Here is a 57,135-nt window from a genome sequence, read left to right as displayed (position 1 = left end):
ATCGTCGAGCGAATGTTGGCAACGATCCGGACCTCGCGGCCATTGCAGGATCGCGCCGTGAGCTACACGTTCTCGGCCGGTATCGCTGAGGTCCGCCTTGGCGAAACGGTTGCGGAACTGCTTGGCCGGGCTGACCATGCCCTGTACTCGGCAAAGGTCGGCGGCCGTAACCGCATCCATCTATACGCTGCATAGCTGAAGTGACGTTTAATCTGAGGGCCGCTCGTCGCGCAGTGACAGGCCGCTACTCTAGCATCCTTGTAGGTTTGGGCCGCCTAATAGCCACACGATTTAGCGTTAGCCGCGATGCCCGCGCTCTGGTTTGTCGAGCGAATAGCGTTGGTGCTCGGCCGACATACGAATGCATTGAGCCGCCGGATTCAGGCCGGTGTTCGACCGGCAGTTTCAAAGCCAATTTCCTAGCGAGCCGGGCTAACATCTGCCAGCGGAGGTAGCGGTGCCAAACCCCTGCCGTGTTCGTCATATCCGTCTGGGCGCGGCGAACTTGCCGTTGGACTAATTCCGACGGAATGACAGCAAAGTGCGACTTGGAATCATCGACGTGAAAGCCAAGATGATAACCCTGAGCTGGAGGCACACCATGGCCACCGTCCTCGATGGACGGAGATCCCCGCATTCCGAGCAATGCTGATGCCCGACTAACATATGTTAGTCTCACGGAGGAACGTTCGACCGACGCAAGCGTTTGAAGCGGGAACAGCCAACAGTGTGGTGCCGAATGGCCTCAGGACTCGTCCTGATCGTGGAGGATGAAAGCCTTATCCTTTTGGATGTCGAGCAATCGCTGCTGGAAGCTGGGTTTGGACATCCCGATCCGAACCTGGCGATTTCGCGAAACGTTGGCTGTGAAATCCGTTTATAAGGCGAAAGCGGACTACATCATGATCAGCCACTGCTTTGCTACCAATTCTCTGTTTTTAGGCTATCCAACTAGTCATCCCCGTGGAAGTCCTATATAATAGCCAACCGGAAGATCGCGGTTGTACCGTCGATCGTACCCAAGGTGGTTATCTTTTGTGGCCGCCTGTTGTCGCCTTTTCAGATTGCATTTCCACCAGCATTGATCGGCTAATATGATCTTGGCCGACTACTATTCCTGCTAGCCAAGTGGAGAATGGCGTGAAAATAGATTCAGAAGCATCAATGACTTCGAGACCAAACGGTCGCCGTCCCACATCTCCCAAATCAACTTGCCGGGGATCTGTCGGCGCTGTACTGCTGCTGTTAGCTTTTGCTGAGCCGTCTCGGGCCGACCTGCTGGGATGGCTGGCCGGAGACACGACAAACGCGGCTATCGAGAAGATCAACGAAGCGGCAGCTCAACGCATCTCTCAGTTGTTGGAGGGGTTTGACCAGACCTCGCACTCACTGCTCGACCAAGGGGCTCACCAAGGCAATCTGTTGCTCGTTCAAGGCGGTAATGAAATGCAGCTGGTGGTCGCTTCGGCGCGCGCCCAGTTCGGGAGTGAAATGGACAAACAAGTATCCCAAGCATCAGCGCAGCTCAAGCCGTTCCTCGTGGAATTGGAGAGATTTCAACTAAGTGTCTCAGAATTGCAAAAAAATGCTGTAGACATGGAGGATCTTGTCGCCCTCGATCTGCAAGATCTTCCGCTTTCCCAAAGCTATTTCGGCGTTCGTCGAGTTCTCGGATCAGTCCTTGTCCAGAATACAGCTGACAATTACCGTATCGTACTCCGCGGACCACATTTCGGGATCGCGTCTGCCGATGAGAAGATTAGCTTTGACGCAAGGCTAAATGGAACATCGCTTGGTAGCCCTGAACTCGGAACCGCTCCAGACGATGCCGTCTTTAGCGTACCAGCTGCGGCGTTGAAGGATAGCTTCCAAACGCATTCGCTAGTCACCTTGCCGTTAAGCGTTTCGATCACACGTGACACTCCCAAAGTATTTTGGCTATTCGGTGGGTCCCACGACGTAATAAATCATTCCTTCGAAATTTCTCTTATGCCCGACTATGCGGGCGAGATGCAGGTCGTGACACATCGCCCAATATTCGCGTGGATGCCCTCTCTCGAACCGGAGCAACAAGATAAGATCGTGACTTCACCTACGACGTTCAGTTTCACTGTCGCCAACCCTGCCGTTCTAAGCGAGCCAAGTGCTGGCCAGCAGAAGATCTCAGATACAATCGTTTCGGTTTGTCATGCAGATATGAGACCTGCTAGGGTCTTTCCCAATGGGACGGTTCGTTTCTCCAGTGATCCCATTTTTACAGGCGGTTGGGATACACCAAAATACATCGGATCCCATGCCACGGATTGGGATGAGGCAACCAACGAAGTACTCACAACATGGGGTATCAGTTGGTCCACCTGGAGCAACAACGCGTGTGGCCCTCTTAACAGTGGCAGGCATTGTCACGTTCCGCCACAGGTATTGCTGTCGAATTCATCACCAACTACAAAGGATGCGACAGGCTGCCATGACACCTCGCTTGCGCCACCCCAGTGGAGGAATAACCACACTTCCGTCACTGTTGATGTGATTGGCGGGACCGCGGCTCTGCCGGCCCCTTGGAGTCTTACCTTTCAACCTCTAAGCTTTGTTCAAAGAGGTTACCAGAACGACACGGTTGTGATGGTCCCTGTTTTCGCCTCGAAGCCTACCCTGATCGAGATCAACAATCCGCAGGGTACTACCAGCGACGTAAACTTCGTTCCGACTGTCGGAAAACCAAAGCCCGGGGATTTGGGCAGAGACATCACCGCGTCACTTCGGGTGCGAAGCCAAGGAGATGTTGGAGATGTCCGGAGGTATCTTTATTCGTTCGCGTATCCGGAGACGCTACGTTAGTGAAATGCAATTAGAAAGACTGGTCTAGAGTGACACGAAAGAAGCAGCAGTAAAGTAATCTACTTGACTATTGCTGTTACTTTCGAAGTGACCGCAGCCACCGGGATGACGGTGGATGTCAGAGCACAGCTTGCCCATGGAGTCACATGCCCAAGAGCTTCGCCATGAAAATACAGTCCCAATAGCAGGAGTGCTCCCACGCCTTGTCGGCCGTTTCTCGCTCCCATTGCCATTGATGCAGTGGGGGTGTCGGCAGTCTGTTAGGAGCAGGGCATCTGGCCAGCGTCTTGGTCACTATTTCATCCCGAGGTCTGTTGGCTACGTACGCAAAGAAGGCGTTGCCATCATTCTCCGGTTTGCTTGCCAGTTTTGAGGCGACTTTGTCGATTTCGCTGCTTCCGCGGTTGACGCGACGCATGATGACGACTTGGACGGCTGCGAGGTGTTGAGGAAAGCCCGGTCGATTGAACATAGCGCTTATTTCGGACGTTGTGCCAGACCAATTCTTGAAGGTCGATAGGTACCCTCGCAGGCGACCCTCGGGCAATGGCTTCATGTTGAACTGACTGTGGAGGTAGTCGAATGTCACGGCGAGTGAGGCGGCATCCCCAGGCCTCATAGTGCACCCCGGTTCCGGCGCGCAGAAGCGCGGAATGCCATAGAGAAGACAACCGTTGCCAAAGCCTTTCAGGGTGCAGGGTGTTAGCTTATCCAGCCATTCGGCCCACTTCTCAGCACGCCCTACGTCGTGCGTTTTAATAAGATACAGTTGAACTCCCATGGCCATATCAGGCGAGAAGTCGGCTCCGCCGCGGTCGTTTCCCTTCAGGCGGATACGTGGAGAGCGATACCATCGCCCTGTCGTGGGATCCTGGGCTTGTCTTACCCCATCGCAGCCTCTTTCGTCTCCGGAGGAACAGAGGAGGCCGTTGAACATCGTCATATCGCCATCGTCACACGGCTGTTTGTCATCTCCGGTCGGGCGGCTGGGAAAATTAACCCTGTCAACAGAACATTCAAATGCCCGAGATTGCCAGAAATCGAAGTGGTCCTTCAGTTCGTCGGCTGCCGCACGCGAGCAAGCTGTCAGAAACATTGCCGTGATCGCCGAAACCACTCGGATTACATAAGATAGTGTCATGTTTGCAGTCCCCTGCACGACATCGAAAGGATTAGCGCGGTCTCCCTGAATATATTGAACACGCTGGTCGATCCGTGTCATTGCGGCGTCAAGTATCGCTCCAATTTGTTTAGGCCGCCAAGCCCAGGCAACGTCTCAATGACTTTCGGGTCGTGTCATCAGGCCCCGCCGTCGCAGATGCGTGAAACCCCAGCGAAAGAATCCGCTGCTTAAGATGGAGTGGTCGTCAGCAGGGCAGCAAAAGCAATCGACGTAGACCGTCTCTCGAAACATGGCGTAGCCCCTAAGAAGCAAAAGAAACGTATCATTCGGCACCCGTACTGTCAGCCCCCTTCTAAATGTGGCCGCTGCCTGGCTGCCGATCGCCTTCATGGGTTCCTCGCTCGGGCTGCTGGTGTGCTGGGCATCCTCATGCTGGATCTGGCCATCCAGGCCGTCCACATCACCAATCAAAGCCTGATCTTCGCCCGCCGTCTGGACGCCCGCAGCCGCCTGGTTGGCGCCTACATGATCTTCTATTCGCGGGGATATCCAATCATGGCTAGTCATCGAACCGGATTAGGTATAAATTAGCAATGCTGCAAAGAGCGTTGCAACAGGCTTACTCGACGCGATCTTTGGGGCGCTGAGGCCAAAGAGGATTGGCTCATAAGCGGAGCCACCGCGATATGAAGCCCTCTGGGTTGGCCGTTAAAGATTTCCGCCGTCAAATTTAATCAGCAAATCGACAGATGAACCGAGGGAGGAACAGGATGTCTAAAGGTCTTTTTTTGGTTACGTTGTCATATGTTGCAATTTCCACGTCGGCCGCTCTTGCGGATCCTGATTGTCGAAATCTAATAATTCCGCGAACCTCAAGTTTTCAATCCTCAATGCAAAAATGGATATCGCTTCTTAACGCTGTTAACATGGGCGCGCAAAGCCAGAGTAGCTCGGATATGGGCTTCGGATATGCGGGTTTCGACTTGTCTTATGCCGATGCACGGAATGCATCTAATTTCTACCAGCAGCGAACCAGATATTCCTTGGCAGAGACGGACACTTTGTCGATAGTATCTACCGAACTGACGCCTGAAATAGCGCACGAGTTCGTCAACTGCGTAAAAGCCACTAAGGAAGATATAACTATATCAGCCCCGTCGGGCGCCGATAACCAGGAAGCTTTTCAAGTAAAAATCTTGTGGACTCCAACTTACAGTGTTCAGGTCAATGACGGAACTACAGACCGGGTCGTTGCGATAAATGTGACAAATGGTAAAAGCATGTCGACCGGTGAGAAACGGGTGGCGCCAACAAATTCCGTGACCTTCAATGTACAACGTGAAAGTTTGGACAAGCCAATATCGATATCCGCGTCCATAGATGGGCGAGATAGCGACTTTTTTACATTTCCAGCTCGCCCTCAATATGATTTGGTCTTGAGGGCTATTCGTTCAGATACTCCTCCTATTAGAAGGAGTGGTCACTACGGCAATACCGAAGCAAGCCTTCCGTTCTGTCTGCCGGATCCCGATGGCAACTCTCAATTTTTGCCGTTAAGCGCTCAGGTAACGGTAACAGGAAACGGTGCGGAATGGGAACGGCGGTCTCATATCGCCCTCACAACTGTTAACCCGCTGGCGGTGTGCGCCATTGTCAAGTCGGACGGCGTCGGGTGCAACGAAGACAAGTGCTATCACGACACTACCGGTCATTTGAGTGCTACACAGGTATCGATCACGAAGATCGAATATTAAGGTTAAATCCGACGGTCGGATGGAGATAAGGGGCATGCAGTGATTGTCTGTCAGTGGGGGCGACCTCTCGCCGCAACCGTCGCGACGGTAATGTTGACAGTAAGCCATAGTGTCGCATGCGATGATCTGACCTCCAAACTGGTGGCATCTTATTTGGACCCTGTGATCCGCTCGCTCGGATGCGGGGAATTGGGGAAGCATGGTTTGGACGTACCTAGTCAGAAACTAAATAGTGTGTGTTATAAGTCAAGTGGATCCAGCTCTTCGATCGAAATGGTAGTTAGCCTAAACTGTCATACAGGACCTCACGCTCTAATTCCGTCGAGTATATCTGAGCGGGTGACGGCTGACGTCGATTTTGAGTTGGGCAGTTGCAGTGTCCAGAACGTGCAACTGAGGCCATCCGGAGAAATTGGGAAAGTGATATTTGGAGCATTCGACATAGATGGGCACGCGCGGGTCGCTCTGCAGAAGGCCCTGAACAAGCTATGTGGTCGTTAGAACGCGGGCTGTACGAGTGGAGTAGACCGTGAAGCGCTTGGTGTACCCCCAATTCGGCTGAGATGTAATTTCGTAGTGGTTGTGCAACGACAATGGCGTAGGGTTCGATTGGTTTGCGACAGGCGAAGGGCGCTGAAGGATGATCCCGCTTAGCGATCTTGGCAGACTACTTGAGTGCCTTTGCTATAGAGGGTTTTGCGGTGACCTATTGAACTCACCGCCGCAAAACCGCCATTCGCATTGGGCCCTCACATGTGGTGCGGATCAGCTTGACATCGACTATTTGCGGCAAGGTAGCGTCGAGCTTCAAAACCTTGAGATGACAGGCTATGGCTCGCATCGGATACGCTCGCGTCAGCACAATCGACCAGGATTTAGAAACGCAACTTGCAAAACTTAAACTCGAAGGGTGCGAGGTCGTTCGCTCGGAGAAGGTTTCGGGCGGCAGCCGAGACGGTCGCGCCGAGTTGGCTACCGTATTAGCCTTCCTTCGACCAGGCGACGAACTGGTCGTCACGCGCCTTGACCGGCTCGGCCGCGATACCCGGGACGTGCTCAATCTGATTCATGAGTGCGAGCAAAAGGGCGCCTTCGTAACGGTGCTCGACCCACATGTTTCGACCCAGCGACGTTGCTCGGCCGATGCGTGATTGCTGTCGCGCTCGCTCGTTGCGGCGCTGATCGCGCTGGCCATCAGCGTGGGTGGGAACCGCCTGGACTGCAAGCAATCTGGTCATCACAGTTCCCCGCTCGACATCAGCTGGATCTGGTGTACCGTCGCCAGGGTTTAGGGAATGGTCGGATGGCAGCGTCATACAGCACCGTAGACGTATTAGGCTTGATACTTGGTCCCGCAATCGTTGCCGCGGTTGTCACCGCTGCTGTCAACGTTTGGACAAAACGGCGGGATGACAGCCGAACCAGAGTTGTAGCGGCCCTGCTCATCGCTAGCCACCTCGAGGATTATGCCTACGCGTGTGCGACATATACCTTCATGAGCCACGAGAAAGACCGTGCTCCTGAAGACAAAATGTCCATCCCTGCGCTCAACCCATGGCCGGTTGAGGTCTCGTGGGGGAGTTTGCCGCCTGTCCCCGCATCTCAGGCCGCCAGCATTCGAATGGACGTTACAATTGCGACGGGAATGGCAGCGGCCACCCCGTATGAAAACGAATTGGGTGTCTGGCAGGCGCGTCGCCTTCGGTCCGAGTTAGGCCTTCAAGCTTGGCGGGCTGCACGAGCACTTCGCCGGGAGGCTGGTCTGCCGTTGATCCGTCCAGAAACCCTTCGGTGGAACTTCACCGAGTACCTTTGGCATGAATACGGAAAGGCAGTTCACGAGCTGCGCGCGATGGGCATGTGGAATCCTCAAGAACAGCCGTTCACCTTTTCGGAACTCGGCTATTCAGCTGCTGGCCCTTCTTAGTAGGCTGGGCTCGGACCCTTCCAATTCTTAGTTTCAGCGGCCGCGAGGCAGCGACTTGCCGCCATACGCGTTCGGGTGAGGCTCAGATACTGTCGAGCATTGCTCTGGATAGGGTAACGAGGGCTGCCATGGCCATGCGGGTCGGTCGTGGGTGTTCCGTGCGCTGAAGGCGCCGTCGTGATCGGGCCGACAGGTGTGAGGTGTTGGTCGCAACGAAGCCGGTGGACTTCCGCAAGGGGGCCGAGCGGATGGAGGCGCTGGTGCGCCAAGCGCGCCGACCGGGTCAAGCGCCGAATGGGAAAGTCGGTGCGATATATCACGATCGGAACTCTCGAGCGAAGTGGTCGTGGTGGAGGGGTGGCTGCCCTAATGGATGAACCGCTCATTCTGCCCAACCGCAAATCCAGACCGCATAGTCACGATCTCACTATGAAGTTGTTCGCAGAAGAGGGGCTAGCGCCCAGGATCGCGCAACACGCTGAGGAAAAGCAGACGATTGTGAATTTGGTTGCTGCTGGACTTGGAGCCGCCATCGTCCCGAAGTGGACGTCGAAAATGGCAACAAGATGCGTTCGTTTCGCGCCGCTGTTGCCCTCGGGGGCTGACAGTTTACATCACCTTCCACTGGCTGCGTGTTGGGTCCGCGGGTCACGCGATGTCGTTCGCGACGACCTGCTCGACATGGTGCGTGAAAAGCTTGCGACCTATTCGGAAGGCTCCTGAAGATGCGGAGGCCGCTGATTGAGCTAAGTACGTTGACTGGCGGAGGGCGTGACCATCTTTTTGGACTTAAGATTTGCCACGCATTTCGTCGATTTGATTAGCCCACCATTGCATCATTTGCACGCGTTCTTCCCAATGATCGCCTCGATGGTAAGCTCGCCGAACAGAGTCGGCATCCTTGTGCGCGAGTTGCCGTTCAATTGCATCAATTGACCACTTGCCGCTTTCATTTAGCAACGTGCTAGCTGTGGCGCGGAACCCGTGAGCTGTCGCCTCTGCCTTTGTGAATCCCATGCGGCGCAAGGCTGCGTTAAGAGCGTTGTCAGATAACGGCTTTTTGCTGAAACGGGTCGAAGGGAATAGAAAAGTTCCCCAACCCGTTATCGATTGTAGGTTTTTGAGAATATCGATCCCTTGGGTCGGCAGCGGCACTCTGTGCTCACTGCGCATTTTCATTCGACCGGCCGGCACCGTCCACAACCCTGCTGCTAAATCGAACTCTTTCCATTCCGCCTGTCGTATCTCCCCTGGGCGAGGGAACAGTAGGGCGGATAGTTCAAGAGCTATGCGAACTTCAGGCGTGCCGTCGTAGGTGCGAATTGCCCGAAGAAGCCCGCCGAAAGATCTAGCTTCTAGAAATGCCGCGTGATGCTTCGTCTGTGGGCCGGCAATTGCTCCCTTCAATGCTTGAGTGGGATCCGATACGCAAAGGGCCGACGCAATGCCGTAACGGAACACACTACCGATAACGCCACGCATTCGCCGGGCAGTCTCCAGCCGACCGCGTTTCTCTACCTGTCGCAGCGCCACGAGTATCTCGGGCGCCGTGATCAGATTGATCGGGCGGGAGCCGAAGGTTGGACGAGCGAGATCGAGAACCCATTCTGTTTTCACGATCGTAGCGGTAGCCCGCCCTTTGCGTTTCTGTAGAGCAACATATTCGTCTGCGACCGCGTCAAACGTATTTGCGCGCGCCAAAGTGCCTGTAATTTTATCGAGGCGCTTTTGGGCACTTGGATCAACGCCCTCTCTCAGAAGACGTTTCGCATCATCCCTTCGCTTCCGTGCTTCAGCTAAACCCACATCTGGATAAGCGCCGAAGGCGAGCGTCTTTTCTTTGCTGTCAAACCGGTACTTTAGACGCCAAAGCCGGGCGCCTTTTGACGTCACCAGAAGAAATAAGCCGCCGGCATCGGCAATTTTTCTATCCTTGTCGCCCGGCTTGAGTGCGCGAACGGCAGCGTCCGTAAGAGTCATTTGGGGGTATCGCTTCGGTTTGCTAAGCTCGATACCCCCAACGATACCCCCAATTTTGTTGAATGCAACTGGACATTGCTGGACCTCAGCGGCCAACGTGGCCAGCTAACTACCAGATTATCTTGCCATTGTTGGTCGAAGATGGACGTCGTTGGATGAGGTAATGGTGCCGCTTAGGTGACTCGAACACCTGACCCCATCATTACGAATGATGTGCTCTACCAACTGAGCTAAAGCGGCCCGGGAGGCCAAGGCCTCCAAGATGGGCAGGGTGATAGACTCAACCGGCCGCGAATTCAAGATGCGACTTGGCAAATCATGCAAGAGCCGCGCCCCGATCGAAACCGGCGTTCTGGCGTCCCTGCATGCCCGGAATCGCCGACATGTTCCGATTTTGTTTGCCGGAACATCGTGAAAATAGACTTTGGACGGTCTGTCGAGGCAGAATGCGGCTGCCCGCCCGTTGATTGATTGGTCGCCTGCGGCTAACCATCATGAAAGCTTGGGACAATTTGCAGAGGGATCTCGCTTGGACGCGATCGAAAAAGCGATCCGGAACGCCCTGGAAAAGGGCAATGCCGAGGACCGTGCGTTCCGCGAGAGGGTCTATCGTTCGGCCTTCGCCGCGCTCGACCGCGCGCTCCAGGCCAATCCCGGCGTGACCGTGGAAGTCGCCATCAAGCGCCGCAAGGCAATCCAGGCAAAAATCACCGAAATCGAATCCGAGTACCTGCCGGCGGTGCCCGGTGTTGCCCCGCAGATCGACGCGCCGGCGGTCGAGGCCGCGGCCGGCGCGGCGCCCGCGGTCGAGGCGGGCCCAAGGGCGTCATCGCCCGCTGTGACCGTCGACGGTCCCGGGCAGCCCGCTTCCGACGCACCGCGTTCGCGCGTGCTGCCGGTGGTTCCCGACATCATGCCGGATGCGACCCTGCCCGGTGCGCCAGCCATCGACATGTCGGTTCCAGCCTCTTCCGGTGCCGCCACGGAAGTCGCGCCCGATCGCGATGAGCGGCGCATTCGAGGCCGGCGGCTGCCGCTGACCGCCATTTTCTTCACGGTGACGCTGCTCGCGGCGATTGGCATCGGACTGTACTTTGCCATGCAAACCGGTGTGTTCAAGACCGCCGCGCAGCTCAATACCGCGCCGCCGGAAGCGCCGCCGACCGTCGAGGACGACGATTTCACCCCGGCCGATGGCGCCAACGCGCCGGCAAAGCCCGGTGCCGCGGACCTGTCGCGCGACTGGATCAATGTGTTTTCACCGTCCGACCCGACGCATGTCGCCGCTCCGTCCGACGCCAAGGCCGAGGTGATGAAGGACGACAGTGGGCCGTTCCTGCGCATCCAGTCCGGCGCCTCCGGCTCGGCGATCGCGTTCGATGTCGGACAGGGCGTGCTGGAAAAACTCGCCGGCAAGCACGCCGTGTTCGACATCATCGCCCGGGCCGAGGACGGCAAGGACACGCAGATCTCCGTCGACTGCAATTTCGGCGAGCTCGGCGACTGCGGCCGCAAGCGTTACGCGGTCGGCCAGCAGAAGAACGAGTATCTGTTCGACGTGAAGTTTCCCGGCAAGCATCCGGGCTCGGCCGGAACCATCGCCATCAATTCCGATTTCGACAAGCAGGGCAAGGCGGTCGACGTCTACGAGATCCGTGTCTCGGTCGAACCCTGAACTGAATTCGTTGCGACTGACACATTGACGGTCCCTAGCGGTCGAGCAGCGCCTGCAGGGTTTCTATGCGATCGGCCTCGTTGGCCGGCTTGTCCCAGCGCAATCGTGAAATCCTGGGGAAACGCATGGCCACACCCGATTTGTGCCGGGTCGAACGATTGAGTCCCTCGAAGGCGACTTCCAGCACCAGGCCATTGTCGCGGTCGGCGCGCACCGAGCGCACCGGTCCAAAACGCTCGACGGTGTTGTCACGGACATATTTGTCGATCTGCTTCAGCTCTTCATCAGTGAATCCGAAATAGGCCTTGCCGACCGGCACGAGTTCCTCCTCGCCCTCGGCTCCGGACCAGACGCCGAACGTGTAGTCGGAATAGAAGCTCGAGCGCTTGCCGTGGCCCCGCTGGGCATACATCAGCACCGCGTCCACCGTGTGCGGATCGCGCTTCCATTTGAACCATGGACCCTTCGGCCGGCCGGCGACATAGGGCGAATCCCAGCGCTTCAGCATCACGCCTTCGATGATCGGATGCGGCGGCGCGCGGCGCAGGTCCTCGAGCGACTGCCAATCCGTGAACGCGACGAAGGGGGAGAGATCGAAGCGGCTCGGGTCGAGCGTCCCGATGAAGGCTTCGAGCCGGCCGCGTCGCTCGCGGAAGGACAGTCCGCGCAGATCCTCGGCGCCGATTTGAAGCACGTCGTAACAGCGCATGAAGGCTGGATATCGCTGCTGCATCTTCGGCGTTACCGTCTTGCGGTTCAGCCGCTGCTGCAGGTCCGAGAAGGTTCCCGTCGCCTCCCGAGGATCGCCGACCAACAATTCGCCATCGAGTGCAGCAGAAAAATGCATGGCGTCGGCGAGGTCTGGAAAGGCCCCTGAGACATCGTCGCCGGTGCGCGAGTAGAGCCGGCGGATGCCGCCTTCGGCTACCGCCTGGACCCGGATCCCGTCCCATTTCCATTCCGCCGCGTAGTCGGCGGGATCGAGCTTTTCGAGGTCGCCGTCACCGACCGGGTTCGACAGCATGACTGGGCGAAACAGCGCCATCGCCGTGTTGCGCGGTTTTTCGGCCTTGCCTTCCAGCCAGGCGAAAAGCGCCGTGTAGGGCGGCGATAGCCCATGCCAGAGTTCCTCGATCTCGGCGACGTCGACCTTGCCGAAATCGGCCAGCGCCTGTTTGGCCAGCCGCGCCGAGACGCCGATACGCAGGCCGCCGGTGACCAGCTTGATGATGGCAAAGCGTGCCGAGATGCCGGCGCTGTCGAGCAGCCCTGTCAGCACCTTCGGTCCATCGGAGCGGCTTGCCGCCTGCAGCTTGGCCACCACCTCGCCAAGCGTCGGCTCGCGGTTGGCGATCCTGCCAGGCGTTTGCGGCCAGACCAGCGACACCGTCTCGGCGAGGTCGCCGACATAATCGTAGGAATAGCCGAACAGCACCGGGTCCATGCGTTCGGTGACCAGCGTGCGCAGCATGGCCGGCTTGACCGCGGCAATCCTGAGATCGCCGGTGATGGCCGCCAGCGCCAGGCCGCGATCGGGATCCTCCACGCTGCGGAAATAGTCGGTCAAAAGGGTCAGCTTGCCGTTGCGCGACGGCGTCAGCACCAGGCGGTCGAGAAGCTCGGCGAAGCGGTTCATGCCGTCAATCGCCCTCATCCTCATAGCCCACCAGATGCAGCGGGCGGGCGGCGATGCCTTCCAGTTCGCACCAGCGCACCAGCGCTTCCTCGCGGCCGTGCGTGACCCAGATTTCGGCGGCTCCGGTCTCCTTGATGGTGGCGGTGAGTTCGTCCCAGTCGGCATGGTCCGAGATGATCAGCGGCAGTTCGACGCCGCCTTGCTTGGCGCGCTGGCGGATGCGCATCCAGCCCGACGCGAAGCACGAGATCGGATCGGGAAAGCGCCGCGCCCAGCGGTCGGCGAAGGCCGATGGCGGGCCGACCACGATGGCGCCGGCGAAATCTTGCTTGGCTCCGCTCTCCACCGTCGCCGGCTCGAGATCGCCGAGATCGATGCCCTGGCTCTGGTAATACGCGCTGAGCCTGGCCAGCGCGCCATGGATGTAGAGCGGCTTGTCGTAACCGGCGTCGCGCAACAGCCGCATCACGCGTTGCGCCTTGCCCAGCGCGTAAGCCCCGACCAGGTGCGAGCGCTCCGGGAATTGCGCCGCCGATTTCAGCAGCCGGGCGATCTCTTCCGTGTCTGGCGGATGGCGAAACACCGGCAGGCCGAAAGTCGCCTCGGTGATGAAGATGTCGCAGCGGATCGGCTCGAAGGGCGCGCAGGTCGCATCCTTCTGCCGCTTGTAGTCGCCGGAGGCGACGATGCGCCTGCCCTGGTGCTCGACCGATATCTGCGCCGAACCCAGCACGTGGCCGGCCGGATGAAAGCTGACATCGACGCCGTTGAGGGCAATCGTCTCGCCGAGCCTGGCTGCCTGCGTCGTCCCCGCGAAATCCTCGCCGTAGCGAAGTCCCATGATGTCGAGCGTCTGCTGTGTCGCAAGCACCGAGCCGTGGCCGGAACGCGCATGGTCGGAATGGCCGTGCGTGATCAGCGCCCGGTTCACCGGCCGCACCGGGTCGATGAAGAAATCGCCCGGCGGGCAGTAGAGGCCTTCGGGCCGGGGATGAAGCAGGTCGCTGGCGCGCATGATGCCAAGATAGGATATAATTCCGCCGCGGAAAGCCTGTTGCCCGAGACTGCTGACTCCCGGACAAAGCCTGTCCAATTCGGTTCAGCTTCGGCATTCCTTGCTCTACAGAGATGGGCGGCCGGCTCCCTGCAGGTGGAAACCATCATCATGAAACCGCTTCAGACCTCGTCGGGCGACCCGAACGCCGATCGCCGTGCGGACTATGCCGAAATGCTCGTTGCCTCCGGCGATCATGCCGCTGCCGCCGAGTTGCTGCTCGGCGGCCTGGAACTGGCGCCGCAATGGGCAATGGGCTGGTTTCGCCTGGGCGAGATGCAGGAGGCATCAGGCAGGCTCGACCTGGCGGCGCAGGCCTGGAGGACGGCGTTGAAATTGGATCCGGCCGATCGCCAGGGCGCGGCTCTCAAATTGCAGCTGATCGGCAAAGGTCCGGTCTTTATGGCGCCGCCCAGCGCCTTTGTCGAAACGCTGTTCGACCACTATGCAGAGACCTTCGAGGCGATGCTGGTCGGCAAACTCGACTACCGGCTGCCCGAGGTGCTCGACGCGGCCATCCGCAAGGTAAGGCCGGGCCGCTTCCGCCTGGCGCTCGACCTGGGTTGCGGCACTGGGCTGATGGGCGAGAAGCTGAGGCCGATCGTCAACCGGCTGGAGGGGTTCGACATCTCGGCAAGGATGCTGAAGAAGGCGCGGGCAAAAGGCATCTACGACGCGCTGACGAAAGCGGATTTGCAGGATTTTTCCTATTCAGGCGACAAGGCCGATCTAGTGACGTCAGCCGACGTGCTGATCTACATCGGCGGCCTCGAAGGTCTCGTGGGAACGGTCGCCGGCCTGCTCGCCGAGGGTGGCCTGTTTGTCTTTTCAGTCGAGAGCCTGGCGGAAGGCGGTGGCGAGTTCGCGCTGCAGCCCTCCCGGCGCTACGCCCATTCGGATGGCCATGTCGTACGGACCCTCGAGGCTAACTGCCTCTCGGTCCTCGCGCTGGAGCCGACAACCATCCGCTGGGATCGCCGCGAGCCTGTCAAAGGCCTGGCCGTCGTGGCATGGAAAGCCGGTCCCCTGTGAGGGCAACTCTTTGCGCTGCTGCGAAAAAGTCCGATTTGCGTGCGCGACTGATATTTGCGATCTGGTCGCATCAGGGCGGTATATCAGGAGGAGCACTTCGATGCGCTGGAACGTGATGATTTTGGCGTCTTGCCTCGTAACCACCGGCTGCGTGGGCAATTCAGCGTCCGAGCGGCAGGACGCCAACGTCGAGTCCTCGCTGCAATATGACAGCGTGCCATGCGATCAGTTGCTGACGCAGCGCAACGGATTGGCGCAGCAATATAATCTCCCCACGACCGCCAAGCCGACCTTTTCCAATCCCGCCATGGGTTTTGGCCCGTTCACGCCCGATATGCGTTCCAAGGCTCAGCGCGACAGCGACAAGGCGTCAGGCGAAATCGATGCCATGAACCGGTCGATCGATCGCCGCGACTGCGGCAAACCGGACAAGCAGAAGAAGTTCGCGCTGCCTGGCTGATGCGTGTTGCCCAAATGAAGCTCTCGGACCTCGGCGACCGCATCTGTATCCTGGGCCCGTCGAACAGCGGCAAGTCGACGCTTGCCGACGCGATCGCGCGCAAGCGTGGCCTGACACCCATTCATCTTGATCTGCTCTTTCACCTGCCCAACACGGATTGGCTGCAGCGTCCGAGGGACGAACTCATTGCCTTGCATGACGCAGCGATCGCCGGCGAACGGTGGGTGATGGACGGAAATTACTCGGTTTGCATGCCGCAACGCTTCCAGCGCGCGACCGGATTGATCCTGCTGGACATTTCCATCCCGGCAAGTCTGCTGCGCTATTTCAGGCGTACCTTGTTCGAGAAGGAAAGACGCGGAGCCTTGGAGGGTGGGCGCGACAGCATCAAATGGGACATGATCCACCACATTGCCGTGACCACGCCGAAAAACCGCTCAAGATACCGGGTGACGTTCGAGCAGGTCAACCTGCCGAAGCTGCAACTGTCGTCCGCCAATGCGATCAAGAAATGTTTTCAGGACTGGGATTTGGCCAGGTGACGAGGACGTCTGGCTAGAGCAATTCCAGGAAAAGTGCGTAGCGGTTTTCCGTCCGGAATTGCGTAAAAACAAAGAATTAGAGCGGGTCGGCGATTCCATAAAACGCTGAACCGCTCTAGTATCCTGCTTTGCGGTCCACCAGATTGTCGAGCCTTTCGCCGCGTTCGAAAGCGTCCATCTGGCGCAGCATGAGCGGCGCCAGATGGGCTGGATCGGAAGTCGCCGCGGCATGCGGCGTCACGAACACCTTCGGGTGGTTCCACAACGGGCTGGTCTTCGGCAGTGGTTCCACCTCGAACACGTCGAGGCTCGCCTCCTTCAGCGTGCCGTCATCCAGCGCGCGCACGATGTCGGCGTCCTTCTGCAGGCGGCCGCGTCCGGCATTGATCAGCACCGAGCCGCCGAGGCCGTTGCGTTTCCTCAATTCCTTCAGCACGCCGTAGTTGACGATGCCTTGCGTGTCCGGCGTCAGCGGCAAAAGCACGACCAGAATATCGGTGGCGTTGAGGAACGGGATCAGCCCGGCCTCGCCGCTATACGTCGCCACCCCTTCCATTGGCCGGTCCGTGCGCGACCAGCCATTGACCGCAAAGCCCAGCGACAGCAGCGCCGAGGCTGCCGCGCGGCCGAGACTGCCAAGTCCCATGATGCCGACGGAAATGTCACCGGCCGGCCTCTGCTGCGGCTCGTGCCAGATCTTCTTTGGCTGCTGCGACCGGTAGAGCAGGCCCTGGCGATGGTGATCGAGCACCCGCCAGACGACGTACTCGGTCATGTACTGGGTGAGGTTGTCGGCGACGACCTTGACAATCGGCACGTCGGGCAGGCCGGGATCGGCGAAGATATGGTCGACGCCGGCGCCGATCGAGAAGATGGCGCGCAGATTGGGCAGCGACGACATCAAATTCGGCTTCTGCTTCCACACCACCGCATAGGTGATCGAGGGATCCTCGGCTCCATCCGGTTCCAGCACCACCTCGCGTTCGGCCGACAGCAGGTCGCGCCAGCGCTGCGGATGAAAGCCGGTGACGGCAAGCAGGATGCGGCCTTTTTCCATCGCGGTTCGTTCAGTCCTTCCTTGTGCGGATCACTCGCTGACCACGCCTGTCGGCGCTGTCTCGATCTTGAAAGCGGCCGAGATCAGAGCCCGAGTATAGTCGGTTTGCGGATTTCCAAAAATCTGTTCGGAAGGGCCGGCTTCGACGATCTGGCCGTTGCGCATGACGATGACGTCGTTGGCCAGCGCCCGGATGACCTTGAGGTCGTGGCTGATGAAAAGATAGGCGAGGTCGTGCTTGGCCTGCAAATTGCGCAGCAGATCGACGACCTGTGCCTGCACGCTCATGTCGAGCGCCGATGTCGGCTCGTCCAGCATGACGAAGCGCGGGTTGAGCACCATGGCGCGGGCGATGGCGACACGTTGGCGCTGGCCGCCGGAAAACTCGTGCGGATAGCGGTTGCGGGTCGCCGGATCGAGCCCGACTTCCTTCAGCACGGCGGCCACCTTGTCGTCGCGCTCGTCGGGCGACAGCTTTGGCTCGTGGATCTTAAGCCCTTCCTCGATGATCTCGGCGATCGACATGCGCGGGCTGAGCGAGCCGAACGGATCCTGGAAGACGATCTGCAATTCGCGCCTGAGCGGTCGCATCGCGTTGAAGGTGAGCTGGTTGATGTCGCGGCCGTTGAACTGGATCGTCCCGGTCGACGAGATCATGCGCGCCAGCGCCAGGCCGAGCGTCGTCTTGCCCGAACCGGATTCGCCGACCACGCCCAGCGTCTGGCCGGCGCGCACGGTGACGTCGATGCCGTCGACCGCCTTCACATGATCGATCGTGCGTCGGAAGAACCCCTGCTTGATCGGAAACCACACCTTGATGTCCTTGCCGGTCATGACAGGCTTGGCGTCGGCATTGGCGGCCGGCGGCTTGCCTTTCGGCTCGGCGGCCAGAAGATGGCGCGTATAGGGGTGCTGCGGGTTGGCGAAGATGTCCTTGGTCGGTCCGGTCTCGACGATCTTGCCCTTGGTCATCACGCAGACCCGGTCGGCGATCTTGCGCACGATGCCGAGGTCATGGGTGATGAACAGCATCGACATGCCCTTGCGGCTTTTGAGGCCCGCGAGCAGTTCGAGGATCTGTGCCTGCACCGTGACGTCGAGCGCGGTTGTCGGCTCGTCCGCGATTAACAGTTCCGGCTCGTTGGCGAGCGCCATGGCGATCATGACGCGCTGGCGCTGGCCGCCGGACAGCTGATGCGGATAGGCGTCCAGACGCTTCTGCGGATCGCGGATGCCGACCTCGTTGAGCAGGGCCAACGTGCGCGCCTTGGCCGGACGGTCGCCCATGCCTTGATGCAGCTTCAGGATTTCGACGATCTGGTGCTCGATCGTGTGCAACGGATTGAGCGAGGTCATCGGCTCCTGGAAGATCATGGTGATCTTGTTGCCGCGCACCTGGCGCAATTGCTTCTCGCTCATGGCGAGCAGGTCGGCACCCTGAAACAGGATCTTGCCTGAGGGGTGGCTGGCGCTGGGATAGGGCAGCAGCTTCAGCACCGACAGCGCCGAGACCGATTTGCCGGAGCCGGATTCGCCGACCAGCGCCACCGTCTCGCCCCTGGCGATGTCGAACGAAATGTGGTCGACGGCGACTGACTGGCCGCCGCCCTGGCTGAAGGCGACGCTGAGGTCCTGCACGCTGAGCAAGGGAGCATCGCTCATTTGAACGTCTTGCGCGGATCGAAGGCGTCGCGCGTCGCCTCGCCGACAAATACCAGCAGCGACAGCATCAGCGAGATGACGACGAAGCCGGAAATGCCGAGCCAGGGCGCGTTGAGATTGCGCTGCGCCTGCTTGAGCAGTTCACCGAGCGAGGCGGAGCCGGGCGGCAGGCCGAAGCCGAGATAGTCTAGCGAGGTCAGCGTCGAGATCGAGCCGCTCAGCAAAAAGGGCAGGAAGGTCAATGTCGCCACCATGGCGTTGGGCAGCAGATGCCGGAACATGATGGTGCGGTTGGGCACGCCGAGCGCGCGCGCCGCGTTGACATATTCGAAGTTGCGGGCGCGCAGGAACTCCGCCCGCACCACCCCGACCAGCGCCACCCAGGAAAACAACAGCATCAGGCCGAGCAGGATGAAGAAGCCCGGCGGCAGGATGGCCGCGACGATGAGCAGCAGATAGAGCACGGGAATGGCCGACCAGATCTCGATGAAGCGCTGGAACAGCAGATCCGTCCAGCCGCCGAAATAGCCCTGCAAGGCACCGGCGCCTACGCCGATCAGCGCCGAACCAGCGGTCAGGATTAGGCCGAACAGCACCGAAATGCGGAAGCCGTAAATGACGCGCGCCAGCACGTCGCGCGCCTGGTCGTCGGTGCCGAACCAGTTCCAGTTGCCGACATTGCAGGCCGGGTCATCGGCTCCTCGTGGATATTGGTTGCAGCGCGTCTTGGCGTCATATTCCCATGATGGCTTGGCCGGTGCTGCTTCCGGAATGGCGTTGTTGACGGTCTGGTAGGAATAGCGGATCGGCGGCCAGATCATCCAGCCATGGGCGTTGATCTCGTCCTGGATAACCGGGTCGCGGTAATCGGTGACGGCATAGAAGCCGCCGAATTTTTCCTCGGGATACGCAACCATCATCGGGAAAAGGATCTCGCCCTTGTAGGAAGCGATGATCGGTTTGTCGTTGGCGATGAATTCGGCAAACAGCGACAGCACGAACAGGACGAGGAAAATCCACAGCGACCAGTAGCCGCGGCGGTTGGCTTTGAAATTCTGCAGGCGGCGCTTGTTGAGCGGCGACAGGAACGGCCGTGGGAGCCGCTCCGGCAAGACACCGGCGGTCACGCTTGCCTCCGACATCAGATGTCTCTCCGCTCGAAATCGATGCGCGGATCGACCCAGGTGTACATCAGGTCGGACAGGAGCCCGACGAAGAGGCCAAGCAGCGAGAAGATATAAAGGTTGGCGAACACCACGGGATAGTCGCGCTCGACCACCGACCGGAAGCCGAGCAGGCCGAGCCCGTCGAGCGAAAAGATGTTCTCGATCAGCAGCGATCCCGTGAAGAAGGCCGAGATGAAGGCACCCGGGAAGCCGGCGATGACGATCAGCATGGCGTTGCGAAAAACGTGGCCATAAAGCACCTGCCGTTCCGACAGGCCCTTGGCGCGCGCCGTCACCACATACTGCTTGCGGATTTCCTCCAGGAAGGAGTTCTTGGTCAAAAGCGTGGTCGTTGCGAAGGCCGACAACACCAGCGCCGTCAGCGGCAGCGTCATGTGCCAGAAATAATCGACGATCTTGGCCGGCCACGACAATTGGTCCCAATTGTCCGAGACGATGCCGCGCAACGGGAACCAGTCCCAGAACGAGCCGCCAGCGAACAGCACCATCAAAAGGATGCCGAACAGGAAGCCTGGAATGGCATAGCCGACGATGACGACCCCACTGGTCCAGACGTCGAAGGGCGTGCCGTCCTTCACCGCCTTGCGAATGCCGAGCGGGATCGAGATCAGATAGGACAACAAGGTGATCCAGAGCCCGATCGAAATCGATACGGGCATCTTTTCCAGGATCAGGTCGAGCACCGAGATATCGCGGAAATAGCTGTTGCCGAAATCGAACCTGGCATAATTCCACAGCATCATGCCGAAGCGCTCGAGCGGCGGCTTGTCGAAACCGAACTGCTTCTCCAGCTTCTTGATGAATTCCGGATCCAGGCCCTGGGCGCCGCGATATTTCGAGCTCACATCGCCGGCGACATCGAAATTGGAGCCGCCTGCATCGCCGCCACCACCGCCGAGGCGGTCGCTGCCGCCCTGGTTGGTCAGTTTGGCGATGACCTGCTCGACCGGCCCGCCAGGCGCGAACTGGATAACGGCGAACGATATCGCCATGATGCCGAACAGGGTCGGGATCATCAAAAGGATGCGACGCAGTATATAGGCGCCCATCAGGTGTTATCCTCCTCGAGGAGAGCCACCGCGTCCGGCAACACCCCCAAGGCAATCGCTTCAGGCCAATTGTCGGCGCGGGCGCCGCCCCTCATTGTCCTGCCGGACATTTCTCCCCGTATAGTAACGGGGAGAAAGGGGCTGGCCGCGATCTCGGCGCTTTTATTGCAACGCTTGCAGTTGACGAAACTATCGATGAGAGCGCCCTTCTCCCCGTCACTATACGGGGAGAGGATGCCGGCAGGCAGGTGAGGGGCAGCGCCAACACCCGCAAGATATTCAGCCTTTGCCAATTTTTGCCGCCTTGCCCTTATCGAACCACCACAGCGTCTCGACCGGAAAGCCGTAATCGGGCTTTTGCTCGACAAAGCCGAACATGTCCCAATAGGCGACGCGGTGATTCGCCAGGAACCAACTAGGAATCCAATCGCATCGCGCACGCAAGACCCGGTCGAGCGCCCGCATCGCCACGGTCAGGTTTTCACGGTCCTTTGCCGCGCCCACGGCATTGATCAGCGTGTCGACAGCGGGATCGGAGATACCCGGCAAGTTGCGGGAGCCGGAGACGCCGACGGTGCTCGAATGGAAGAAGACTTCGAGATCATCCCGAGTCGGCGTCGCGCTGAACGAAAAAGCAGCAGACAAGAGGTCGAAGTCGAAACTCGCCTGCCTGGACTGGTATTGCGCCGAATCCACCAACCGTATCGTGGCGTCGATGCCGATCGCCTTCATGTTGGCGACCCAGGGCGAATAGACCTGGACGAAGGTGTCGTCATCGACCATGAACTCGGCTGAAAGCCGGCCTCCCTTGTCGTTAACGACAAAGTCGCCTGATCGCTTCCACCCGGCGGCGGACAGAAGTTTTGCCGCTTGGCCAAGCAGCTTGCGGTCGCGACCGGAGCCGTCGGACGCGGGCTGGGTCACTGCCTCGCCGAAGACCTCTGCCGGCAACTGGCTTCGCAGCGGCTCCAGCAGAGCCAGTTCTTGCGGCGACGGTGTCCCTTCGGCGCGAAAGTCCGATTTCTCGAAGCAGGATTGCGAACGCTCGTACGAGCCGTAGAAGAAGTTGCGGCGCGTCCACTCGAAATCGAAACATAGCGCCAGCGCCCGCCTCACCCTAGGGTCGCGAAACTGCTCTCGCCGCTGATTGACCGCGGTGGCCTGCATCGAGGGTCGCTTTTCGGCCGGGAATTCATGCTTGGCCACTTTGCCCGCGGTCATTGCAGGGAAGTCATAGGCGGTGGCCCAAACGCGTGACACGAATTCCTCGCGATAAGTGATCTCACCTTTCTTGAAGGCTTCGAATCCGGCGTTGCGGTTCTGGTAGAACTCGATGCGGATACGATCGAAATTGTTCTGTCCGCGATTGAACGCGAGGTCACGACCCCAATAGTCCGCCACCCGATCGTACTCGATCCATGCGCCGGCCGAGAAACGCCCGACCTTGTAGGCGCCGGACCCGAGCGGCGGGTTCAATTGCGAGGAATCGAAGGGATTTGCCGTGTAGAAGGCCTTGGACAGGATCGGGAATTCCACCACGTTGAGCACGGTCCGGGCGGATTGCTTGCCGGAAAAAGTAAGCCGCAGTGTGCGGTCATCGACGGCAACGGCATCGATCATGTGCGTCAGCGACAGCGATAGGTCGGGATGGCCCTTCTCCTTGTAGAGCTTGAAGGTGAAGGCAGCATCCTGCGCCGTCAGCGGCGTGCCGTCATGGAAACGCGTCTCGGGTCGAAGCGAGAAGGTGAAGCCATTGCGGTCGTCGGAGAGCGTCACGCCATCCGCGATCTGGCCATATACCGCGTCGGGTTCATCGAGCGCCCGCACCATCAGCGCGTCGAAACACATCTCCATGCGTGGCGGCGCATCGCCCTTGTTGGCGAAGGAGTTCAGCGTGTTGAAAGTCTGCGTATCCTGGTTGTAACCCCAATTCGGCGGCGAGAAATTGAAGATGCCGCCCTTGGGCGCATCGACTTTGACATAGTCGAAATGCGGGAAATCAGGCTTGTATTTGAGGTCGCCGAAGGCGGAAAGGCCGTGCAGCTTGGTGCCGGTCGCAACGTTTGCAAAGGCTTTGCCCGGCATCAGCGCTGCTGCAGCGGTAGCGCCACCCAAAGCCAGGAAATCGCGGCGGGGCAGGGCCGCCATCAATTGCCGCCCCATCAATTGCCGCCCTTGTATTTGGCCGCCAGCGTTTTTTCCTTGTCCGGGTCGATCCACCATGAATCGATGTCGGCGCCGACATAGGCAGGCTGTTTGTCGGGGAACTTGAACTTGTTCCAATAGGCCAGCCATACCGCTGAACGGTAATATTGCGGCACGACGTAGAAGTTCCACAGCAGGATGCGGTCGAGTGCGTGGGTGGCGGCGACGAGATCATCGCGATCGGTGGCGAAGATGATGCGATCGACAAGCGCGTCGACGACTGGATCCTTGATACCCATCAGGTTGCGCGAACCAGGCGCATCGGCGGCCTTGGAACTCCAGAAATCGCGCTGCTCGTTGCCGGGCGACTCCGACTGGCCGAACAGACCCGTCACGACATCGAAATCGAAATTGTTGACGCGGTTGATATACTGCGTCTGGTCGATGATACGCAGGGTAGCGTCGACGCCGATCTTGCGCAGGTTGGCGATGTAGGGGCTGGCGATCACCTGGTCTGTGTCGTTCCAGCCGAGGATCTCGAACTTGAACGGTGCGCCTGTCTTGGCGTTGAGCATCTTGCCGCCCTTGATGATCCATCCGGCCTTGGCGAAGAGATCGACGGCCTGCTTCAGATACTTTCGTTCCGCTTGCGGCGAGTCGTAGACGGGCAGCTTGAACTCCTGAGAGAAGAGTTCTGGCGGCAGCTTGTCGCGATACTTTTCCAGGATTTCCAGTTCCTTGCCCTGCGGCAATCCGCTGGACGCCAGTTCGGTACCTTGGAAATAGCTCGATGTGCGTGTGTTGAAGCCGAAGAACAAGGTGCGATTCATGCTCTCGAAATCGAAGGGTATGGTCAATGCCTCGCGGACCAGTCGGTCCTGGAACAGCGGCCGCCTCTGATTTAGCACAAAGCCCTGCATCGGCTGCGGCGACCGGGTCTGGAAGTCCTTCTTGATGACGTCGCCAGCCTGAATGGCCGGGAAATTATAGGCTGTAGCCCATTTGCGGGAGCTGTATTCGCGGTTGATGTCTTCCAGCCCACCCTTGGTGAAGGCAAGCCAGGCGGCATTGTCGTCGAGAATGTAGGTGTATCGGCGCGTGTTGAAATTCTCGCGGCCGATCTTCACCGGCAGCTTGGCCGCCCAGTAGTCGGGCACGCGCTGCCAGACGATCTCCGAGCCCGGCTTGAAGCTGGCGATCTTGTAGGCAGCCGAACCGAGCGGAATTTCCAGCGTCGGCCTGGTGACGTCGCGCTTCTTGCCATTGGCGTCCGTGCCTTCCCACCAATGCTTCGGCAGCACGGCGAGATCCCCAAGGATCTTCGGCAGTTCGCGGTTGCCCTTCTGGTTGAAATGGAACTCGACCTCGCGGTCGGAGATCGCCACCGCATCGGTGACGTTCTCGAAATAACGGCTGTATTGCGGGCTGTTCGCCTTCAGCATCTGGAACGACCAGATCACGTCGTCGACGGTGATCGGCTGATCGTCATGCCATTTGGCGCGGGGGTCGAGCCGGTAAGTCGCCGAGGAATAGTCGGCCGGGAATTTGTAGGCGTCGGCGATCAGAGGATGGCTGACGCTGCCCTCATCGGTCGCCTGCTCCATCAGCGTGTCATAGAGCAGGCCGCCGCCGAAGCCGACCAGGCCGGCGGCCGGCGAACCCTGCACGATATAGGGATTGAAGCTGTCGAAAGTGCCCAGCACCACCGAATTCAGCGTGCCGCCTTTGGGCGCGTTCGGATTGACGTAATCATAGTGCTGGAAGTTGTCGCCATATTTGGATTCGCCGATCAGCGATGATGTCGTGCGCCACTCGTCGGCCAGGGCCGCCTGCAACCCCGCGGCCAGCAGGGCCGCCGCCAGCAATGATTTGAGAAGCACCCGGCCAAGCGTCATCCACTGTCCTCTTCGCGATGCGTGCCATCATCCAGAAAGGCAATCTAGATGATTTGTCGCGCGTGAAAACCGCCATGCGCGGCTTTGTCGCCGCATATGCGATTTTCCTAACGAAAAAGCCGGGCTGAACCCGGCTTTTTCAAGGTCGTCGAGACGATATTTGGGTTATTGAGCAGGCGCCGGTGCTGGGGCGGCCGGAGCTGGTGCGGCGGGAGCCGCAGGTGCCGCCGGCTTGGCGGGAGCAGCCCCTTCGGCCGGCTTGGCCGGTGCGGCACCTTCAGCCGGCTTGGCCGGCGCCGTCGCGTCGGCGGCAGCGCCCGGCGCGGGCAGCGGCTTGGGATTGTCCGACAGCGTGCGCAGATAGGCGATGACGTTGGCGCGGTCCTCTTCCTTGGGCAGGCCGGCGAAGCCCATCGCCGTGCCTTTCACGAATTTCTTCGGCGAGGTGATGAAGTGGTTGATGTTGTCGTAGGTCCACTTCTCGGCGCCGCCCTTGGAAAACTCCTTCATGCCGGCCGAATAGGCGAAGCCCTCATGCGCGGCGACGGGGCGGTCGATGAGATCCCACAAATCCGGGCCGACCTTGTTGGGGCCGCCCTTCTCGCCGGAGTGGCAGGCCTGGCATTTCTTGAAGATGGCGGCGCCCTGTTCGACACTTGCGCTGGCCAGAAGATCTGCGATCGGCTTTTCGGCTGCTGCCGGCCCGGCGGGGCCGCCCTCGGCGGGCTCGGCGGCCTCGATGGCGAAGCCGGGCTTTTCCGGAGCGGGCGAGGCAAACAGCGCGTCCGACACGATGCCGACCGAGAAGACCACGAAAATGGTTCCGAGCAATCCGGCGAGCAGCTTGTTGACTTCGTTGGAATCCATACGCCCCTTGCTCCCTTTTCCGGCGGACCGATCCGTCCACTCCGTCCGTCGGTATCGAGACCTGCCCTCCAGAGCCGGTCAAATCGGGCGGAAACTAGGTCTTTTGCTCGGGCGTTGCAACACCTATAAGGGCGCTTCCAGTGAGACCTTTTGCCACTTTCCCCTCCTCGTTTCGAACGCCTTGCCAGACCGATGTCAACCTTGATCCTGATCCCCGCCCGCATGGCCTCGACCCGGCTCCCGGGCAAGCCGCTGGCCGACATATCCGGCGCCCCGATGATCGTCCACGTAGCGCGCCGCGCCGCCGAGGCCGGGCTTGGTCGTGTGGTGGTGGCGACCGACACGCAAAGCGTGGCCGAAGCGGTGCGGGCGCATGGTTTCGAGGCGGTGATGACGCGCATGGATCATGAGTCGGGTTCGGATCGCATCCACGAGGCACTGTTGGCACTCGATCCCCGGGGCGAAGTCGAAACGATCGTCAATGTGCAGGGCGACCTGCCGACCATCGATCCCGGCATCATCGCCGCTTCGCTCAGGCCGTTCGACGACCCCTTGGTGGATATCGCCACGCTCGGCGTCGAGATCGTCCGCGAGGGGGAAAAGACCAATCCTAACGTCGTCAAGATCGTCGGGTCGCCGCTCACCGGCACGCGGTTGCGGGCGCTTTACTTCACCCGCGCCACGGCACCCTGGGGTGAGGGGCCGCTCTATCACCACGTCGGCCTATACGCCTATCGACGCGCGGCACTCGAGCGTTTCGTCGCGCTGAAGCCGTCGCCGCTTGAGCGCCGCGAGCGGCTGGAGCAGCTGCGGGCCCTGGAAGCCGGCATGCGCATCGATGCCGAGATCGTGCAGTCGCTGCCGCTTGGTGTCGACACCCCTGAAGACCTGGACCGTGCCAGGCAAATCCTTTCCAACTGAGATATCAGCATGCCTGAAAAGACCAATAGAATATCCTTCCAGGGCGAGCCCGGCGCCAATTCCGACACCGCCAGCCGCAACGTCTATCCCTCTATGGAGCCATTGCCGTGCCCGACCTTCGAGGACGCGTTCAATGCCGTGGAGACCGGCAAGGCCGATCTTGCCATGATCCCGATCGAGAACACCATCGCCGGGCGCGTCGCCGACATCCACCACCTTCTGCCGGAATCGAAGCTGCACATCGTCGGCGAATATTTCCTGCCGATCCATTTCCAGCTGATGGTGCTGCCGGGCGTCAGGCGCGACGAGATCAAGACCGTGCACACCCACATCCACGCCCTCGGCCAATGCCGCAAATACATCCGCAAGAACGGGTGGAAGGGAGTGGTCGCCGGCGACACGGCGGGCGCCGCCAAGATGGTCTCCGAGGTCAAGGACCGCACCATGGCCGCGTTGTCGCCGGCGCTGGCAGCGACGCTCTACGGGCTCGACATCATCGAGGAGAATGTCGAGGACACCGACAGCAACGTCACCCGCTTCGTCGTCCTGACCAAAAGCAAGCAATGGGCCGAGCGCCCGTCACCCGACGTCAAGATGATGACGACCTTCATCTTTCGCGTCCGTAACGTGCCGGCCGCGCTCTACAAGGCCATGGGCGGCTTCGCCACCAACGGCATCAACATGACCAAGCTCGAAAGCTACCAGCTCGGCGCCTTCACGGCGACGCTGTTCTACGCCGACATCGAGGGCCACCCCGACGATCCGCTGGTCAAGCTGGCGCTCGACGAGCTGCGGTTCTTCTCGCGCGAAGTGCGGATCCTCGGTGTCTATCCAGCGAGCGAGTCACGCGAGCAGTGGAAGGTGGCGGATTGAGCTACCAGCCCAACGGCACGTAGTCGATCTCCATGAAGGTCTCGACTTCCGGCACCCAGCGGTCGCGCACGAAGGCGACATGGTCGGGATGGTCGTTGTACCTGGTGTAGGCGGCCTGGTCGGCGAACTCCATCGAGAAGCCGAACTGATAGTCGTTCTTCGGGCTGACCTGCCGCAATTGCTCGAAATGCGTGACGCCCCGGATCGCCGAGAGGATTTTCCTGGCGTCGACGAGGAACCGCTTTTCCTCCAGCGAATGCGGTGGGTGCTTCAGCGTGAAGACGACGGTGTGACGGATCATTTGTCTCTCCTGCAATGACTTCGATATTCGTTATTCGCTGTCGACCCAGGCGCGGATGAGGTGGTGCGCAATGGCGCCTTTCGGCGGCGTGACCAGATTGTCGGGATGCGTTCGGTCCAGCATCAGGCGCACCTCGTCGCGCAAAAACCAGCGGCAGTCCTCCAGTTCGTTGAGATCGGCCTGGATGTCCTCGTTGAGCGGCTCGCCGAAGCATCCGATCATCAGCGAATAGGGGAACGGCCAGGGCTGGCTGGCGTGGTAGACGACGCGGCCGAGCCGGATGCCCGCCTCCTCCAGCGTTTCGCGGCGCACCGCCGCCTCGATCGTCTCGCCCGGCTCGATGAAGCCGGCAAGCGCCGAATACATGCCCGGCGCGAAATGCCGGCCGCGCCCGAGCAGGCATTTCTCCCGCGTCGTGGTCAGCATGATCGCTACCGGGTCGGTGCGCGGAAAATGCTCGGTGCCACAATTGGGGCAATGCCGTTTGTAGCCGCCGGCCCGCATCTGCGATTGCGTGCCGCATTTGCTGCAGAAGCGGTGACTGGCGTGCCAGGCAAGCAGGGCGGCGCCCTGCGCCATCGCGCCGGCGGCGGCCTCGTCGATCAGCCCTTGCATATAGACCGAGCGGTAATCGATCGCCTTAATGGTTTCAGGCAGCTGTTCGGCATCGACGCCCGCCAGCACCGCCAGCACCGGCCCCTGTTCGGAAAAGCCGAGCAGCACGCCCTGGTCGACCGAAGGGCTGAAGGGCTCGCTTTCGGCGATGCCGAACCATGGGTCGAGGCGGCCGCCCTCGCCGGGCTTCAGCAGGAGCCTGCCGCCATTCATCAACAGCAGCCGCGTCGTCGGGTCGGCCAGCGCCTTGTCGACCGAATCGTCGGCGCGGTTCTCGGATTGCCGGTCGATCGTGTTGCCGGCAAAGCCGACGAACTGGCTCGGCTCGCGCACGGGCGCGTCAAACAGGCGGAAGGTCATGTGGACTCTGGTGTTGGGGATGGACATGCTTGGGATGGACACGGCAAGGCTTATAGCGCTGCCCTTATCGTTTCGGCAAACCGGCGCAGGTCGGAACGCTGATAGGGCTCGCGCAGCCCGTGCCCCCAGACCGGGCCGGGCCAGCCGGGATCGCCCTCGGACCGTGCGATGATGTGGACATGCAGTTGGCGCACGATGTTGCCGAGCGCACCGGTGTTGATCTTGGTACAGCCGCTCACCTTCTTCAGCGCCTGCGCCACCATATTGGTCTCGAAGGTCAGCATCGCCTGGTCGAGCGGCGTCATGTCGTGGATCTCCTCCGCGCCCGGCCGCTGCGGCACCAGGAGCAGCCATGGCCAACGGCGGTCGTTCATCACCCGCAATTCGCACAGCCCCAGCCACATCAATTGCTCGCTGTCGGCCTCCAGCCGGGCATCCAGCGTGAATCCGGCCTTCAGGCCCGGCAGCATCGGCGTTTCCCTTGCTTTTCTTGGTTTCCTCAAACCATGAACGCTAAAGCGGCTGCACCGGTGCTGCAAGCGAATCTGGTGGTTCGCGGTGCCGATTTGCCTGCGCACTTGCATTTCGTCGCGCAATTGCCGATATGGACAGCGGGAGGTTGGTGGTGGACGATCCACTCGCCAACCGGGTCAGGTCCGGAAGGAAGCAGCCCTAACGAGCCCGGAACGGGTCATTGTTCCAGCCTCCCACCTCATCGGCCCTCCTCGCGACATTGACGACGCATTGCAGCGCGGGCGAGACTATGCGCAGGAACCGGCGCCTGTGGGCGCGGCATTTTGGAGCTTAACGGGCGAATGAGCGAAGCCGGAAATTCGGGGCCCGATAGTCTGGCGACGGGCAAGGCCGCCGCCTACCGCGTGCTGGCGCGCAAATACCGTCCGTCGAATTTTTCCGAACTCGTCGGCCAGGAGCCGATGGTGCGCACCCTCACCAACGCTTTTGCCACCGGCCGCATTGCCCAGGCCTGGATGCTGACCGGCGTGCGCGGCGTCGGCAAGACCACCACCGCGCGCATTTTGGCGCGTGCCCTGAACTATAAAACCGCCACCACGGATCAGCCCTCGGTCGACCTCGCCGTGCTTGGCGAGCACTGCCAGGCGATCATGGAAGGCCGCCATGTCGACGTCATCGAGATGGACGCCGCCTCGCACACCGGCATCGACGACATCAGGGACATCATCGAGCGCGTGCGCTATGCGCCGGTCTCGGCCCGCTACAAGGTCTACATTATCGACGAAGTGCACATGCTGTCGACGCAGGCCTTCAATGGCCTGCTGAAGACGCTGGAAGAGCCGCCGCCGCACGTCAAGTTCATCTTCGCCACCACCGAGATCCGCAAGGTTCCGATCACCGTCCTTTCGCGCTGCCAGCGATTCGACCTGAGGCGCATCGACGCCGGCGCGCTCGTCTCGCATCTCTCCTCGATCGCCGGCAAGGAAGGCATTTCGGTCGACGACGACGCGCTGGCGATGATCGCGCGCGCGGCGGAAGGTTCCGCCCGCGATTCGCTCTCCATTCTCGACCAGGCGATCGCCCATGGCGCCGGCTCGGTCGGCGCCGAGGCCGTGCGCGCCATGCTTGGCCTGGCCGACCGCGCCCGTATCGTCGATCTGTTCGAACATGTGATGAAGGGCGATGTGGCGGCAGCGCTTGGGGAGTTTCGCGCGCAATACGATACCGGCGCCGATCCGGCCGCCGTGCTCACCGATCTTGCCGAGTTCAACCATCTCGTCACCAGACTGCGCTTCGTGCCGACCGCGATGGACGATGCCTCGCTGTCGCAGGACGAGCGTCAGCGCGGTGCCGATTTCGCCCGGGCGTTGTCGGTCAGGGTGCTGTCGCGGACCTGGCAGATGCTGCTCAAGGGCATTCCCGAGGTGCAGTCCTCCAACAGGCCGGTCAGTGCCGCCGAAATGGTGTTGATCCGGCTGGCGCATGCCGCCGACCTCCCGACATTGGACGAGGCGCTGAGATCGCTGGAGAGCGGCGCCTCGGCAACTGGCGCCGCGCCGCGCCCGAACGGCGCGCCGATGAGCCCCGGCCCCGTGAATCCCGGCAATGGCGCCGGCGCCGTGGCGCAGGCGCGCATGCCTGGCGGCTCGGGCGGCGCGCAGACCATGCGGCTGGTCGAGGCCACGCCTACTCCGACTGCATTCGTCGCGCCCCCGCAGCCGGCGCCGGAGACGCAAGCCGTACCGCTGAAATCGCTGGCCGACATCGTTGCCCTTGCCGACGCGAAACGCGACATTGCCTTCAAGGTGCTGATCAAGAGCTGCATCCGCCTCGTGCGCATCGAACCGGGCCGCATCGACGTAAGCCTGACCGACGATGCGCCCAAGATGCTGCTCAACGACCTGACGACGAAGCTACGCGCCTGGACCGGCCGCAACTGGCTGGTGTCGCTGTCGAAGGAGGAGGGCGGCCAGACGCTGGCCGAGATGGAATCGACGAAGCGTGAAAACGCTTTCCTCGATGCCAGGAACGACCCGACCGTGGCCTCCATCCTGGCCCGCTTTCCCGGCGCCAAGATCATCGATGTGCGCATTCCCGACACGCCCGACGCCGACGCGAGCGAGGCCGAAATGCCGGTCGAGCCGCCGGCCGATGACGACGAACCCTGATATCCAGCACTAATCCGCAAAGGATCGGACCATGAAAGATCTTCTCGGCCTGATGGGCAAGGCGAAGGAAATGCAGGCCAAGTTCCAGGCCATGCAGGATGAGATTGCGACGGTCGAAGCCCTCGGCCAGGCCGGCGGCGGCCTGGTCAGCGTCACGCTGAGCGGAAAATTCGATATCAAGTCGCTGAAGATCGACCCGTCCTTGTTCAAGGAGGACGACGTCGAAATCCTCGAGGATTTGATTCTTGCCGCGCACAATGACGCCAAGGCCAAGGTCGAGCAGATCATGCAGGAAAAGACCAAGGCGCTGACCGCCGGCCTGCCCATTCCCCCGGGAATGAAACTGCCTTTCTGATGCATGTCGCCCAAAAGCATGCCCACGGGCTCGGCCCTGAGGTGCGCAGGCAACGATATGCATGAAAGCTGAGACCGGCGCCCATGATCGACGAGCCGTCCGAAAGACTGATCGAGCAGCGTATCCGCAACAGGATCTACGAGATTCTGGAAATCCTCGCCGATTGCGACGCCGGTGTCGATCTCGTCGGCATCAAGGGCTACTTCAACCTGTTCGAGGATTTCGTGCATCGGCCGTCGATCGAGGCCGGCACGTCGGCGCTTTCAAGGGACGAACGCGCGATCGTGCTGGAAATCGCCGAATTCCTGGAGGCGGCCTCCGAAACAAATCCTGATTTCACCAAGGCCGAGTTCATCGACAGCGACTGGCCGGGCAAGATCGCGCCGACGGCCAGGGAGGCGCGTGCGCTGTTTCTCAGGCGCGGCCTGTTTTCAGAGAAGATCGAAGAGATCGAGCCCGGCCGGCCGGCAGCAATCGCCGCCGGGCAATAAGCCGTTTTGGAACGCGTGGCGCGGTCTTGCCGGGAAAAGCACTTGGCGTTTCCCCAAGGGAATTGCGGCAAAACGAAGAGAGAGCGGTCATCATCCGTGTGAAACGATGGCTCGATCTATCTGGAAAGCCTCGATTTTGTGTCAATTCGGCAACAGTATGCCGTTAATAACGTTTTGGCCATCATTTTGCCCGAAAGTGTCTCATTCTTGCCGCAGCCTGGGGGCGGGCGTTGAAGTGAGAGGGTTACCTGTTGTTCGCGATGCGATGGAAGACGCCGCTGTTGCTCGGCGTCGTTACGTCTCCCCTTTTCTTGGCCGCTTGCAGCCAGACAACCTCGCACGGCATGTCCGTCGCCAGCCTGACCGACGCCATCACGCCGAGCTTTCTGAGTTCGCGCGCCTACAGTCACACGCCGAAGGACAGGGAATGCCTGGAACGGGCGATGTTCTTCGAATCCAACCGGTCGAGCCGCGACGGCATGATCGCGGTCGGCACGGTGGTGATGAACCGGCTGCGCTCGGGCAACCATGGCAGCACCATCTGCCAAGTGGTCGGTGAGCCAGGGCAATTCGCGCCGGGCGTCATGACCAGATCGATGAATTCGCGCGCAATGCCCGATGTAGAAGAGGCCGCCGACGCCGTGCTCAAGGGCGAGCGCAAGACCAAGCTCAAGAACACGATGTATTTCCACACCGCCGGCCTGCGCTTCCCCTACAAGAACATGCACTACACCATGGTTGCCGGCGGCAACGCCTTCTACGAGAAGCGCGGCCGCAACTGGCAGCCGCTGCCGGATGAGCCGATGATTGCCTCGGCCGAGCAGCCGGCGGCGTTGCCGGGGGTACCCGCGACACGGGTCGCATCCATCGAGACAGTGCGCCCGGCCAAGGCATCAGTTCGCAACGCTCCAGCCCAGCAAGTCTACATGACCGCCGCGGCGGAACCGGCGGCCAAGCCGGAGCCCGTCCGTACCGCCCCCGCGCAGCAGACCTATCTGACCGCGGCCGCGGCGCCGACGGCAAAATCCGCGCGGGTCTCGGCGAAGCCGGTGGAAGTTGCCATGCAGGAGCCGATGGAAGAGCCGGATGCCGCCCGTTTCGGCGGAACCCTGAACAGCGGAACCTCGAACAAACGGGTCATCTCCTCGATCCAGGACGCTCCACAGGAAGCCTCGATGGGATTCCAGTCGACGCCTGAAAACACCGATGCCATAGGCGCGATGATTGTCAGCCAGGGCCGCCCGCTCGAAACAAACTAATTCTCGCATGGCAGCATGGCGAACCGTGCGTCGACGGGGGATGTTTCAAAGCGCTCTGAAAAATCCTAGATCAGAGCGATGTCCAAGCGAATCGCCGGTCCCGAGATCGAACGCCTGATCCAGCTCCTGGCCAAGGTGCCGGGGCTTGGCCCCCGTTCGGCCAGGCGCGCCGCGCTGCACCTGATCAAGAAGAAGGAACAGCTGCTTTCGCCGCTGGCCGCCGCCATGGGCGAGGCCGCCGACAAGGTGCGCATCTGCTCGACCTGCGGCAATGTCGACACCTCGGACCCCTGCATGATCTGCACGGACCCACGCCGCGATGCCGCCACCCTGATCATCGTCGAGGACGTCTCTGATCTCTGGGCGCTGGAGCGGGCGGCGGCGATGAACGTGCGCTACCATGTGCTCGGCGGCACGCTGTCGCCGCTCGACGGCATCGGCCCGGACCAGCTCAACATCCGCTCGCTGATCGATCGTGTCGCCGGCGGCGAAATCAAGGAAATCATCCTCGCCGTCAACGCGACGGTCGAGGGCCAGACCACCGCGCACTACCTCACCGATCAGCTCTCCGGTTTCGAGGTCAAGATAACGCGGCTGGCGCACGGCGTGCCGGTCGGCGGTGAGCTCGACTATCTCGACGAAGGCACGCTGGCCGCGGCACTGCGGTCCAGGACGGCGTTTTAACGTTATTGGTGGGGAAGGTGCATTCTATGGCCGTCATTCACCTGTCTGTGCCAGGCACCCCCCTCTGTCCTGCCGGACATCTCCCCCGCAAGGGGGGAGATTGGCAGCTTCGGCGTCGGCGAACTCCTTTCAACGTTGGTGATTGGCGAAAGCCGAGCCGACAGCCGATCTCCCCCCTTGCGGGGGAGATGTCCGGCAGGACAGAGGGGGGTGCGACGGAACGCGACTTTCGCAAATTCAGCCTTGCATTTTTTCTGGCTGCTCTAGTGGGGATGGTCCTCACCGTCCCCACCCACGCCGCCCCCATTGACGACCAGTTCCGCGCCTGGCTGCAAAACGACCTCTGGCCGGAAGCCAAAACCAAAGGCATTTCCAAAAACACCTTCGACGCCGCCTTCGACGGCGTGAAGCCCAATCTCAAGCTGCCGGACCTTGTCATGCCCGGCGAGAAACCCAAAACCCCGCAGAAGCAGCATCAGGCCGAGTTCGGATCGCCCGGCGCCTATTTCGCCGAGAAGACGGTTCGTGCGGTGACATCAGGTGGACGCGCCCGCGAAGCCGCCAACGCCCGCACGCTTGCCTCGATCGAGAAGCGCTATGGCGTGCCGGGCGAAATCCTTCTGGCGATCTGGGGCCGCGAAACCGGCTTCGGCGCGGCGAAGATGCCCTACGACGCCTTCGAGGTGCTGGGCACCAAGGCATTCATGTCGACGAAAAAGGATTTCTTCCGCACAGAACTGCTGGCGGCGCTGGAAATCGTCGAGCGTGGGCTGGCGCCGGTCGGCGCGATGAAATCGTCCTGGGCCGGCGCGCTCGGCCAGCCGCAATTCATGCCGATCTCGTTGCTCAAGCATGCCGTCGATTTCGACGGCGACGGCCGCGTCGACATCTGGAATTCGACGCCCGATGTGCTGGCCTCGATCGCCAATTATCTTGTCCACTACGGCTGGGTGAGGGGACGCAGCTGGGGTTTCGAGGTGATGGTGCCCCAGAGCGTCTCCTGTTCGCTGGAGGGCCCGGACCAAGGCAAAAAGATTGCACAATGGGCTGCCATGGGCGTCGAGCGCGTCGGCGGCAAGGCGTTCCCGGCAAGCGAGCTGAAGGCGGAAGGTTTCCTGCTGATGCCGGCCGGGCGCAGCGGTCCGGCCTTCATCGCGACCCCCAATTTCTACGTGCTGAAGGAATACAACACCAGCGACCTCTATGCGCTGTTCATCGGCCATGGCGCCGACCGCATCGCCCGTGGCGATCAGAATTTTACCGGTGGCTGGGGTCCGGTCGGCGATCTCCACCGCTCCGATATCGCCGCCCTGCAGCGTGCCTTGGAAGCCAAGGGCTACGATGTCGGCCGCGCCGACGGCCTGCCTGGCTTCAAGACCCGCCGCTCGATCGGTAGATGGCAGGAAAAGAATGGCCAGGCCGCCACCTGTTTTCCCGATGCCGGCCTCGTCGCGGCGCTGAAATAGCTCCGAATTTAGCAGATTTTTTCTCGATCGGTGCCTCGATTGGCTGATGTATGCGTCGACACGCCCGCCCGCCATTCTGGTCCAATGAACCGTCGCATAAATGCTCGTTGCCCACCGCTGGGCCGCCGGATATGCTGTTGACCAACTGGACAAAAACCACGACGTTAGTGGGGCAGAGGCTCTCGTCGAGCCTTGAAAGAACACCGTAACCCTGAGCCGGGAACTCAGGTCAACCAACAACAAAACAGGGAACAATCATCATGATGATGGAAAAGCTTGCTCTACGATCCCGTATCCTGCTTGCGGGCGCCGCCATGTCGGCGCTGCTTCTGGCCGGAGCGCCGGCTGGCGCGGTCACCCCCGCCGATACGCTTGTCGAAGGTTTTGCCATCGACGACATCATCTCGATGGATCCGGGCGAGGCGTTCGAGCTGTCGACCGCCGAAGTCACCGGCAACACCTATGATCTTCTTGTCCGCCTCGACCTCAGCGACACTTCTAAGGTCAAGCCCGATCTCGCCGAAAGCTGGACCGTCTCCGACGATGGCCTGACCTATACGTTCAAGCTCAAGCCGGGCCTGAAATTTGCCTCCGGCAACCCGATCACCGCCGCCGATGTCGCCTGGTCGTTCGAGCGCGCCGTCAAGCTGGACAAGAGCCCGGCCTTCATCATCGACCAGTTCGGCATCAGCGGCGACAACGTCACCGAGAAGGCCAAGGCGGTCGACGACACAACCTTCCAGTTCACCGTCGACAAGGCCTATGCGCCAAGTTTCGTGCTGAACTGCCTGTCGGCCACCGTCGCTTCCATCGTCGACGCCAAGCTGGTCAAGGAACATGTCGCGGCGGTGACGCCGAGCGCCGACTACAAATGGGACAACGACTTCGGCAACGCCTGGCTGAAGACGGGCTACGCCGGCTCGGGCGTCTACAAGCTGCGTGAATGGCGTGCCAACGAGGCGGTCGTCATGGAGCGCAACGACAATTATTACGGCGAAAAGGCCAAGCTCGCCCGCGTCATCTACCGCAACATGAAGGAAAGCTCGGCGCAGCGCCTGGCGCTCGAAGCCGGCGACATCGACGTTGCCCGCAACCTCGAGCCGAACGACCTCGACGCCATCGCCAAGAATGCCGACCTCACCACCACCAGCGCGCCGAAAGGCACCGTCTACTACATCAGCCTCAACCAGAAGAACCCGAACCTCGCCAAGCCCGAGGTCCGCCAGGCCTTCAAATACCTGGTCGACTATGATGCCTTGAGCACGACCATCCTCAAGGGCATCGGCGAGATCCACCAGACCTTCCTGCCCAAGGGCGTTCTGGGCGAACTGGACGAGAACCCGTTCAAGCTCGATGTCGCCAAGGCCAAGGAGCTGCTGGCCAAGGCCGGCCTGCCCGACGGCTTCAGCGTCACCATGGACGTGCGCACCGGCCAGCCGACCACCGGCATGGCGGAATCCATCCAGCAGACGCTCGGCCAGGCCGGCATCAAGCTGGAGATCATCCCCGGCGACGGCAAGCAGACGCTGACCAAATACCGTGCCCGCAACCACGACATCTATATCGGCCAGTGGGGCCAGGACTATTTCGATCCGAACTCCAATGCCCAGACCTTTGCCTCGAACCCGGACAATTCGGATGCTGGCAAGTCGAAGACGCTGGCATGGCGCAATGCCTGGGACATTCCGGACCTGACCAAGCAGACGGAAGCAGCCCTGCTCGAGAAGGATTCTGGCAAGCGCGCCGACATGTACAAGGATCTCGAAAAGAAGATCCTCGACACCAGCCCCTTCGTCGTCATCCACCAGCAGCTGGAAGTCGCCGGTCTGCGCAAGAACCTCAAGGGCTTCGCGCTTGGTCCGAGCTTCGACACCAACTTCGTCGGGCCGGTCTCCAAGGAATAGCGTTCGCGGACACGCCCGCATGAGCGCGATTGAAAACGAGGGCGGGCGCGGCAGCGCCCGCGCCGTAGCCCTTGCATCTTCGCTTGGCCGATTCCTGGTCATTGCGGTGACGACCTATCTTGGTCTTCTCGCGGTCACCTTCTTCATTGGCCGTGTCATCCCGATCGACCCGGTGCTGGCCGTTCTCGGCGACCGGGCACCCGCCAATGTCGTGGAGCGCACGCGCCGCGAGATGGGTCTCGACCTGCCGCTGATCGAGCAGTTCTACATCTATGTGAAACATGCGCTGAGCGGCGATTTCGGCACCTCGGTGCTGACCACCAACCCTGTCATGACCGATATCCGCCGCGCCCTTCCGGCAACCACGGAACTGGCGACATTCGGGACACTGATCGGCGCGCTGTTCGGTGTGCCGCTCGGGGTGCTGGCCGCGGTCAAACGCGGCAGCTTCGTCGACCAGGTCGTGCGCATCATCGGCCTGATCGGCTATTCCGTACCTATCTTCTGGCTGGGTCTGCTGGCCCTGGTGCTGTTCTACGCGAAGCTGCAATGGGTGGCCTTCCCTGCACGGCTCGACGTCGTCTACGAATACACGTTCACGCCGATCACCGGTTTCTACCTGCTCGACTCCGCGATGCAGGGACAGTGGGACGTCTTTTACGACGCCTTCCGTCACATCATCCTGCCGGCCTCGCTGCTCGGCTATTTCTCGCTGGCCTATATCAGCCGCATGACGCGCTCGTTCATGCTCAACGAACTCGCCCAGGAATATGTCGTCGCCGCGCGCGCCAAGGGCCTGTCGGAAACCCGCATCATCTGGGGCCACGCGCTGCGCAATGCCGCCGTGCCGATGGTGACCGTGATCGCGTTGTCCTATGCCGGGCTGCTCGAGGGCTCGGTGCTGACCGAGACCGTCTTCTCCTGGCCGGGCATCGGCCTCTACATCACCAACTCGCTGCAGAACGCCGACATGAACGCCGTTCTCGGCGGTACCATCGTCATCGGCTCGGTGTTCATCGCCATCAATCTTCTGTCCGACCTGCTCTACCGTGTGCTCGACCCGAGGACGAAGACAGGATGAGTAGAGGTACTGCACTTTCGGGCTTGGCTGCCGCTAATCACCCCCACTCCGGCCCTTCGGGCCACCTCTCCCCCTGCCCGGGGGAGAGGAAAACGCGGTCGCACGCTTGGCGCCTTTCCTCTCCCCCGTCGAACGGGGGAGAGGTGGTCTGCGAAGCAAACCGGAGTGGGGGTCGACAGCTTAAAGAGGCATCGTCATGACCGCCTCCGACGCCCGCACCTTCTCCCGTCGCGAATGGTTGCTGTCGGAGCGGCCGGCATCGCGCTTGCAGGCGAGGCTCGGCCGCGCCTATGTTGCGTGGCGGCGCTTTTCCGCCAACCGGCTGGCCTTTGTCGGCCTGCTGATCATCATCGCGCTGCTGCTCGTCGCCGTCCTTGCCGGTGTGCTGGCGCCGTATTCGCCGACCTTCGGTGACCTGAAGAACGCGCGGCTGCTGGCGCCGAGTGCGCAGCACTGGTTCGGCACCGACGACCTCGGCCGCGACATCTATTCGCGCATCCTCTACGGCTCCCGCTGGACGCTTTATGTCGTCGTCCTGGTCGCCATCATCGCCGCTCCCATCGGTCTCCTGGTCGGCACCGTCGCCGGCTATGCCGGCGGCTGGACCGATGCCATACTGATGCGCATCACCGACATCTTCCTTGCCTTCCCCAAGCTGGTGCTGGCGCTGGCCTTCGTCGCCGCCCTTGGCCCCGGCATCGAGAACGCCGTGCTGGCGATCGCCATCACCTCCTGGCCGCCCTATGCGCGCATCGCCCGCGCCGAGACGCTCACCGTGCGCAACTCGGACTACATCAAGGCCGTGCAATTGATGGGCGCCTCGCCTTTCCGTATCGTGCTTCGCCACATCATGCCATTGTGCATCTCCTCGCTGATCGTCCGCGTGACGCTCGACATGGCGGGCATCATCCTGACGGCCGCGGGCCTCGGCTTCCTCGGCCTTGGCGCGCAGCCGCCGCTGCCGGAATGGGGCACCATGATCGCTTCGGGTCGCCGCTTCATCCTCGACCAATGGTGGGTGGCTGGTGCGCCGGGCTTCGCCATCCTCATCGTCAGCCTCGGCTTCAACCTGCTTGGCGACGGCCTGCGCGACGCACTCGATCCCCGCAGCGGTGACCAATGAGTGGCCCCCCTGATCAGCAGCGATCCAAGAGCACGCTTCTCGACGTCGAGGATCTGCGCGTCACCTTTCCGACCCGCACCGGCATGATCGAGGCGGTGCGCGGCGTTTCCTTTTCGCTTGGCCGCGAACGCCTCGGCATCGTCGGCGAGTCCGGTTCCGGCAAGTCGCAGACGGGCCGCGCCATCATGGGCCTGACACCGCCGCAGGCCCGGATATCGGCCAATAAATTGACTTTCGACGGCATCGACCTGCTCGGCATCTCGCCGCGCCAACGTCGGGCGCTGCGGGGCAACCGCATCGCCATGATCCTGCAGGACCCGAAATATTCGCTCGATCCGGTGATGAGCATCGGCCGCCAGATCGTCGAGACGCTGCGCACCCACGAAAAGGTCGGCAAGGCCGAGGCGCGCGAGCGCGCGCTGGCCATGCTCGAGGCGGTGCAGATCCGCGATCCCAAACGCGTTTTCGACCTGCATCCACACGAAGTGTCGGGCGGCATGGGCCAGCGCGCCATGATCGCCATGATGCTGATCGCCGGACCGGAAATGATGATCGCCGACGAGCCGACCTCGGCGCTCGACGTCACGGTGCAGCTCGACGTGCTCGGCATCCTCGACAGGCTGGTCGCGGAGCGCGGCATGGGGCTGATCTTCATTTCGCACGATCTGCGCCTGGTCTCGTCCTTCTGCGACCGCGTCATCGTCATGTATGCCGGCAAGGTCGTCGAGCAGCTCAAGGCGTCGGAATTGAGCCAGGCCCAGCATCCCTACACGCGCGGGCTGCTCAACTGCATGCCAAAAATCGGCGCCGACCGTCACCCGCTGCCGGTGCTCGACCGCAAGCCGGAGTGGGCGGCATGACTTCTGCGATTGCCGTCGACAGGCTGGAGGTGATCTTCGACCGTTTTCGCGCGCTGAAGGGCGTCAGCCTCGACGTGCAGCAGGGCGAATCCTTCGGCCTGGTCGGCGAATCCGGCTCGGGCAAATCGACATTGCTGCGGGCCATAGCCGGCCTCGCGCCGGTCGCCTCGGGCAGCATCACAGTCAATGGCAAGACGCTCGGCGCGCGCCGCGACAAGGCCTTTTACCGCGAAGTGCAGATGGTCTTTCAGGATCCTTACGGCTCGCTGCACCCGCGCCAGACCGTCGACCGCCTGCTGCAGGAGCCGCTCGCCATCCATGGTTTTGCCGATGGCGAAAAGCGGATCGAACGCGCGCTCGACGAGGTCGGCCTCGGCAACGGCTTTCGTTTCCGTTACGCGCACCAGCTTTCCGGCGGTCAGCGCCAGCGCGTGGCGATCGCGCGCGCGCTTATCCTCGAGCCCTCGATCCTGCTGCTCGACGAGCCGACCTCGGCCCTCGACGCCTCGGTGCAGGCGGAAGTCCTCAACCTGCTGGAGGAAGTCCGCCGGCGGCGCAAGCTGACCTTCCTGATGGTCAGCCACGACCTCGCCATCATCACCCATATGTGCGAGCGGCTGATGGTGATGCAGGGCGGCGAGGCGGTGGAGAATCTGGTGGCCAACGATCTCGTCGAACGCCGTGTGACGAAGGATTATACGCGCAACCTGTTGCGGGCCAGCGACGGGTTTGTGAGGACGGCTCCCGAGCAGATCTGACGATAGTTCTCCGCTTCACGCCAAGGAGCTCGACCTCGCCTTAAGTTTCCGCAACAGCGGCGAGGTCTACTTCGCCGCCCTGTTCCCGCTTCGGCTCCTTGATCCTGAACCACGTCACATAAAGCGCCGGCAGGAACAAGAGCGTGATCGCGGTACCCGCTATGATGCCGCCCATCATCGCATACGCCATCGGCCCCCAGAACACTTCGCGCGCGATCGGGATCAGCGCCAGGCTGGCCGCGGCCGCCGTCAGCGCGATCGGCCGCATGCGGTGCTCCGTTGCCTCGATGACCGCGGCCCAGCGATCCCTGCCCTCGGCCACAAGATCCTCGATCTGCACGATCAGGATGACCGAGTTGCGGATCAGGATGCCGATCAGCGCCAAGACGCCGAGAATGGCGACGAAGCCGAGCGGCGCTCCGCTCGGCACCAGGGCCGCGACCACGCCGATCAGCCCGAGCGGCGCCACCGCCACCACCAGGAACAGGCGCTGGAAGCTCTGCAACTGCACCATCAGGATGGTCGCCATGACGAACAGCATCAGCGGCACCACGGCCGCGATCGGCCCCTGGCTCTTGGCGCTTTCCTCGACGGAGCCGGCGGTCTCGACCGAATAGCCGGCCGGCAGCTTGGCGATAAAGGCGTCGACCGACGGTTTCAACTCGTTGACGACGGTCGCCGGCAGCACGTCGCCGACCAAGCCGGCGCGCACGGTGATGGTCGGGATGCGGTCGCGTCGCCACACGGTGGGCTGCTCCAGATCGTAGCGAAAATTGGCCACCGCGGCGAGTGGGATCGCCTCGCCATTTCCGGTCGGCAATTGGATGTTTTGCAGCGTCTCGATCGAGCCGCGTTCGGCCTCGCGCGAGCGAGCCACGACGTTGATCAGGTACGTCGCGTCACGCACCTGCGTGATCGTCGCGCCGCCCACCGTGCTGTTCAGTGTGCTGGCGATGTCGGACGAGGTGATGCCGAGTTGGCGCGCCTTGTCCTGCAGCACGTCGACCCTCAGCACACGCTGCGGTTCGTTCCAGTCGAAAGTCGGCGCCGCGAGTTTCGGATTGACCGAGATCACGCCGGCGAATTGCTGCGCCAGTTCTCGCACCGTCTGGATGTCGGGGCCGCCGACGCGGTACTGCACAGGCCGCCCGACCGGCGGTCCGAGTTCAAGCGGCTTGACAAAAGCGTCGGTGCCGACAAACTCCGCGCGCAGCAGCTTCTCCAGCGCCGGCTTCACCCGGTTGCGCGCCTCGATGCTCTTGGTGACGATCACCGTCTGGCCGAAATAGGGATTGGCCGGCTGCACGTCATAGGCCAGCACGAAGCGCACGGCGCCCTGACCGATATAGGACGAAAAATGATCGATGTCGGGATTGCCAACCAGCGCCCGCTGTTCGAAGCGCTCCATCTGGTCGCGCGTCTCGGTAATCGAGGAGTTCTGTGGCAGGTTCCAATCGACGATCAGCTCCGGCCGGTCGGAAGGTGGGAAGAACTGCTGCTGCACCAGGCCGAAGCCGGCGATCGAGGCGGCGAACAGAAGCACGGTCACGATGATCGTCAGCCAGTGATGGCGCACCGAGCCGACAAGGACGCGCCGGAACAGCGACGTGAAGCGTCCTGGCTGGTCATGATGCTTGGTCTTCATCGTCGCCGGCAGGATGGTCACGCCGAGCAGCGGCGCGAACAGCACCGCCACGATCCATGACACCAGCAGCGACACCGCGATGACGACGAATAAGGTGAAGGTGTATTCGCCGGCAGCACTCGAGTTGAGCCCGATCGGGATGAAGCCCGCGACCGTCACCAGCGTGCCGGTCAGCATCGGGAAGGCGGTCGAGGTGTAGACATAGGTCGCCGCCTTGCGCAGGCTGTCGCCGACCTCCAGCCGCGCCACCATCATTTCGACCGCGATCATCGCGTCGTCGACCAGCAGCCCGAGCGCGATGATCAGAGCGCCGAGCGAAATGCGCTGCAGCGATATCCCCAGATACTCCATGACCGTGAAGGTGATGGCCAGCACCAGCGGGATCGACAGCGCCACCACGAAGCCGGCGCGCATGCCAAGGCTGATGAACGAGACGGCAAGCACGATCGCCACCGCCTCGAACAGCGCACGCGTGAACCCTGAGACCGCCTCCTCGACGATGACGGGCTGGTCGGCTACCAGATGCACGCCGACGCCGACCGGCAGGTCGGCCAGCACCTTGTTCATCTCCTCATGCAGCGCCTCGCCGAATTTGAGCAGATTGGCGTTGGGCTTCATGCCGATGGCAAGCCCGATCGCGTTCTGGCCGTTGAAGCGGAACAAGGCCGTCGGCGGGTCGGCATAACCGCGCGTGATCGTCGCCACGTCGCTCAGCCGGAAGAACCGATCGTTGACGCGCAGGTTGATCGCGCGCAGGCTCTCCTCGGAGGTGAACTGGCCGCCGACGCGCACGCTGATGCGCTCCGGCCCGGACTGGATGACGCCGGACGGGGTGATCGCATTCTGGGCCTGCAGGCTGGCGACGATTTGCTGCTGGTTGAGGCCAAGCGCCGCTATCTGGCGCGTCGAGAATTCGAGATAGATGGCCTCGTCCTGCGCGCCGACCAGATCGACCTTGCCGGCATTGGGCACGGTCAGGATCTTGGTCCTGACATCCTCCACATAGTCGCGCAACTGGCGTGGCGTCAGCCCGTCTGACGTGAAGGCATAGATGTTGCCGTAGACATCGCCGAAGCGGTCGTTGAAGAACGGTCCCTGCACGCCTTGCGGAAATTGCGCCTTGATGTCGTTGACCATGTTGCGCACCTGAAGCCAGTTCGGCACGACTTCGCGCGCCTTGGTGGTGTCCTTCAGGTTGACGAAGATGACGGTCTGGCCGGCGGTGGTGACGGATCTGGTGAAGTCGAGACTGTCGAGCTCCTCGAGCTTTTTCTCGATGCGATCGGTCACCTGCTGCACCGTCTCCTTGACCGAGGCACCCGGCCAGTTGGCCTGGATGATCATGGTCTTGATGGTGAAGTTGGGGTCTTCCTCGCGGCCGAGATTAAGATAGGAAAATACGCCGGCCACCACGAAGACCAGCATGAAATACCAGACCAGCGAGCGGTGGTTGAGCGCCCAGTCGGAGAGGTTGAAGCCCTTCATGAGGCCCCTCCCGCGGGGACTTTGACCTTCTGGCCGTCGACGAGGCTGTGAACGCCGGCGGTGACGACGCGCATGCCGGCTTCGAGCCCGTCCGCCACGATGAAGGTGCCTCCAGACTTCGAAGCGACCTTGATATCGCGCGCGCTCACGCTCGACGTCTTTGGATCGACGATCCACACTTTTTCAGAACCGTTTTTTTCGAGCAGCGCCGAGATGGGCAGTTCGATCGTTGGTACGACCTTGGTCATCCGCGTCGCGGTTACCGTCGAACCGAGCCTAAAGGCTTGGGGCGGGTCGGTGAGCGTCAGCTTGACGCGCCGGGTGCGGGTCGAGCCCTCGGACTGGGGCGCGATCTCGCGCAGCTTGGCCTCTGTCTGGATTGTCGGCAGCGACTGCAAGATGACCTGGAAGGGCGTGCCGGCCGAGAGATCGCTGGTCAACTGGTCGGGAATATCGACAACCGCTTCACGCGGGTCCGAGCGTGCCACGGTGACGACCGTCTGGCCCGGTGAGACGGTTTGGCCGACCTCCGCGCCGACGGCGGTGACGACGCCGTCGAAATCCGAGAACAGCCTGGCGTAGCCGAGCTGCTCCTGGGACTTGGCCAGCGAAGCCTTGGCCCGCTCGACGCTGGCTTCCGCGGCTTTGCGTGCCTGCTGCGCGGCATCGAAGACGGACTGCGACGTATTGGCCGAGGTGAGCAACTGGCGCTGGCGCTCCTCGCTGGCCGCGGCATTGGCGAACTGCGCCTGCGCATTGGAGAGTTCGGCCCTGGCCGCCTGGACGGCCAGCTCCAGCGCGGTCGGGTCGAGTGCCGCGATCGTCGTGCCCTTGCTGACGATGTCGCCGACCTTGACGTCGCGCGAGACGACGCGACCGAGCAGTCGGAAGGCAAGATCGGCACTGACCTGCGGTTCGACCGAGCCGGCGAAACCGAAGATCTGGGTGGTGCGCGGCTCGACCACGACCGACAGCACCGGCCGGACGATCTCCGGCGGTTTTTCCTCCGATTTCGAACAGGCTGCGAGCGTGCCAAGCGCGGCAAGGCCAAGCAGGAGCCGCTTCATTGCGCCGCTCCCGATATTTCGACTGTCTGGCCGGGGCTGAGCAATTGCCCGCCTGATGTAACGACGCTCTGGCCTTCGTTAAGTCCCTTGGCAATGACGACGGTACCCGAATCGAACGCCAGCACCTCGACCGGCGTCGTCGCGACTGCCTTGGTCGCGGGATCGACGATCCAGACCGCCGGCTTGCCGGCGCTGGATGTCAGGGCCTGCCAGGGCAACAGGATCGCCTTCGCCGGCTTGGCGCCGACCGAGCCGATGACGGCCGCCCCAAGCGGCATGCCGGCGGGCGTCTCGGGAATGGCTACCTTGACCCTTATCGAGCCCGAAGCCGGGTCGACCGCCGGCGAGATCTCGCGCACCTTGCCCGTTGCTCTGACCTGCGGATCGGATAACAGCGTGATCGTCACCGCCGGCGAGGCCGGTGTCCTGGCGACCAGCGTTTCCTGCACGTTGAACACGGCGTCGCGGTCGCCGTCCTCGGCAACGGTGAAGACGGTCTGCGCCGCCTGCACCACCTGGCCGGCTTCGACCTGGCGGGCGGTGATCACGCCGGCGGCACCGGCCTTGAGTTCGGTGAAAGACAGGTTCTGCCGGGCATTGGCGAGTGCGCTCTGCGCGGCATCGACGCTGCCTTGCGCCACCTTCAGTGCCTGGTCGGCCGCGTCGTAATCGCGCCTGGTGGTGAAACCCTGGGCAAGCAGCGTCTTTTGCCGCTCGAAAGTGGCCGCGGCCTGGGTCAATTGCGCCTGCGCGGCATCGAGATCGGCCTGCGCCGATCGCAGATCGGATTCCTGCTCCTGCGGATCGATGCGGGCAAGCACTGTCCCCTGATCGACATGCTGGCCGACATCGACAAGCCGCTCGGCGACGCGTCCGCCAACCCGGAACGAAAGATTGTTCAGCGTGCGCGCCGCGATCACCCCGGTCAGCGAGGTTCTCGGCGCATAGTCGGCCATCGCCACCGTTTCGGTGCGCACCATGACCGGCAGCTTCTTTTCCGCCGCCTCCTGCTTCTGGCAACCGGCGAGCAGCGCCAGGGCCGTGCAGGCGAGAATTGAAGCGGCTGGAAACGACAAAAGGCTGGGAGTTTTGGCGGATGGCGGCGAGACGGACGATGTCACGTTCCTGCTCATGGCTCCCCTCGGCCGCGCGCCGGTCGCTGATCGCGGTCCCTCGCGGATAGTCAGGAGGATAGTCGATCCCGAAAAAAAGGAAACCGGTCTCGTAGACGTATCGCCGGACTGGTTAAGTCAGGCCCAATCGACCCGGCGATGGTGCCGGCTTGAGGAAAACCTGAAATAAGGCCAGAAGGGAACTCAACGGATCAAACAGAACGGGCGTCGGCCCGATGAGGGATATGATGAAGAACTCCGCCATTTCCGAACGCAAGAACCAGTCGATCTCGCGCGGCGTCGGCATGACCACGCAAATCTACGCCGACCGGGCCGAGAATTCGGAAATCTGGGATGTCGAGGGCCGCCGCTATATCGACTTCTCCTCGGGCATCGCCGTCGTCAACACCGGCCATCGCCATCCCAGGGTGATCGAGGCGGTCAAGGCGCAACTCGACCGCTTCACCCACACCTGCCACCAGGTCGTGCCTTACGAGAGCTATGTGCGGCTGGCCGAACGGCTGAACGCCATGCTGCCCGGCAAGTTCGAGAAGAAGACGATCTTCGTCACCACCGGCGCCGAGGCGGTGGAGAATGCCATCAAGATCGCTCGCAACGCCACCGGCCGCCAGGCCGTCATCGCCTTCGGCGGCGGCTTCCACGGCCGCACCTTCATGGGCATGGCGCTGACCGGCAAGGTCGTGCCCTACAAGGTTGGCTTCGGCGCCATGCCGGGCGACGTCTACCACGTGCCGTTCCCCGTGCAACTGCATGGCGTCTCGGTCGCCGATTCGCTGGCGGCACTTGACAAGCTGTTCAAGGCGGATGTCGATCCGGCCCGCGTCGCCGCGATCATCATCGAGCCGGTTCAGGGCGAGGGCGGCTTCTACGACGCGCCGCGTGAACTCCTGACGGCGCTGCGCAAGCTGTGCGACCAGCACGGCATGCTGCTCATCGCCGACGAAGTGCAGACCGGCTTTGCCCGCACCGGCAGGATGTTCGCCATGGACCATCACGAGGTGGCGGCCGACATCACCACGATGGCCAAGAGCCTGGCCGGCGGCTTCCCGCTTGCGGCGGTCACCGGCCGCGCCGAGATCATGGATGCGCCCAGCCCCGGCGGGCTCGGCGGCACCTATGGCGGCAGCCCGATCGGCGTCGCCGCGGCACACGCCGTCCTGGATGTCATCGAGGACGAAAAGCTCTGCGACCGCGCCAACACGCTGGGTGCGCGGCTGAAGCAGCGTCTGCAGTCGATCCGTGACGACGTGCCCGAGATCGTCGACATCAGGGGTCTGGGCTTCATGAACGCGGTTGAGTTCAACGACGTCAAGAAGGGCCTGCCGTCGGCCGAGATCGCCAACGCGATCCGCCTGAAGGCTCTCGACAAGGGTCTGATCCTGTTGACCTGCGGCGTCTACGGCAACGTCATCCGCTTCCTGGCGCCGATCACCATCCAAGACGAGGTCATGAACGAAGCGCTCGACATTCTGGAAAGCTCGCTCCGCGAAGTCTGCGCCGCCTGAACCACGTTACCTCCCCCTCGTGGGGAGGTCGGACCGCAGGTCCGGGTGGGGGGCTTGGCGCCGACCCACCCCGCCGCTGCTTCGCAGCGACCCTCCCACAAGGGGAGGGCGGCTATCCCGCAGCTCTTGCCAGCTCATCCTGCTGAAAGGCAGCCAGAGCCGCCTTCAGCCCTTCGGGACCCGTGGCTACCGTTTGCGGTGTCGGCGAGAAGCCGGCACCGAGCATCTTGCGGCCAAGCATGTGGTCGCCGGGGCGATTGACGGACTCGATGCCGAGCAGCCGGTCTCCCGCGTAGTGGTAGATCGAGAACTTGTTGTCGGGCAGGTCACCGAGCACGACATGGCTGTCGCCGCCTGATGTCAGCCCGACCATCTGCAATTTCATGTCGCCAATGTCGGACCAGAACCATGGCACCGCCGAATAAGCGTCGGCGTGGCCTGATATGGTGCGCGCGGCGAGCCGCGCCTGGTCGGTGGCGTTTTGCACCGATTCCAGCCGCACGTCGCCGCCGGTGAACCAGTGCCGGTACGAGGCGGCGTCGCCGATGGCGAGGATATCCGGTACCGAGCTGCGCATCTGGTGATCGACGCGGATGCCGTTGGCGATGGTGAGGCCGGCTTCCTGCGCCAGTTCGACATTCGGCACGGCACCGATGCCCACCACGACCATGCGCGCCGGCAGCCTTTCGCCTGAGGTGGTGATCGCGGCGGTGACATGGCCGTCTTCGCCTTCGAGCCTTGCAATCGAGGTGCCGGTGAGGATGCGCACGCCTGTCGCTTCCAGCCTTTGCCGGACATGGCTAGCCACCACCGGCGCCACGGCGCGGCCAAGCAGCCGGTCGACCGCCTCGACAACGGTGACGGTGCGGCCCGCCGCCCGAAGCGTCGCGGCGATTTCCAGTCCGATGAAGCCGCCGCCGAGAATAACGACATCTTCGCTGTGCGCGCTCAAGTCCCGGATCAGCCGGGCATCGGCCAGCGAGCGCAGCGACACCACGCCGAACAGCTCCGCGCCGGGTAATGGCAAGGCACGCGGGCGCGATCCGGTCGCCAGGATCAGATGGTCGAAGGCAAGTGCGCCACCGCCGGCAATGTCGAGACTGCCGCGGCCGGTATCGATGCGCTCGATCCGGATGCCCGGCCGGTAGTCGATGGCGCTGCCGGTGTAGAAGGCTTCGCCGCGCAAGGGCTGCGGCTTGGCCGTGGCATCCTTGATGAAGGTCTTCGACAGCGGCGGCTTGTGATAGGGCAGTTCGTTCTCGTCGCCGACCAGGATCACCGGCCCGTCATAACCATCCTCGCGCAGACTGGCGGCTGCCTGCACGCCTGCATGACCCGCACCGACAATGACCACGCCGTTCTTCATCGCATTCCGATCCCGATTCGATCCTAGGACGTCTCGCCAAGCGGCAATTGCCTGGCACCGCCGCAAGAGAATGTCTGCGGGTCGCACCCGGGATGGCGACTGTCAATCGTACAGTTCGGCCGCAAAGTCGGTGCAAGGGAACGCGTAAAGTTGACAGTTGTAGTTTAGAATAATTCTAAACTGTTGTTTCGATTGGGTTTTTCAGTAATTTCCGTTGACTCCATCGAGCGCGAAGTTTTAAGGAAGCTTGCGCATTGGCGCATCCCTTTGATGTCTGGGCCTTGAACCCGTTCGATTGGAGGCATTTTGGTGTCTTTCTTCCCTGAGCCGCGCGGCAGCGCGGCATATCTTGCGGCCGGTGGCATGCACACGGCCTGGTGCTGGTTGCCGCGCGCGCCGTTTGCGGAATTCCCGAGAAACTGGAGAGCGATAATGACGGCACGATATGGCGGCAGGCTTGTGGCGATCGGCGCCACGGCGCTGCTGACGGCGGCGGTGTTCGTGCTGCCTGCAAAGGCGCAAACCGATGCGAAGGCGGTGATCAAGACCTATTCCGACATCGCGCTTGCCAAGTACGAGGATTCGCTAACCACGGCGCGGACGCTGGACAAGGCGGTCGACGTGCTGCTGGCCAACCCGTCGGCGGAAACGCTCAATGCCGCCCGCGACGCCTGGAAGGCGGCGCGCGTGCCCTACCAGCAGACCGAGGTCTATCGCTTCGGCAACAAGGTCGTCGACGACTGGGAGGGCGAGGTGAATTCCTGGCCGCTGGACGAAGGCCTGATCGACTATGTCGCCAAGAGCTACGGCACGGAATCGGACGCGAATTCTCTCTACACCGCCAATGTGATCGCCAACAAGGAGATCGAAATCAACGGCAAGAAGATCGACGCCTCGACGCTTTCGCCGGAATTCCTCTCCGGGACCTTGCAGCAAGCCGGCGGTATCGAGGCCAACGTCGCTACCGGCTATCACGCCATCGAGTTCCTGCTCTGGGGCCAGGATCTGCATGGCACCGATCCAGGCGCCGGCGAGCGTCCCTATACGGATTACGACTTCAAGAACTGCACCGGCGGCAATTGCGACCGCCGCGCACAGTACCTGAAATCGGCAACTGACCTTCTGGTCTCCGACCTGCAGAAGATGGTCAATGACTGGAAGGAAGACGGCGCCGCGCGCAAGAACCTCGTCGATGGCGAGCCGAACACCGCGATCTCGATCATCTTCACCGGCATGGGCTCGCTCTCCTACGGCGAACTGGCCGGCGAGCGCATGAAGCTCGGCCTGCTGCTGCACGATCCCGAAGAGGAGCATGACTGCTTCTCCGACAACACCTACAATTCTCATCTCTATGATGCAGTCGGCATTCGCGCCGCCTATCACGCCAGCTACACAAGGCTGGATGGTACCGTCGTTTCGGGTCCCTCGGTGCACGACATGGTCAAGGCAGCGGATCCGGCAATCGACAAGGAACTGTCCGACAAGCTCGATGTTTCGGTCGCCAAGATGGAAGCCATCAAGGCACGGGCATTGGCCGGCGAGGCCTACGACCAGCAGATCGCCGAGGGCAATACGGCGGGCAATGCCACCGTGCAGGCGGCAATCGACGCATTGATCGACCAGACCAAGTCGATCGAACGCGCCGTCGGCGCCTTGAAGCTCAACAACATCGCCTTCGAAGGCTCCGACAGTCTCGACGCGCCCGACAAAGTGTTCAAGTAAGCCCCCAGCCAAACGGCGCATCGGAGCGCCGTCAGCCAGAGCGACGAAATGCTGATCTGCCATTGCAACATCATCACCGAGAAGGAGATCGAGCAGACGATCATCGGCCTGCTGGACCAGGATCCCTGGCAGCTCATCGTGCCGGCAAAGGTCTATCACGCCATGCACAAACGGGGTCGCTGTTGCGGCTGCTTCCCAAATGTGGTCGAAACGATCATTCGGGTCACCGAGAACTACCACGCCCGCTCGCAGGCAAGCGGCGTGGACATCGTTTCACATCTGGATCGCGTCAGAGGCCTGCGCGTCCAATACGGGAGCAGGACCCATGAAAGGCGAACCACAGATCATCGAGCGGCTTAACGAGGCTCTCTTTCTGGAGCTCGGCGCCGTCAACCAGTATTGGGTGCATTTCCGCCTGCTCGAGGATTGGGGATACGCCAAGCTGGCCAAGAAGGAGCGGGCGGAATCGATCGAGGAGATGCACCACGCCGATAAGCTCGTCGCCCGCATCATCTTCCTTGAAGGCCATCCCAACCTGCAGTCCGTGGCGCCGCTGCGCATCGGCCAGAACGTCAAGGAAGTGCTCGAATCCGACTTGGCCGGTGAATATGACGCGCGCACTGCCTATAAGCGCTCGCGCGAAATCTGCGAGGAAGCGGGCGACTACGTGACGATGAAACTGTTCGAGGAACTGCTCGCCGACGAGGAAAGCCATATCGACTTCCTCGAGACGCAGCTCGACCTGCTGGCCTCGATCGGTGAGGAAAAGTACGGCCAGCTCAACGCCGCACCGGCGGACGAGGCAGACTAAGGATATGCGGGAATGCGGCGCCTCTTAGACGTCCTGCGCCGCTTGCGGCGGGCCAAGGGCCCGCCGCGCCTCCGGAAAATGCCAGCCATATCGGCTGGTCGGCACGGCATTATTCTGATGCTGGCGCTGACCACTTCTGCCATCGCCGGCGACCTTCTACCCGCCGGTCTCGCCACCACGCGCACCGACCTTAATGCCAAGGATCAGGTGCGCGTCACAGCCATTACCAGGCCGACCACGGATTTTTCCAAGCCCGAGCCTTTCGAACTGATGCAAGGTGGCGCAGGTACCTCGCGGAAAGACATCAGCCGTGCTTCCTTCTCGCAATCTTCGGCCAACATCAGCTTCGAGGAAGAAGGCACCTTCAAGCTCGGCAATGCGCTTTTCCGCAAGAACTGGGTCTCATCGCCGTCCTCGACGCAGGCATCGGATGGGCTCGGACCCTTGTTCAACGAACGGGCCTGCCAGAACTGCCATCTGAAGGATGGACGCGGACGGCCGCCGCAAGCCGATGTTGGCACCACCTCGATGTTCCTGCGGCTGGCGCGCGATGCCAGCAGCGCGGAAGAAAAGGCGGCGCTCGCCGACTATAGGCTGCTCAACCTTCCAGACCCGGTCTATGGCACGCAATTGCAGCAACTGGCCGTGCCTGGTCTCAGGGGTGAGGGCAGGATGCGTGTCGACTATCGGGAACGGAAGGTGGAACTGCCGGACGGCACCGCGGTTTTACTGCGCAAACCCGCCTATACGATCGATGATCTCGGCTACGGGCCGCTCGATCCGCGCACCACGCTGTCGCCGCGCCTGACGCCGCCGATGATCGGCCTCGGCCTCATCGAACAGATCGCGCCGGCCGACATTCTGGCCCGTGCCGACCCTGACGACAGGGATGGCGATGGTATTTCCGGCAAGCCCAACATCGTGCGTGATGGCCTGAGCGGCGAGCTGACGCTTGGCCGTTTCGGCTGGAAGGCGCAGACCGCGTCGATCCGCCAGCAGGCCGCCGATGCCTTTGCCGGCGATATCGGCATCTCGACGCCGGAGGCGCCGAAACACTGGGGCGATTGCACCGCCGCGCAGGAAAAGTGCCTCGCCATGCCCAACGGCGTGCAGGCGCGCCTCGGCCCGGTCGAGGCGCCGGCGCCGGTGATGGATCTCGTCACCTTCTATTCGCGCAACCTGGCGGTGCCGGCGCGACGCGACCTCGCCTCGCCTGAGGTGCTCGCCGGCAAGAAGGTCTTTTATGAAATCGGCTGCGTTGCCTGTCACACGTCGAAATTCGTTACCCGTCGCGATGCACCTGACAAGCCGCAGGCGTTCCAGTTGATCTGGCCTTATTCCGATTTCCTGCTGCACGACATGGGGCCGGATCTTGCCGACGGCCAGGCTGTGGGCGATGCGACCGGCAATGAGTGGCGCACGCCGCCGCTATGGGGCATCGGCCTCACCGAAATGGTCAACGGCAATTCCTTCTATCTGCACGATGGTCGTGCGCGCACTTTGGTCGAGGCCATCCTGTGGCATGGCGGCGAGGCGCAGAAGGCGCGCGACCGCTTTGCCGCCACCAGCGCCACCGAGCGCGATGCATTGGTCAAATTCCTGGGGTCACTTTAATGGCGAAGCGTTTCGCGCTGGTTCTCGTTCTTCCGCTGGTTCTGCTGGGCGCGTTGCCCGCATCGGCCGCGGTGAAAGCCTCTGATGTCATCCAGCGCGCGATCGACGGCTTTGTCCGCCCGGCATATGAGGACCTGCACCAGCATGCGGAAGCCCTCGCCAAAGCCATGCACAAGCTTTGCGGGGCGCCCTCGCAAGCGGACCTAGAAGCGGCGCGAGCCGCGTTCTCGGCTACCGTCTACGCCTGGTCATCGGCCGAGATCATCGGTTTCGGGCCGATCAAGGAGAACAACAGGCTGGAACGCATGCTGTTCTGGCCGGATCGCAAGAGCATCGGTCTGAAGCAGGTGCAGGCGGCGTTGTCGGACAAGGATCCCGCTGCCACCGATCCTGTCCAGCTTGCCGGCAAGAGCGTTGCCATGCAGGGGCTCGGGGCGCTGGAATTCGTGCTCTACGGCGACGGCGCCGACGGCTTGACGGGCAAGGCTGAATCCTATCGCTGCGCTTACGGGGCGGCTGTCGCCGGCAACATCGAAACCATCGCCGCGGACGTCAGCGCTGCCTGGGACAAACCAGATGGATTCGCGGCACTGTGGGCCAATCCGGGGCCGCAAAACACGCTCTATCGCGATGGTAACGAGGCGGTGACCGAACTGGTCGGCGTCTTGATCAACGAACTGGAAATGGTCCGCGATGTGCGCCTGAAGGGTTTTCTGGGCGCCAAGCCCGAGGCCGACAAGCCAAAACAGGCGATCTACTGGCGTTCGCAGAACACCGCCAACGCGCTGGCCGGAAATCTGGCCGGCATCGATGCGCTGTTCCAGGTGTCGAAGCTCGGCAACGCGCTGCCGCCGGATGCGCGCTGGATGGCAGAGTCGATCCACATCCAGCTGCTCAACGGCGTTGCGACCGCCAAGGCCGTCCAGGGCCCGATCGACAAGGCGCTCGCCGATCCGGCGCTGCGCGAAAAACTCGAGCATCTCGCCCTGATCACCTCCAGCCTGTCGACCCTGATCGGCACCAGGCTGACCGCCGAATTCGGCCTGACCGCCGGCTTCTCGTCGCTGGATGGAGACTGAGCATGAAGGGATTGCTCATCGACCGCCGCGATTTCTTGAGGGCCGCCGGCATTGGCTTTGCCGCCGCCGTGACGCCCTCGGCCTGGGCAAATACGCTCGCGGCGGATGCCGTGTTCGCCACCGCCTTCGTCAAGCGCGACGGCAGTTTTGGTGCCGCCGTCCTGTCCGAGGCCGGCAAGGTGCTGCATACGGTTGACCTGCCCGATCGCGGTCATGACGTCACCTTCGATCCGATCTCGAAGCGTTCGGTGGTTTTCGCCCGCCAGCCCGGCACCTTCGCCGTCGTATTCGATCACGCCGGGCGCGACGCCCCGCGGACCATCGCCAGCATCGCAGGCCGGCACTTCTTCGGTCATGGTGTCTTTTCGCCCGACGGCTCTCTGCTCTACGCCACCGAAAACGACTTCGACAACGCCGCTGGCGTGGTCGGCGTCTATGACGCGCGGGCGAAATTCAATCGCGTCGGCGAATTCCCGACCTACGGCATGGGCCCGCACGAACTTCTTCTGCTGCGCGATGGCAAGACGATCGCGGTCGCCAATGGCGGCATCGAGACCCACCCAGACTATGGACGCGCCGAGCTCAACATTGCCACCATGAAACCTTCCTATGTGCTGATCGACCGCGCCACCGGTGACCTGATCGAAAAGCATGAACTGCCGGCCGCCCTGCACCAATTGTCGATCCGTCACATGGATACCGACCAGACAGGCACCGTCTGGTTCGGCTGCCAATACAGGGGCTCCGGCACCGATCGTCCGCTTCTGGTCGGTCGCGCCGCGCGGGGCAAGGAATTGGCATTGCTCGACATGCCGCCGGATGTGCTGTCCGGTTTCCGCAATTATATCGGCTCGGTCGCCGCCAATCCTGGTGCCGGCACCGTCGCCGTCTCCTCGCCGGAAGGCAATTCGCTTGTCGTGATCGATGCGAGCAGCGGCCGGATCGTCTCCTCCAGCGCGCTGGTCGAGGTCTGCGGCGTGGCGCCCGACGGGGCAGGTTTCATGGCCACCACGGGCGCCGGCGAGATCATCGAGGGCGGTGGTGCCACGCGGACGGAACCGGACTATGTCTGGGACAATCACATGCTGCGCATAGGGCCGGCGGCATAAGCTCTTCTGCCGGGCCAAACCGAAGCCGCTTAACAAATTATGCACTACACACTTGCGGTTGCGCGCCATGGCGGGCACAGGGAATTGTTTCTCGAACCGGTCGTTTCATGAAAGTTCTCGCCATCGACTGTGCCGCCAGCCTCTGCGCCGCCTGCGTCTACGACGCGGCGGCTGGGCTGGAGCTTGGCCGCTCGGTGCTTGATCTGGGCAAGGGTCATGCCGAGCACCTGATGGCCGTCATCGCTGACGCGTTGAAGACCGGCGCGACCGACTACGCCGGACTTGGCGCCATTGCCGTCTCTGTCGGTCCGGGTTCCTTCACCGGCCTGCGCGTCGGCGTGTCGACGGCGCGTGGCCTGGCGCTGGCGCTCAAGCTGCCGGCAATCGGGGTGACGACCCTCGAGGCACTGGCCGCCGAGGCGGCCAGTGCCTTTCCTGGCCGCGCCGTGCTGGCGGCGCTTGATGCCGGCCGCGAGGAAATCCATGCCGCACTGTACGATGAAATGTCAGTGTTGACTTACGGTCCGGCCGTGGCCACGCTTGCGGATGCGGTGACGATGGCGTCGGAACGTTCCGCGGTGCTCGCCGGCACGGCAGCGACGCTGATCGCTGACGCGGCCGGCCGCACCTTCGACATCGGGCCTCGGATGGCCACCGCCGACATTCTCACCTACGCCCGGCTGGCTGCCGCAAAGGGGCAGGGCGAAAGGCCGAAGCCGCTTTATCTGCGCGGTGCCGATGCCAAGCCGCAGGCCGGGTTTATACTTTCGAGGCAGAGACCATGATCCCGAAAAGTGGAAGCCGGTTTTCGCGGACAAACGGTCCCGTTCGCCCGGAGACCATGGTCAGACGAGAAAACGAGAATTGATGCGCATACCTTTTCTTCAACCACGTCGCCGCGACTACGCGCTCGAGCCGCTCAGGATCACTGACAGCGCCGCGGTCTCGCTGCTGCACCGCGAGGATTTTGTCCGCCCCTGGACCGATGGTGAGTTCGCCGCCTTGCTCGAACAGGACACCGTG

At 62.0% G+C, this 57,135-nt stretch carries 51 protein-coding genes, 1 tRNA gene, 1 other RNA gene and 1 pseudogene (2 of these 54 only partly in view); 34 read left to right on the top strand and 20 right to left on the bottom strand.

What is annotated here, in order from left to right; translation table 11 throughout:
* Positions 1-195, top strand: the 3' portion of a protein-coding gene (locus tag LB557_RS17150; RefSeq protein ID WP_224641362.1) for a sensor domain-containing diguanylate cyclase. It extends 702 nt beyond the left edge of the window; 195 of the gene's 897 nt are visible here — the last part of the coding sequence; its start codon lies off the left edge, out of view; the stop codon is at positions 193-195.
* Between the two features lie 945 nt (positions 196-1,140).
* Positions 1,141-2,838 carry a hypothetical protein gene (locus tag LB557_RS17145; protein WP_224641364.1) on the top strand — a complete coding sequence of 566 codons (1,698 nt, stop codon included), beginning with the start codon at positions 1,141-1,143 and terminating at the stop codon, positions 2,836-2,838.
* A gap of 142 nt (positions 2,839-2,980) precedes the next feature.
* Here the strand turns inward: LB557_RS17145 and LB557_RS17140 are convergent, their stop codons facing one another.
* Positions 2,981-4,060 (bottom strand): hypothetical protein, encoded by a 1,080-nt coding sequence (locus LB557_RS17140; RefSeq protein ID WP_224641366.1) that lies wholly within the window; start codon positions 4,058-4,060, stop codon positions 2,981-2,983.
* Positions 4,061-4,390: 330 nt separating this feature from the next.
* On the opposite strand from LB557_RS17140, the gene LB557_RS17135 reads away from it, so the two are divergent.
* From LB557_RS17135 to LB557_RS17115, 5 genes and pseudogenes are all read left to right on the top strand, one after another.
* Positions 4,391-4,552 carry a hypothetical protein gene (locus LB557_RS17135; protein WP_224641368.1) on the top strand — a complete coding sequence of 54 codons (162 nt, stop codon included), beginning with the start codon at positions 4,391-4,393 and terminating at the stop codon, positions 4,550-4,552.
* A 179-nt stretch (positions 4,553-4,731) separates the two neighbouring features.
* A complete protein-coding gene (locus LB557_RS17130) occupies positions 4,732-5,715 on the top strand; it encodes a hypothetical protein (RefSeq protein WP_224641370.1) in 984 nt (327 codons plus the stop codon).
* 830 nt (positions 5,716-6,545) lie between these two features.
* A pseudogene (locus LB557_RS17125) lies at positions 6,546-6,842 on the top strand (recombinase family protein); the annotation flags it as partial.
* Positions 6,843-7,018: 176 nt separating this feature from the next.
* Entirely contained in the window at positions 7,019-7,642 is a 624-nt protein-coding gene (locus LB557_RS17120; RefSeq protein WP_224641372.1) for a hypothetical protein, read from the top strand.
* Positions 7,643-8,011: 369 nt separating this feature from the next.
* Positions 8,012-8,365 (top strand): LysR family substrate-binding domain-containing protein, encoded by a 354-nt coding sequence (locus LB557_RS17115; RefSeq protein ID WP_224641374.1) that lies wholly within the window; start codon positions 8,012-8,014, stop codon positions 8,363-8,365.
* Positions 8,366-8,431: 66 nt separating this feature from the next.
* On the opposite strand, the gene LB557_RS17110 is transcribed toward LB557_RS17115, so the two are convergent.
* A complete protein-coding gene (locus tag LB557_RS17110; protein WP_224641376.1) occupies positions 8,432-9,622 on the bottom strand; it encodes a tyrosine-type recombinase/integrase in 1,191 nt (396 codons plus the stop codon).
* 164 nt (positions 9,623-9,786) lie between these two features.
* Positions 9,787-9,862: transfer RNA gene (locus LB557_RS17105), tRNA-Thr, on the bottom strand.
* Between the two features lie 289 nt (positions 9,863-10,151).
* On the opposite strand from LB557_RS17105, the gene LB557_RS17100 reads away from it, so the two are divergent.
* Complete coding sequence (locus tag LB557_RS17100; protein ID WP_224641379.1) at positions 10,152-11,297, top strand: hypothetical protein; 1,146 nt, start codon at positions 10,152-10,154, stop codon at positions 11,295-11,297.
* Positions 11,298-11,331: 34 nt separating this feature from the next.
* On the opposite strand, the gene LB557_RS17095 is transcribed toward LB557_RS17100, so the two are convergent.
* The gene (locus tag LB557_RS17095) at positions 11,332-12,933 is read right to left on the bottom strand and encodes a cisplatin damage response ATP-dependent DNA ligase (RefSeq protein WP_224641442.1); all 1,602 of its coding nucleotides are present in this window, start codon (positions 12,931-12,933) and stop codon (positions 11,332-11,334) included.
* A 4-nt stretch (positions 12,934-12,937) separates the two neighbouring features.
* Positions 12,938-13,948, bottom strand: a complete 1,011-nt coding sequence (locus LB557_RS17090) for a ligase-associated DNA damage response exonuclease (RefSeq protein WP_224641381.1) — start codon at positions 13,946-13,948, stop codon at positions 12,938-12,940.
* Between the two features lie 150 nt (positions 13,949-14,098).
* Here LB557_RS17090 and LB557_RS17085 point away from each other — a divergent pair, with 150 nt between their 5' ends.
* The 3 genes from LB557_RS17085 (at position 14,099) to LB557_RS17075 (ending at position 16,021) form a co-directional block, all read left to right on the top strand.
* Entirely contained in the window at positions 14,099-15,019 is a 921-nt protein-coding gene (locus tag LB557_RS17085; protein ID WP_224641382.1) for a methyltransferase domain-containing protein, read from the top strand.
* A 100-nt stretch (positions 15,020-15,119) separates the two neighbouring features.
* The gene (locus tag LB557_RS17080; RefSeq protein ID WP_224641384.1) at positions 15,120-15,479 is read left to right on the top strand and encodes a hypothetical protein; all 360 of its coding nucleotides are present in this window, start codon (positions 15,120-15,122) and stop codon (positions 15,477-15,479) included.
* Between the two features lie 14 nt (positions 15,480-15,493).
* Positions 15,494-16,021 carry an AAA family ATPase gene (locus tag LB557_RS17075; protein ID WP_224641386.1) on the top strand — a complete coding sequence of 176 codons (528 nt, stop codon included), beginning with the start codon at positions 15,494-15,496 and terminating at the stop codon, positions 16,019-16,021.
* 115 nt (positions 16,022-16,136) lie between these two features.
* On the opposite strand, the gene LB557_RS17070 is transcribed toward LB557_RS17075, so the two are convergent.
* The 8 genes from LB557_RS17070 to LB557_RS17035 all read right to left on the bottom strand — a co-directional run bounded on the left by LB557_RS17070 (position 16,137) and on the right by LB557_RS17035 (position 25,883).
* Positions 16,137-17,078 (bottom strand): 2-hydroxyacid dehydrogenase, encoded by a 942-nt coding sequence (locus tag LB557_RS17070; protein ID WP_140723026.1) that lies wholly within the window; start codon positions 17,076-17,078, stop codon positions 16,137-16,139.
* A gap of 30 nt (positions 17,079-17,108) precedes the next feature.
* Positions 17,109-18,740 carry an ABC transporter ATP-binding protein gene (locus LB557_RS17065; RefSeq protein WP_015314057.1) on the bottom strand — a complete coding sequence of 544 codons (1,632 nt, stop codon included), beginning with the start codon at positions 18,738-18,740 and terminating at the stop codon, positions 17,109-17,111.
* Positions 18,737-19,882, bottom strand: a complete 1,146-nt coding sequence (locus LB557_RS17060) for an ABC transporter permease (protein ID WP_224641388.1) — start codon at positions 19,880-19,882, stop codon at positions 18,737-18,739. Before LB557_RS17060 ends, LB557_RS17065 begins: the two co-directional genes overlap by 4 nt.
* Entirely contained in the window at positions 19,882-20,976 is a 1,095-nt protein-coding gene (locus LB557_RS17055) for a microcin C ABC transporter permease YejB (RefSeq protein ID WP_015314055.1), read from the bottom strand. Before LB557_RS17055 ends, LB557_RS17060 begins: the two co-directional genes overlap by 1 nt.
* Positions 20,976-21,269, bottom strand: a complete 294-nt coding sequence (locus LB557_RS17050; RefSeq protein WP_224641389.1) for a hypothetical protein — start codon at positions 21,267-21,269, stop codon at positions 20,976-20,978. The genes LB557_RS17055 and LB557_RS17050 overlap by 1 nt, the downstream gene beginning before the upstream one ends.
* Positions 21,256-23,124, bottom strand: coding sequence for an extracellular solute-binding protein (locus LB557_RS17045; RefSeq protein ID WP_224641391.1), 1,869 nt, complete (start codon positions 23,122-23,124; stop codon positions 21,256-21,258). Before LB557_RS17045 ends, LB557_RS17050 begins: the two co-directional genes overlap by 14 nt.
* 14 nt (positions 23,125-23,138) lie before the next feature.
* Positions 23,139-25,016: an extracellular solute-binding protein gene (locus tag LB557_RS17040; protein WP_140614807.1), complete on the bottom strand. Its 1,878-nt coding sequence runs from the start codon at positions 25,014-25,016 to the stop codon at positions 23,139-23,141.
* Between the two features lie 165 nt (positions 25,017-25,181).
* The gene (locus tag LB557_RS17035) at positions 25,182-25,883 is read right to left on the bottom strand and encodes a c-type cytochrome (RefSeq protein ID WP_140660620.1); all 702 of its coding nucleotides are present in this window, start codon (positions 25,881-25,883) and stop codon (positions 25,182-25,184) included.
* Positions 25,884-26,075: 192 nt separating this feature from the next.
* On the opposite strand from LB557_RS17035, the gene LB557_RS17030 reads away from it, so the two are divergent.
* Positions 26,076-26,804, top strand: coding sequence for a 3-deoxy-manno-octulosonate cytidylyltransferase (locus LB557_RS17030; protein ID WP_224641393.1), 729 nt, complete (start codon positions 26,076-26,078; stop codon positions 26,802-26,804).
* Between the two features lie 9 nt (positions 26,805-26,813).
* Complete coding sequence (locus LB557_RS17025) at positions 26,814-27,677, top strand: prephenate dehydratase (RefSeq protein ID WP_015314050.1); 864 nt, start codon at positions 26,814-26,816, stop codon at positions 27,675-27,677.
* A 1-nt stretch (position 27,678) separates the two neighbouring features.
* Here the strand turns inward: LB557_RS17025 and LB557_RS17020 are convergent, their stop codons facing one another.
* The 3 genes from LB557_RS17020 to LB557_RS17010 are packed head-to-tail and all read right to left on the bottom strand — an operon-like array spanning position 27,679 to position 29,423.
* Positions 27,679-27,978, bottom strand: coding sequence for a Dabb family protein (locus LB557_RS17020; protein WP_015314049.1), 300 nt, complete (start codon positions 27,976-27,978; stop codon positions 27,679-27,681).
* 30 nt (positions 27,979-28,008) lie between these two features.
* Positions 28,009-28,953, bottom strand: a complete 945-nt coding sequence (gene nudC, locus LB557_RS17015; protein ID WP_140714078.1) for an NAD(+) diphosphatase — start codon at positions 28,951-28,953, stop codon at positions 28,009-28,011.
* A 50-nt stretch (positions 28,954-29,003) separates the two neighbouring features.
* The gene (locus LB557_RS17010; RefSeq protein ID WP_015314047.1) at positions 29,004-29,423 is read right to left on the bottom strand and encodes an HIT domain-containing protein; all 420 of its coding nucleotides are present in this window, start codon (positions 29,421-29,423) and stop codon (positions 29,004-29,006) included.
* 144 nt (positions 29,424-29,567) lie between these two features.
* Between LB557_RS17010 and ffs the strand changes: the two genes are divergently transcribed.
* The 12 genes from ffs (at position 29,568) to LB557_RS16950 (ending at position 41,576) form a co-directional block, all read left to right on the top strand.
* Positions 29,568-29,664, top strand: an RNA gene (gene ffs / locus LB557_RS17005) — signal recognition particle sRNA small type.
* Between the two features lie 104 nt (positions 29,665-29,768).
* Entirely contained in the window at positions 29,769-31,595 is a 1,827-nt protein-coding gene (locus tag LB557_RS17000; RefSeq protein WP_224641395.1) for a DNA polymerase III subunit gamma/tau, read from the top strand.
* A gap of 31 nt (positions 31,596-31,626) precedes the next feature.
* Positions 31,627-31,950: a YbaB/EbfC family nucleoid-associated protein gene (locus tag LB557_RS16995; RefSeq protein ID WP_015314045.1), complete on the top strand. Its 324-nt coding sequence runs from the start codon at positions 31,627-31,629 to the stop codon at positions 31,948-31,950.
* A gap of 83 nt (positions 31,951-32,033) precedes the next feature.
* Positions 32,034-32,441, top strand: a complete 408-nt coding sequence (locus LB557_RS16990; protein WP_140614800.1) for a hypothetical protein — start codon at positions 32,034-32,036, stop codon at positions 32,439-32,441.
* Between the two features lie 251 nt (positions 32,442-32,692).
* On the top strand, positions 32,693-33,700 hold the full coding sequence (locus LB557_RS16985) for a cell wall hydrolase (protein ID WP_224641397.1): 1,008 nt from the start codon (positions 32,693-32,695) through the stop codon (positions 33,698-33,700).
* 78 nt (positions 33,701-33,778) lie between these two features.
* Entirely contained in the window at positions 33,779-34,384 is a 606-nt protein-coding gene (recR, locus tag LB557_RS16980; RefSeq protein WP_015314042.1) for a recombination mediator RecR, read from the top strand.
* Between the two features lie 188 nt (positions 34,385-34,572).
* Positions 34,573-35,850 (top strand): lytic murein transglycosylase, encoded by a 1,278-nt coding sequence (locus LB557_RS16975; protein ID WP_224641399.1) that lies wholly within the window; start codon positions 34,573-34,575, stop codon positions 35,848-35,850.
* Positions 35,851-36,110: 260 nt separating this feature from the next.
* A complete protein-coding gene (locus LB557_RS16970) occupies positions 36,111-37,754 on the top strand; it encodes an ABC transporter substrate-binding protein (protein ID WP_140614797.1) in 1,644 nt (547 codons plus the stop codon).
* Between the two features lie 19 nt (positions 37,755-37,773).
* Positions 37,774-38,835 carry an ABC transporter permease gene (locus LB557_RS16965; protein WP_015314039.1) on the top strand — a complete coding sequence of 354 codons (1,062 nt, stop codon included), beginning with the start codon at positions 37,774-37,776 and terminating at the stop codon, positions 38,833-38,835.
* 196 nt (positions 38,836-39,031) lie between these two features.
* Entirely contained in the window at positions 39,032-39,958 is a 927-nt protein-coding gene (gene nikC / locus LB557_RS16960) for a nickel transporter permease (RefSeq protein WP_140660628.1), read from the top strand.
* Positions 39,955-40,818, top strand: coding sequence for an ABC transporter ATP-binding protein (locus LB557_RS16955; RefSeq protein ID WP_140660629.1), 864 nt, complete (start codon positions 39,955-39,957; stop codon positions 40,816-40,818). The genes nikC and LB557_RS16955 overlap by 4 nt, the downstream gene beginning before the upstream one ends.
* On the top strand, positions 40,815-41,576 hold the full coding sequence (locus tag LB557_RS16950; RefSeq protein ID WP_140614794.1) for an ABC transporter ATP-binding protein: 762 nt from the start codon (positions 40,815-40,817) through the stop codon (positions 41,574-41,576). The genes LB557_RS16955 and LB557_RS16950 overlap by 4 nt, the downstream gene beginning before the upstream one ends.
* A gap of 40 nt (positions 41,577-41,616) precedes the next feature.
* On the opposite strand, the gene LB557_RS16945 is transcribed toward LB557_RS16950, so the two are convergent.
* The 3 genes from LB557_RS16945 to LB557_RS16935 are packed head-to-tail and all read right to left on the bottom strand — an operon-like array spanning position 41,617 to position 46,906.
* On the bottom strand, positions 41,617-44,706 hold the full coding sequence (locus LB557_RS16945; protein ID WP_224641401.1) for an efflux RND transporter permease subunit: 3,090 nt from the start codon (positions 44,704-44,706) through the stop codon (positions 41,617-41,619).
* Positions 44,703-45,773, bottom strand: a complete 1,071-nt coding sequence (locus LB557_RS16940) for an efflux RND transporter periplasmic adaptor subunit (protein ID WP_224641403.1) — start codon at positions 45,771-45,773, stop codon at positions 44,703-44,705. The genes LB557_RS16945 and LB557_RS16940 overlap by 4 nt, the downstream gene beginning before the upstream one ends.
* Complete coding sequence (locus tag LB557_RS16935; protein ID WP_224641404.1) at positions 45,770-46,906, bottom strand: efflux RND transporter periplasmic adaptor subunit; 1,137 nt, start codon at positions 46,904-46,906, stop codon at positions 45,770-45,772. Before LB557_RS16935 ends, LB557_RS16940 begins: the two co-directional genes overlap by 4 nt.
* A gap of 227 nt (positions 46,907-47,133) precedes the next feature.
* Here LB557_RS16935 and LB557_RS16930 point away from each other — a divergent pair, with 227 nt between their 5' ends.
* Positions 47,134-48,411 carry a 4-aminobutyrate--2-oxoglutarate transaminase gene (locus tag LB557_RS16930; RefSeq protein ID WP_224641405.1) on the top strand — a complete coding sequence of 426 codons (1,278 nt, stop codon included), beginning with the start codon at positions 47,134-47,136 and terminating at the stop codon, positions 48,409-48,411.
* 112 nt (positions 48,412-48,523) lie between these two features.
* Here LB557_RS16930 and LB557_RS16925 read toward each other — a convergent pair whose 3' ends face one another.
* Positions 48,524-49,777: an NAD(P)/FAD-dependent oxidoreductase gene (locus tag LB557_RS16925; protein WP_140714058.1), complete on the bottom strand. Its 1,254-nt coding sequence runs from the start codon at positions 49,775-49,777 to the stop codon at positions 48,524-48,526.
* Positions 49,778-50,209: 432 nt separating this feature from the next.
* On the opposite strand from LB557_RS16925, the gene LB557_RS16920 reads away from it, so the two are divergent.
* From LB557_RS16920 to rimI, 8 genes are all read left to right on the top strand, one after another.
* Entirely contained in the window at positions 50,210-51,499 is a 1,290-nt protein-coding gene (locus LB557_RS16920) for an imelysin family protein (RefSeq protein ID WP_224641406.1), read from the top strand.
* 48 nt (positions 51,500-51,547) lie between these two features.
* Positions 51,548-51,859 (top strand): (2Fe-2S)-binding protein, encoded by a 312-nt coding sequence (locus tag LB557_RS16915; RefSeq protein ID WP_140614790.1) that lies wholly within the window; start codon positions 51,548-51,550, stop codon positions 51,857-51,859.
* Positions 51,825-52,310 carry a bacterioferritin gene (gene bfr, locus LB557_RS16910; RefSeq protein ID WP_015314026.1) on the top strand — a complete coding sequence of 162 codons (486 nt, stop codon included), beginning with the start codon at positions 51,825-51,827 and terminating at the stop codon, positions 52,308-52,310. The genes LB557_RS16915 and bfr overlap by 35 nt, the downstream gene beginning before the upstream one ends.
* A gap of 12 nt (positions 52,311-52,322) precedes the next feature.
* Complete coding sequence (locus LB557_RS16905; protein ID WP_224641407.1) at positions 52,323-53,924, top strand: di-heme oxidoredictase family protein; 1,602 nt, start codon at positions 52,323-52,325, stop codon at positions 53,922-53,924.
* The gene (locus tag LB557_RS16900; RefSeq protein ID WP_224641408.1) at positions 53,924-55,003 is read left to right on the top strand and encodes an imelysin family protein; all 1,080 of its coding nucleotides are present in this window, start codon (positions 53,924-53,926) and stop codon (positions 55,001-55,003) included. The genes LB557_RS16905 and LB557_RS16900 overlap by 1 nt, the downstream gene beginning before the upstream one ends.
* A gap of 2 nt (positions 55,004-55,005) precedes the next feature.
* Positions 55,006-56,112: a DUF1513 domain-containing protein gene (locus LB557_RS16895; protein WP_224641409.1), complete on the top strand. Its 1,107-nt coding sequence runs from the start codon at positions 55,006-55,008 to the stop codon at positions 56,110-56,112.
* Between the two features lie 107 nt (positions 56,113-56,219).
* A complete protein-coding gene (tsaB, locus tag LB557_RS16890) occupies positions 56,220-56,897 on the top strand; it encodes a tRNA (adenosine(37)-N6)-threonylcarbamoyltransferase complex dimerization subunit type 1 TsaB (protein ID WP_224641410.1) in 678 nt (225 codons plus the stop codon).
* Positions 56,898-56,979: 82 nt separating this feature from the next.
* On the top strand, positions 56,980-57,135 hold the start of the coding sequence (gene rimI, locus LB557_RS16885) for a ribosomal protein S18-alanine N-acetyltransferase (protein WP_015314021.1). It continues 339 nt past the right edge of the window; the window shows 156 of its 495 coding nt (coding positions 1-156); it begins with the start codon at positions 56,980-56,982; its stop codon lies off the right edge, out of view.

Source organism: Mesorhizobium sp. BR115XR7A (genome assembly GCF_020165315.1).
GTDB lineage: Bacteria > Pseudomonadota > Alphaproteobacteria > Rhizobiales > Rhizobiaceae > Mesorhizobium > Mesorhizobium australicum.
This window is presented reverse-complemented; position numbering and strand designations above follow the sequence as displayed.

Excerpts from the sequence above, each read along its gene's own strand:
- LB557_RS17140 (WP_224641366.1), bottom strand. The coding sequence starts at position 4,060 with ATGACACGGATCGACCAGCGTGTTCAATATATTCAGGGAGACCGCGCT.
- LB557_RS17135 (WP_224641368.1), top strand. The coding sequence starts at position 4,391 with ATGCTGGATCTGGCCATCCAGGCCGTCCACATCACCAATCAAAGCCTG.
- LB557_RS17130 (WP_224641370.1), top strand. The coding sequence starts at position 4,732 with ATGTCTAAAGGTCTTTTTTTGGTTACGTTGTCATATGTTGCAATTTCC.
- LB557_RS17120 (WP_224641372.1), top strand. The coding sequence starts at position 7,019 with ATGGCAGCGTCATACAGCACCGTAGACGTATTAGGCTTGATACTTGGT.
- LB557_RS17115 (WP_224641374.1), top strand. The coding sequence starts at position 8,012 with ATGGATGAACCGCTCATTCTGCCCAACCGCAAATCCAGACCGCATAGT.
- LB557_RS17110 (WP_224641376.1), bottom strand. The coding sequence starts at position 9,622 with ATGACTCTTACGGACGCTGCCGTTCGCGCACTCAAGCCGGGCGACAAG.
- LB557_RS17095 (WP_224641442.1), bottom strand. The coding sequence starts at position 12,933 with ATGAACCGCTTCGCCGAGCTTCTCGACCGCCTGGTGCTGACGCCGTCG.
- LB557_RS17090 (WP_224641381.1), bottom strand. The coding sequence starts at position 13,948 with ATGCGCGCCAGCGACCTGCTTCATCCCCGGCCCGAAGGCCTCTACTGC.
- LB557_RS17085 (WP_224641382.1), top strand. The coding sequence starts at position 14,099 with ATGAAACCGCTTCAGACCTCGTCGGGCGACCCGAACGCCGATCGCCGT.
- LB557_RS17080 (WP_224641384.1), top strand. The coding sequence starts at position 15,120 with ATGCGCTGGAACGTGATGATTTTGGCGTCTTGCCTCGTAACCACCGGC.
- LB557_RS17075 (WP_224641386.1), top strand. The coding sequence starts at position 15,494 with ATGAAGCTCTCGGACCTCGGCGACCGCATCTGTATCCTGGGCCCGTCG.
- LB557_RS17070 (WP_140723026.1), bottom strand. The coding sequence starts at position 17,078 with ATGGAAAAAGGCCGCATCCTGCTTGCCGTCACCGGCTTTCATCCGCAG.
- LB557_RS17065 (WP_015314057.1), bottom strand. The coding sequence starts at position 18,740 with ATGAGCGATGCTCCCTTGCTCAGCGTGCAGGACCTCAGCGTCGCCTTC.
- LB557_RS17060 (WP_224641388.1), bottom strand. The coding sequence starts at position 19,882 with ATGTCGGAGGCAAGCGTGACCGCCGGTGTCTTGCCGGAGCGGCTCCCA.
- LB557_RS17055 (WP_015314055.1), bottom strand. The coding sequence starts at position 20,976 with ATGGGCGCCTATATACTGCGTCGCATCCTTTTGATGATCCCGACCCTG.
- LB557_RS17045 (WP_224641391.1), bottom strand. The coding sequence starts at position 23,124 with ATGGCGGCCCTGCCCCGCCGCGATTTCCTGGCTTTGGGTGGCGCTACC.
- LB557_RS17040 (WP_140614807.1), bottom strand. The coding sequence starts at position 25,016 with ATGACGCTTGGCCGGGTGCTTCTCAAATCATTGCTGGCGGCGGCCCTG.
- LB557_RS17035 (WP_140660620.1), bottom strand. The coding sequence starts at position 25,883 with ATGGATTCCAACGAAGTCAACAAGCTGCTCGCCGGATTGCTCGGAACC.
- LB557_RS17030 (WP_224641393.1), top strand. The coding sequence starts at position 26,076 with ATGTCAACCTTGATCCTGATCCCCGCCCGCATGGCCTCGACCCGGCTC.
- LB557_RS17025 (WP_015314050.1), top strand. The coding sequence starts at position 26,814 with ATGCCTGAAAAGACCAATAGAATATCCTTCCAGGGCGAGCCCGGCGCC.
- LB557_RS17020 (WP_015314049.1), bottom strand. The coding sequence starts at position 27,978 with ATGATCCGTCACACCGTCGTCTTCACGCTGAAGCACCCACCGCATTCG.
- nudC (WP_140714078.1), bottom strand. The coding sequence starts at position 28,953 with ATGACCTTCCGCCTGTTTGACGCGCCCGTGCGCGAGCCGAGCCAGTTC.
- LB557_RS17010 (WP_015314047.1), bottom strand. The coding sequence starts at position 29,423 with ATGCTGCCGGGCCTGAAGGCCGGATTCACGCTGGATGCCCGGCTGGAG.
- LB557_RS17000 (WP_224641395.1), top strand. The coding sequence starts at position 29,769 with ATGAGCGAAGCCGGAAATTCGGGGCCCGATAGTCTGGCGACGGGCAAG.
- LB557_RS16995 (WP_015314045.1), top strand. The coding sequence starts at position 31,627 with ATGAAAGATCTTCTCGGCCTGATGGGCAAGGCGAAGGAAATGCAGGCC.
- LB557_RS16990 (WP_140614800.1), top strand. The coding sequence starts at position 32,034 with ATGATCGACGAGCCGTCCGAAAGACTGATCGAGCAGCGTATCCGCAAC.
- recR (WP_015314042.1), top strand. The coding sequence starts at position 33,779 with ATGTCCAAGCGAATCGCCGGTCCCGAGATCGAACGCCTGATCCAGCTC.
- LB557_RS16975 (WP_224641399.1), top strand. The coding sequence starts at position 34,573 with ATGTCCGGCAGGACAGAGGGGGGTGCGACGGAACGCGACTTTCGCAAA.
- LB557_RS16970 (WP_140614797.1), top strand. The coding sequence starts at position 36,111 with ATGATGATGGAAAAGCTTGCTCTACGATCCCGTATCCTGCTTGCGGGC.
- LB557_RS16965 (WP_015314039.1), top strand. The coding sequence starts at position 37,774 with ATGAGCGCGATTGAAAACGAGGGCGGGCGCGGCAGCGCCCGCGCCGTA.
- nikC (WP_140660628.1), top strand. The coding sequence starts at position 39,032 with ATGACCGCCTCCGACGCCCGCACCTTCTCCCGTCGCGAATGGTTGCTG.
- LB557_RS16955 (WP_140660629.1), top strand. The coding sequence starts at position 39,955 with ATGAGTGGCCCCCCTGATCAGCAGCGATCCAAGAGCACGCTTCTCGAC.
- LB557_RS16950 (WP_140614794.1), top strand. The coding sequence starts at position 40,815 with ATGACTTCTGCGATTGCCGTCGACAGGCTGGAGGTGATCTTCGACCGT.
- LB557_RS16945 (WP_224641401.1), bottom strand. The coding sequence starts at position 44,706 with ATGAAGGGCTTCAACCTCTCCGACTGGGCGCTCAACCACCGCTCGCTG.
- LB557_RS16940 (WP_224641403.1), bottom strand. The coding sequence starts at position 45,773 with ATGAAGCGGCTCCTGCTTGGCCTTGCCGCGCTTGGCACGCTCGCAGCC.
- LB557_RS16935 (WP_224641404.1), bottom strand. The coding sequence starts at position 46,906 with ATGAGCAGGAACGTGACATCGTCCGTCTCGCCGCCATCCGCCAAAACT.
- LB557_RS16930 (WP_224641405.1), top strand. The coding sequence starts at position 47,134 with ATGAAGAACTCCGCCATTTCCGAACGCAAGAACCAGTCGATCTCGCGC.
- LB557_RS16925 (WP_140714058.1), bottom strand. The coding sequence starts at position 49,777 with ATGAAGAACGGCGTGGTCATTGTCGGTGCGGGTCATGCAGGCGTGCAG.
- LB557_RS16920 (WP_224641406.1), top strand. The coding sequence starts at position 50,210 with ATGACGGCACGATATGGCGGCAGGCTTGTGGCGATCGGCGCCACGGCG.
- LB557_RS16915 (WP_140614790.1), top strand. The coding sequence starts at position 51,548 with ATGCTGATCTGCCATTGCAACATCATCACCGAGAAGGAGATCGAGCAG.
- bfr (WP_015314026.1), top strand. The coding sequence starts at position 51,825 with ATGAAAGGCGAACCACAGATCATCGAGCGGCTTAACGAGGCTCTCTTT.
- LB557_RS16905 (WP_224641407.1), top strand. The coding sequence starts at position 52,323 with ATGCGGCGCCTCTTAGACGTCCTGCGCCGCTTGCGGCGGGCCAAGGGC.
- LB557_RS16900 (WP_224641408.1), top strand. The coding sequence starts at position 53,924 with ATGGCGAAGCGTTTCGCGCTGGTTCTCGTTCTTCCGCTGGTTCTGCTG.
- LB557_RS16895 (WP_224641409.1), top strand. The coding sequence starts at position 55,006 with ATGAAGGGATTGCTCATCGACCGCCGCGATTTCTTGAGGGCCGCCGGC.
- tsaB (WP_224641410.1), top strand. The coding sequence starts at position 56,220 with ATGAAAGTTCTCGCCATCGACTGTGCCGCCAGCCTCTGCGCCGCCTGC.